This is a genomic window from Salinicola sp. MH3R3-1 (assembly GCF_001937155.1).
Classification (GTDB): Bacteria; Pseudomonadota; Gammaproteobacteria; order Pseudomonadales; family Halomonadaceae; genus Salinicola; species Salinicola halophyticus.
The window spans coordinates 57,672-115,342 of record NZ_MSDP01000016.1 but is presented as its reverse complement, the minus strand read 5'-3'; the positions used below and the strand labels follow the sequence as shown (position 1 = coordinate 115,342).

Here is a 57,671-nt window from a genome sequence, read left to right as displayed (position 1 = left end):
GCATCTCGCCGCAGGAAGACATGGAAGCCATCGTCGTCAACATCCAGGCTTGCCTGCAGCTCGGCCTGCAGCTGTCGCTGGACGATTTCGGTACCGGCCAATCGTCGCTGAGTTATCTGCGCACCTTCCCCACCCAGAAGATCAAGATCGATCGCTCGTTCGTGATCGGCATGCTCGACAACCCCGAGGACGAGGCGATCGTCACGGCGATTATCGATCTATCGAAGACCTTCAATCGTCTCGTCATTGGGGAAGGAGTCGAAAACAGCGCCATCGAGGCACGCCTCAAGAGTCTCGGCTGTGACCTGGGACAAGGGTTCTACTACAGTCCCGCGCTGCCCTTCGAGGAAGCTCTCCAGTGGGCTGACGCCTACCCGAGCTGAAGACACCATCAGTTGCGGCCGGCCACCGCAGGGGCTTTTCATCCGTCGTCGGCCGACCGCTCGAATCGCGTCAGGCGCACGTCGACGGTCACCGTGAGGAAATCCAGCGCTTGCGCTCTGGCTCGACCGTCGGCACTGGCGCGATAGAGATGCGGGGTCATCGCCAGCAGATCGGCGATGGCCTCGGCGTTATCCAGTGTCAGCGAATAGCGGATCGATTCACTCTCGTGCCGAATCAGGCCCTCGGGAGCCGCTTCCGAACGCTCGCGCTCCGCCTTGAGGCTGGGATAGATGACCTCACGCAATTCACGCAGATGATCCGGCCCGACATCGGCCTGCACCAGCATGCCGCCCGGCTTCAGCACGCGCATGAATTCCGGGTAGACCGGAAAGCCGAACAGGCACAGCACGCAATCCAGCGAATTCGACTGCACCGGCAAGTGGGCATTACTCGCCACCACCCAGGTAGCGCCAGCGTCCTCATGCGCATCGTGCTGGAGCACGCGCGCCTGCTTCGCAGCAGACAGTACCGCCCGCTCTTGTTTGGCGGCGCTCTTATCCTGCTTCGCAGCAGACAGCACCGCCCACTTGGAAATATCCAACCCCAGCAGGGACAGTGACGCAGCCCCTGCTCCCGCATCCGATTGCGCCTCCACCAGCTGGCGCAGGTAGTAGCCTTCGCCGCAGCCGGCGTCCAGGCAGTGAAGCGGGCCGGCGGCAGGCCGTCGTGCCAGCACGATACGCGCGACCGCGTCGGCAACGGGCTGGTAATGGCCCGCGTTCAGAAAGCGCTGACGTGCCGCCACCATCGCCTTGCTGTCCCCCGGATCGCGAGAGCGCTTGTGCTGCACCGGCAGCAGATGGGTATAGCCCTGCCGGGCAATGTCATAGCTATGGCCGGCCGCACAGCGCCATGTCTGACCTTCGCGGTGCATCGGATCGCCGTCCAGCGGACAGGCCAGGGCGGAAAAAGGCGAGGAGACCAAGGGGGATAAGGGCAAAGGGGTGAAGGACATAGTGCTACCGCGTGTGCATAAAGACCGTCAGTGTACGCGAAATCCATCGGCACTCGGCCAGCGCCCCGTCGAGCCACCGACTTCGGCTTTCAATTGCGCGCAAGCGTGAATCGCCCCGCCCGAAATCCTGCGAGTTCCGAAGCCGCGTGACCGCTGACCAGCCATTGGCCCAGCGTTTCGCCGATGGCACTGGCGAACTTGAAGCCGTGGCCGGAGAAGCCACCGGCAACGATCAACCCGGGGAGCGGTTCGTCGATCAGAAAGTGTTCGTCCGGAGTGCGAATATATTGGCAGACGGTACCGTGGCGCAGTGCGCCGACGCCAGGCAGATAACGATCGATGACCCGCTGCAGTTCGGCAAGATCCGCGGGGTACTCACCAAACGGCGCCATTGCCTCACCCGGCGCCAGGATCTGGCCGCTGTCGTGGCGGCCGATCTTGAATCCAGCGCCATCGATATCCGGGAAGCCGTAGTAGATACCCAGCTCATCATCGGTAAGGCTGAATCCCGGGAATCGCTCGGGGCTGTAACGTTCATCGGCTTCGAACCAGGCAAACGTTTTGCGCACCCGAGTCAGTGGTAAGTCGACCCCGAGCTCGGCCAGCAGCGGCGCCACGTGCTGCCCCGCGGAGACCAGCAGCCGATCGGCGCTGAATCGCCTGCCGTCGTCACAGCTGACTACATAGCCGCCCTGCTCCCCGCGTTCCAGCCGAATGACTCTGGCACCGGTGGTCAGCGTCACGTTCGCGCTTCGCTCCACGCGTCGGCGCCAGGCGGCGAGAATGCGCTCGACCCTGAGCACGCCGGCAGTGGCTTCGAATGCCCCGGTCGTTCGTTCATCGAGCCGCCACGCCGGCCAGCGCGCCGAGACCGCGCCACCGCCGAGCACCTCCAACGCCAGATCGTACTGACGGGCACTCGCCTCGACCTGGCGAATGAATGGCGCCGCTGCCGGACCCAGGTTGAGCACGCCGGTGGGTAGAAACAGCGACTCGCCCGTCTCCCGCTCGAGCTCGCGCCAGCGCTCCAGCGCGCGTATGGCCAATGGGACGTAGCCGCTGCCCTCGCCGTAAGCCAGCCGGATCAGACGCGTCTCGCCGTGATGGGCGCCCTGATCGTGGGGCGGGCTATGAGCGTCGAGCACCTGCACCGACCCTGCGCCGATGCCGGCCAGATAATCGGCCGCCGCCAGCCCCATGCTGCCGCCGCCGATGATCAGGTAGTTGGTGCGCGCGGTAGAATCCATGGGAGATTTCCTGGAATCGATATCAGGCCGTCGTGGCTTCCGTGGGCTGTGAATCCGCCTGCTTATCCTCGCTGCGGGCGATGATGGCGGTACCGGTCAAATCGCCGGTGACGTTGAGTGCGGTACAGCCCATGCCGACCAGCGCATCGATCGAGGTCAACAGCGCCACGGTCTCGATCGGCAGCCCGACCTGGGCAAAGACCGTCGCGATCATCACGATACCCGCACCGGGCACGCCAGCGGTGCCGATGGAGGTCAATGTGCCGATCAGCACGATCTCGACCATGGTCATGAAATCCAGCGGGATGCCGGCAACGTTGGCGGCAAAAACCGCCGAGATCGCGATCCGGATCGCCGCGCCGTCCATGTTGATCGTCGCGCCCAGCGGCAGACTGAATCCGTACAGACTTTGCGAAATGCCGAGTCGCTGCGCGGCGTTCAACGTCAGTGGCAGCGTGCCGGTGCTGCTCTGGGTGGCGAAAGCCGTGGCCATCGGCGTGCGCGCCTCGCGGAAGAACGCCCCCAGGCGCACGCCGACCGTCTTCATCAACACGCAGTAGAGGATCAGGTGCACCGCCAGCGCGAGATAGAGCACCACCACCATGCTGCCGAGCGAAAGAATCGTGTCCAGCCCCTGCCTGGCCACGGTCCCCGCGACGATCGCGAACACGCCGATCGGCACGTACTGCAGCACGCCGGCCATCACTTTCATGGTGACCGCGTTGAGAGCTTCGATGACTCCGTAGAGCTTCTCGCCCGGCCGGCTATCGAGTTCGTGCCGGCTCTCGTGATGGCGCATCTTCAGCAGCGCGATACCGAACACGAAAGCGGTAAAGATGATACCCAGCAGATTGGGTTCGGCGAGCGCGCCAACGATGTTGTTCGGCACGATGCTCAGCAACACGCTGACGAGCCCCGGATTGTCCGGCACATCGACGCTGGCGCCGTCGTCCAGCGTCATGCCATTGCCCGGGGACAGCAGCGACGCCACCGCCAGCCCGACCACGATCGCCATGGCCGATGTCGCCACGTAATAGACGAACACCTTGCCGCCGATCCGGCCCATACGCCCCAGATCGGCCTGATTGATCCCCACGATCAGCGTGAATAGCACGATCGGCACGATCAGAAACTGCAGGAGTCGCAGCAGCAGATCGCCGAACGGCGCCAGCCTCGCGGCGATCGTTTCCCCACCGATCAGCCCCACCGCCACGCCGAGCACCAGCGCAATGGTCACTCGCAGGATCAGGGAAGTTTCGAGATAACCCCGAAATAACGTTTTCATTGAGATGCCTTATCGAAAGCCGTCGGCGCTATGGAATCGGTTTGTCTTCTCTTGAAGAACCCACACAAAGCCTAACGTAAAAAGCCCGGCAAGATAGCCGGGCTTCGTATGGCGGCAGAATAGAATCAGCCGCCGATCTTGTCCTGCGTTTTCGTCTCGAAATCGCTGGCGTCGTGGCGTTCGTGAAGCTGGGTTTCCGGCTCGCCGAAGGTGCGGTTGACCATGCGGCCGCGCTGCACGGCCGGGCGCGCATCGATCTCCTTGGCCCAGCGCTGGACGTTCTCGTAGCTCTCCACGTCCAGGAACTCCGCGGCATCGTAGAGACGGCCCAGCGCCAACTGGCCGTACCAGGACCAGGTCGCGATGTCGGCGATGGTGTACTCGTCGCCCGCCAGATACCGCGTTTCGGCCAGTCGACGATCGAGCACGTCGAGCTGACGCTTGGCTTCCATGGTGAAACGATCGATCGCGTATCCGATCTTTTCCGGGGCGTATGCGTAGAAGTGGCCGAAGCCGCCACCCAAATAGGGCGCGCTGCCCATCTGCCAGAACAGCCAGTTCATCGTCTCGACACGTTTGGCCGGATCGGTCGGCACAAAGGCACCGAACTTTTCAGCCAGATGAACCAGGATCGAGCCGGATTCGAACACGCGGATCGGCTTGTCGCCGCTGTGGTCCATCAATGCCGGAATCTTGGAGTTCGGGTTGACCTCAACGAAGCCGCTGCCGAACTGATCGCCGTCACCGATCTTGATCAGCCAGGCGTCGTATTCGGCGTTCTTACCCAGTGCCAGCAGCTCCTCGAGCATCACGGTGACCTTGACACCGTTGGGCGTCGCCAGCGAATAGAGCTGGAACGGATGTTCGCCGATCGGCAGTTCCTTATCGTGGGTCGGACCGGCGACCGGACGGTTGATACTGGCGAACTTGCCGCCGCTCTCTTTCGGTTCCCAGACTTTGGGTGGGGTGTAATCGCTCATGACATCTCCTGGATCGGGAGTTGCTGTGACGATGCCCTCGTTGGCGCATCGTCCCTGTGTGGGAGGAAAGATAGCGTGTTAAAGGTTGTCTGGCGAGCCGCGATCGATTTGACCACTACTGGCGACCATCCGATGAGTTCCATAAAATTGGCGACGTGCTGAGTGACAGAGAGTCGACCCGATCATGTAGCCACGCGCCGCGCCACACCATGACGCTGCCGATCGAGCAAGATCCGGATGACGATGAAACCGACCGCCAGCGCCGCGAATAGCCACCCGCTCACCAGTGTCCCCTTCAGCCCCCAGGTGCCAATGAACCAGCCACTGAAAGAGGACGAACAAACCGTTCCCAGATTGGCGGAAGAGACAAACAGGCTGGTGGCAAATTCCGGCGCCTCTTCCGCTGCCGAGGTCAGCCAGACCTGACAGACGACCAGCCCGCTGGTGTGCGCGGCCCCCCAAAGCACGCAAATCGGCAGCATCTCCACGACCGATGACGATCCCAACGTCATCAGCAACAGATAAGCGACCGATAGCGCAACCGGGTAGAGCAGCACGGTCAGCGCACGTCGACTCCCCAACAGACGCCCCGCCAACAGATTGCCGCCCACCCCACCGACACCGAAAACGACCAGCAGAAAACTGATGGTCTGACTCGAGAACTCGGTAATTCTGCCGAGATATTCCGCGGCATAGCTGTAGACCGAGAACATCGCGCCGAAGACTGCGACCGTGGCCGCGATGGAGAGCCAGACCCGGCGTTTGCGTAAAACGGCCAGCGCCCCGGCGCCACTGGTGGATTCCCGGTGTGGTTGCGGCGGCAGCATGAACCACAGCCCGATCGCTGCGGCCAGGTTGACGATGGCGCAGAAGTAAAAAGATGCCTCGTAGGAGATCGTTGCCTCAATCCAGGTCGTCAACGGCACACCGATCACCAGGCCCATGCTGGTGCCCACCAGCGCCATCGAGGTGGCGTGGGTGGCCCGCTCCGGCGGATAGAGGGAAACGGCTGCGGCAAAGGCGGCGGAAAAGAATACCGGGTGCAGCAGCGCCGATGGCACCCGTAGCGCCATCAACACGCCGAAACTCGGTGCCCAGGCCGAGATCAGGCTGCACACGGCGAACCCCAGCAGCGAGCCGGTCAGGATCTTGCGGCGATCGTAACGTGAAAGCCACAACACCATCGCCGGGCCGCACACCGCCACGACCAAGGCGAAGAAACCCACCAGCCACCCGGCCAGAGCGACCGAGACGTCATAGCGTTGGATAATCGGCGGCAGCACACCGACGACACCGAACTCGACGGCGTAAAGCCCGAACAACCCCAGCGCGATGAAAAACAGCGAGCGTCCCGGGTGCATTAGCCACCTTCCGGGCACAGGCTCGATACCGGGGCGAACCACTGGAAAAACCTGACTGTCGTCGGGGTTATTAACATGTCGGCATTCCTGTCGAAGTGAAGGCCGCAGACCCTAACCGTTAGCCGACTTCAGAAAAAGACAGATGGATTTCCGCACACCCCGGACTATTCTGTCCGCAATTCATTTTCATGGCGTTGGCATATCGATGGACAGCATCCACGGCATCACGGTTTTCGTGCAGGTCGCCGAGGCTCGAAGCTTCGCCAAGGCCGGGCGGCAGCTCGGACTTTCGGCGTCGGCGGTTGGCAAGAGCATCGCTCGCCTTGAAGACAGGCTCGGCGGACGTCTGCTTCATCGCAGCACTCGCAGCATGACGCTCACCGCCGAGGGCGTGAGGTTCCTAGAGCGCAGTCGGCGGATCCTGGCCGAGATCGATGCCGCCCAGGCCGAGTTCGATGAGTTGCAACGGGCGCCGCGAGGGCGTCTGCGTCTGAGCTTACCGATCGCCGGTGCGCTGATGCTGCCGGTGTTGAGTGACTTCATGCACCGCTATCCGGAGATCGAGCTGGATCTGGATTTCACCGACCGGGTAGTGGATGTCATCGAGGAAGGATTCGACGCCGTCATCCGGGCGGCCAAACCCGTGGATTCCCGACTGACCGCGAGAAGACTGGGCAGCTTTCGTCTGATGCTGGTCGGCGCTCCCGAGTACTTTCGACGCCACGGCAAACCGGATTCGGCCGCCGCCCTGGCCGACCATCACTGTCTTCATTATCGCTACTCGAGCTCTGGCAGGCTCGAGACGTGGCCATTATTCGAGGCAGACAGCGTTGCGCTGCCGACCTCAATGGTCTGTAACAATCTCGACGCTCATCTTCGCTTTACCCTCGACGGCCACGGCATCGCCTGTCTGCCAGACTTCGCGATTTGCAACGCGCTCGACGATGGCCGCCTGGAAAGCGTACTGACCGATACCGTCAGTCGCGACGGGGCCTTTTATGCTCTGTGGCCATCGAGCAAGCACCCCACACCGAAGACCCGTGCGCTGATCGACCATCTTAGCGAGCAGATGGCAATGCCAAATCATCAGACTCGCGCTTGAGCCGGGCCGAAGGCAGCGCCAGGGCAGCCCCCGCGAAGTCGGCATCATTGACCTAGATTCCCGCCCACCAGTTGTATCCCCTGTCCTCCCAATAGCCGCCCTTGCCACCATGAATGTTCTTGAAGCTGTCGACGAGCTCCACCCGCATCACGTACTTGGCCTGCTTGTAACCCAGCTGGCGCTCCGCTCGCAGACGCAGGGGCGCGCCATTGGCTACCGGCAGCGCGGCATCGTTCAATCCATAGGCGAGTATCGTCTGCGGATGATAGGCCTCGACCATGTCGAGACTCTCGTAGTAGAGGTCGCTACCGCCGTAGGTGTGATCGGCGCAGTGGAAGACCACGAATCTGGCCTGATCCCGCGGACGCACGCGGTCTAGCAGGTCCGTCAGCGGCACGCCGGTCCACTGGCCGATGCAGCTCCAGCCCTCGACGCAGTCATGGCGGGTAATCTGGGTTCGCGACGGCATCGCGCTCAGCTCGGCCAGCGACAACGTCGTGGGCTGCTCGACCAGGCCGTCGATCGTCAATCGCCAGTCGGCGAAATCGTTCTCCACCCAGGCGCGATAATAATCTTCCTGAGGATTGGTGGTGCCGTTGGGACGGAAGACCGGCGCGATCTGGCTCTTGTCGAACTCCTGCGCCAGCGCCTGCCGGGAGGCGATCAGCCGCTGTGCCTTGTAGGTCAGTTGCTCGACGCTACCCAGCGCGCGCTTCACCGACGCGTTGCCGGCTATCCGGTCGCAACCCGCCAGCAGGCTTCCCGCCCCCAACGCCGCCATGCCGGAGAGAAGTCGGCGTCTATTCCGGTTCGGCCCGGACGATTGTGGCTTACTCATGCGAATCCTCCCGATTCACCGGCCCAGCTGGCCTTTCAGTGATGCGATAGCGCCCTGTCACCATCGAGCGCAGGTTGTTGAAGACACCCGAGACCAGCACCAGGGCGATATGCACGAAGAAAAAACCCATCAGCGACAACGCGCAGATGAAATGCAGGGTTCTGGCGCTCTGCCGGCCGCCGAACAGCTCCGTCAGTAACGGCCAGGCCGCATTGATCGAGGGGGACATCGTCAACCCGGTGAGGATCATCATCGGTAACAGCACGAACAGCACCAGAACATAGGTGAGCTTCTGGATGCCGTTGTATTCGGCCTCGTGATGAAAGCGGAACCGCGCGTGATCGACGATCGTCCTGGGTATGGCTCTCAGTTGTCGCCGCGTGGGAAAGATCGAGCCTCGCCGATGACGGCTGATCACGGTGTAAAGCAGGTACGCCACCACCGAAGGGGCAAAGATCCAGCCGGCGAGGAAATGCCAGTTTCTTCCCATCGTCAGCCACTTGTCCCCCGGCAGCGTCGCCCAACGGGGAAAGGCTCGTTGGCGCAGCTGTCCATTGTCATCGGAGAGCCCCAGCACGCCCGTGGTATCGAGCGTGTAGCCGGCGACTCGTACCACGCCCCGTTGTTCACCGTCGTTTCCGGCTTGGGCATGAATCGCGATGAAGGGATCGGAGAAACCGGACTGCTCTCCCCAGTACAGCGCCGGGTGCGCGTTGAATATCTGCAGGCCGCTCATCAGCAGCACGATGAGACAGAGGAAATTGGTCCAGTGCCACAGCCGAGTGCCCAGGCTATGGCGCTTGATCAATCGGGACGATTCCGAGGCTTCCGGCTCGGAGGCCGGCCTGGAACTGGAATCGGCGTTGGGCTTGGGATTGGGATTGGCGACGGGGCCGATACCGGATGGCATGATTCACCTCGCTGTCACGCAGACGGCATCCGGCGGCCGCGGCCGCCGGAAGGCCATGGCTCAATTATCGTGATCCATGCTGTCCTGACCCATGGCGTCGTCGTGGCTCATGCCATCCTGGCCCATGGCGTCGTCGTGGCTCATGCCATCCTGGCCCATGGCATCGTCATGGCTCATGCCGTCCTGGCCCATGGCATCGTCGTGGCTCATGCCGTCCTGGCCCATGGCATCGTCGTGGCTCATGTCGTCCTGGCTCATGGCGTCATCGTGCCCCATGCCGTCCTGGGACATGCTATCGGTGTGTGTTTCCTGAGCACTGGCGAGGCTCGTGAAGAACACGCCACCGCTCAACAACGTGGCACTCAATGCCAGCAGGAACTTCGATTTATTCGCGATCATGACCTTCTCCCTATTCCTTGTCGGTAGCCACCTCGGTAGCGAGGCGGTGATAGCAAGGTAATCGGGGATTTCGGGTCAATCATCACGAAACCATAACGTGCGATTCTCCCGTTCCAGGCGTGACATTCGCGTGATGACTCGGTCGGGCATCTCGGCTATGTTCGGTCCTTTGATCGCTCGGAGCCGCTCATGCCGCGCTCGATACTCTGTGTGGAGGACGATCCCGATATCGGACGTCTGCTGAAGACCATACTGGCCGAGGCCGGCTACAAGGCCGATTGGGTCAGTACTGGCGAGGAGGCACTATCGCGCTGGACGGAGTCATCGATGGTGATTCTCGATCTGATGTTGCCGGGCATCGACGGCCTTCAGGTCTGCCGTGAGATCCGCCGGGAGGACGCCGCCATACCGCTGATCATGTTGACGGCGCTCGCCGGGACCCGGGAAGTGGTCGAAGGCCTGGAAATCGGCGCCGACGACTACATCACCAAGCCGTTCGATACCGACATTCTGGTGGCGAGGATCCACGCGTTGATGCGTCGCCGGGAAGCGGTCGATGCGCACAGGCGGTCCGACTCCCATCCCGTCGTCGTCATGGATCTGGAGATCGACGCCACCCATCACCGCGCGACGCTGCATGGGCGCCCGCTCTCCCTGACCGCCAGAGAGTTCGCCCTGCTCGCGTTCTTTTCCCGCCACCCCGGCCGCGGCTTTTCCCGGGGCGAGCTGCTCGACGCCGTGTGGGGCGCGGAGTTCGACGGTTACGATCACACCGTCAACACGCATATCAATCGGCTGCGCAACAAGATCGAGGACGACCCCGCCCACCCGCGTTACATCCTGACCGTGTGGGGCATCGGCTACCGCTTTACCGACCTTCCGACATCGGCGGTCGAGTGATCATGTGGCCACTTCTCAGAAGAGCCTATCGCAGTCTCTACGCACGCATCGTCTTCATCTATCTGGCCAGCATGATCGCGCTATCCGCGGCGACCGCGCTGATCGCGGTCGATCAATTCGACCAGCTGGGCCGCGAATGGCTGCAACGCTCCCAGATCAATATGGCGAGACAGTTGGCCCAGACCCTTCGAGCACCACTCAGCCAGGGTCTCGACGACGATCGGGTGCATACCGCCATCCAGCAGATCATGACCATCAACCCGTCGCTATCGCTATACGTTCTCGATGAGAATGGCCGGGTGGTCGGTGCCTACAGCGAGGGTTCGTGCGGTCTGGGCGAGCAGGTCGACCGGGGCGCCATCGCCGAACTGCTCTCGGAGATGCCGATGCTGCCGGTCTACGCGGACATGCCCTGCCAGGATGGCGAGGGCGTGTTTTCCGTAGCCCCGGTGGCCTACGGCCCCGAAGCCACACCGGGCTACCTGTTCGTGCGGCTGGAGGCCAATACCCAGGTCTCGATGGCCAATATCTGGGAGACCAGCGGCATCTCTCGCACGCTGCTGATCGCCACCAGCGTTGCCCTGCTGCTGACTCTCGTGGTGGGGCTTGCGCTGTTTGCGTTGCTGACCCGCCGGTTCACCCGCGTGACGCGCGCCGTGCGCCACTTCGCCCGCGGCGATTACCGTCAGCGCGTGCCCGACCGGATCGACGACGAGATCGGTCGCGTGGGCCGGGCTTTCAACGAGATGGCCGCCACCATCGAGGCGCAGGTAGAGGCACTGCGCGACAACGACCGCCAGCGCCGGGAACTGGTCGCCAATCTCTCCCATGAGTTTCGCACCCCGCTGACGTCGCTGTCCGGCTACACCCGACAACTGCTGCGCACCGCGACCTCGGCCGACAGCCGCGAAAATCTCGACGCCATCCGCCTGAATGTCGATCGACTGACACGCCTGGCCGCGCAGCTTTCGCAGATGTCCCACGCCAATATCTCTGATCGCGCGCTGAGCCTCGAGTCGTTCTCCTTTGCCGAATTGGCCAACGACATCGTCAGCAAATTTCGGCCCAGAGCCCAAGAGAACGACATCGTCCTCACGGTCGAGAACGAGGCAGCCATGGCCCAAGTGGCCGCGGATGTCGAGTTGATCGATCACGCCCTGACCAATCTGGTCGATAATGCCCTGTTCGCCACCAATGCTGGCGGACACGTCACGATCCGTATCCTCAACCTGGATGTCGACACCCTCAAGATCGGCGTTCGCGACACCGGTATCGGCATGAAACCCGAGGAGGTTGCCCTGGTATGCCAGCGCTTCTATCGCACCGCCCATAGCCGCGAGCGCGGTGACGGGACCGGCCTGGGTCTGGCGATCGTCTGCGACGTTCTGAAACGTCACGACTCGAGGCTGACACTCGAAAGCAAGCCCGGCCGCGGCTCCTGCATCTGGTTCACGCTGCCGCTGGCGAAGCCATGATCACCTGACCAAGACGGCAATCCCGGCTCGCCCGCATCAGGGAGTACCCCAAGGGCGAAACGCTAGCGGAGGATGAGACGATCACGCAGCCCAGGTATGTCATTGTCGAATACAGGGCCAAACGCCGGCATTTCCACGGACAAATTTCCTCCTGCCGGATTTCCGCCTACCCTTCAGTACAGTGCAAAAGTACAGCGCAAATCAATCCGATCTCGAGGAGGAGCGGCATGGCCCAACGTATTCTGTTCACTGGCGGCAGCGGCAAGGCGGGCCGTCATGTCGTGCCCTATCTGCTGGAGCGCGGGCACCGGGTCGTCAACGTCGACCAGACGCCGCTGGATCATCCCGGTGTCGACAACCTCATCGCCGACGTGACCGACAGCGGTCAGATGTTCAACGCCTTGAGCAGCTATGCCGCCTTGGACGAACTGGAATCGGGCACCGGCGTGCCGCATTTCGATGCCGTCGTGCACTTCGCGGCGATCCCGCGCATTCTCATCAAACCGGACAACGAGACGTTCCGCGTCAATACGATTGGCACCTATAACGTCATCGAGGCCGCGGTAAAGCTCGGTATTCGCAAGATCGTCTTCGCCTCCTCCGAGACCACCTATGGCATCTGCTTTGCCGACGGTGTCGTCCAACCCCGCGTACTGCCGGTGGACGAGGAGCATCCGACCGAGCCGATGGATAGCTATGGCATGTCCAAGGTCGTCAACGAGCGCACCGCACAGGCGTTCCAGAAGCGCTCAGGCTTCGACATCTACGGCCTGCGGATCGGTAATGTCGTCGAGCCCCACGAATACGCGGAGAACTTCCCGGCCTACTTCGCCGATCCGTCGCTGCGGCGACGCAATGTGTTCTGCTACATCGATGCGCGTGATCTCGGCCAGATCGTCGACCGTTGTCTGACGACCGACGGCCTGGGCTATCAGATCTTCAACGCCGGCAACGACGATAACTCCGTCAACCTGACGACCCGAGAGATCATCGAGCGCTTCTATCCCGAAGTCCCCATGAGCCGCGAACTGAGCGAATACGAGGCGCTGTACTCGAATCGTAAGATCCGCGACATGCTCGGTTTTCGTGAAGCCCATGCTTGGCGGCAATATGTCGCCGCCCCCCAGGAGCAGTAGCGTGTCAGCCCGCGATCTTTTGATCTGGGCTGCTTCGGCATTCTCGGTGAGAATGCATCGGACGAGAGGTGGAGCAGAGGTACAGCGGCTTCGATGAGTTGTCTTGTTCAGGTCACGATGTTCTGCCCAAAATAGATGCCCACCGAAGGAAGGATCATTCCATGCCTGATAAAATCCTCGTCTTCTACGGTTCCTATCGATCCGACCGCGCCGGCATTCGGCTCGCCGACTATGCCGTGCGCACCCTAAACGAGCGGGGTTTCGACGCAGAACTGATCGATGCGATGCAGATCGACCTGCCGATGCTGGATCGAATGTACAAGGAGTATCCCGAAGGCGAAGCGCCAGGGGCGATGGAAACCCTGGCCGCCAAGATTCGCGAAGCGGATGGTTTCGTCTTCGTCACCGGTGAGTACAACTGGGGCATGCAGCCAGGGCTCAAGAACCTGACCGATCATTTCCTGGAAGAGTGGTTCTGGCGCCCAGCCGGCATCATTAGCTATTCGGCCGGACGCGTAGGCGGCGCCCACGCCAATCTGGTCTGGCACGGCACGCTGGCCGAGATGGGCATGGTGGTTATCTCCAGCACCGTCGCAGTCGGCCAGATCGGCAACACGCTGGATGAACATGGCACACCGCTCGGCGATACCGGCGCCTCGTTCGAACGCGCTTTCGGCCGGTTTGCCGATGATCTCGCGTGGTGGACTGAGGCAGGCAAACGTCAGCGCGCTCACCGCGACCCGCCCTTTTAGCCCAGCCAACTCTCCAGCATTCGCAAGCCGGCCTTTTTTCAGCCAAATTTATAGCAATACCAACTTGCATAGCAGTGCATTATATCTGCACATCAAATTCTCCATTGAGCTCAGGAGAAAACTCAACGCCCTCGTTAGCCTTAGCGGGCCACATACTACACAAGATACAAAATTATTATTAACAGCAATCATACCGGAAACAGGTATCCTGATCACACATCTTAAATGTCGATACGGCTCGTAATATCTGCAGCGTTGCAAGCCAATCAATGGTTCGCTAATTAAAACCAAACTTCAACCGCGGATATTGAACCGACACTCGCTAAACCCCTGGGAATCAGGAAAAATTAGCAGGCCGAAGCAACCATTAATGACAACTGACTCACCCTCACACCCCTGCGCTAGACTTGAACCCTTTCCTCACTGGCATTAGAATAGACCAAAGATCAGCGCTTCTCCTAATTTAAACTTAACCTTCCAAATACTAGTGACACTCATGCCCAGCTTCCACTTTGGTATCCCGTTAATGTCACGTGCGATGAGTCGTGACTGGACTCTCGTTTGCCGTAACTTGGCTCGCACATTTGAATCACTTAGAAGGCAGACATCGAAAGATTTCAGAGTACTAATTACTTGTCATGAGATCCCTAACGTAGACACCAGCGGATTAGATGTCGAGTTCATCTTAGCTGATTTCTTGCCACCCTCTATTTCAAATGAGACTGGCAAGATCGGAAACGACAAGCCAGCTAAGAAGCGACTGTTAGGATTATCGCTCAGGACCTATTTGGGCGAAGAGACCTACTTTATGCATCTTGATGCAGACGACCTAGTTCATCCAAGCTTGGTAGAATTCACTCTAAAAGACAACAACAAAAGCGGCTATCTTGTCGAATATGGCTACATGTTCGATTGCGAAAGTGGAAAAGTGGCACCTATGGGAGGGGACAATACTCCATTTTGGAAACATTGTGGCTCCTGTGCGGTGATCTATCTCACGCTCAATGACTTACCTAGTGACACAAAAGATAAAAACTGTTATTTCATGCAGTTCAGAAGGCATGGTGACTACGCCGATATCGCCGAAAAACATGGTCGTGCTCTATCAACTTATCCAGGATTTATGGCAGCTTACCTGGTCAACCACGGAGACAATGATACATTGAACCGTGGTAAAGTAGGAGTAAAGACAAAATATGTTGAACGATGGGAGATAGCTGACAGCAGTGAATTAGCAACTATTTTTTTAGACTTTCCCATGCTGCTTGACTTTACGTAAAACTAGAATTTTGGCATAGATCCGAATCCAAAAACAACGTTCATGCTCCTAAGATTTTATTTAGAAAAAAATGGAGTGTATGCTACTGGCATCACTCCGTTTTCTAAATTGCGCCATCATATAGCTAACTTGAAAATATAGGAGCCCATCGAACCACTAGCGAACATTACTAGTACGCTTCTCGTCGAAAGTAATTTCTTGATTACCATCGACAAACTCATGGAAACGACCCGCCGCCACTAATAATGAAGATGCCTGACGCTTGATCAACGACTTATTTTTCTCGATATCGTCTAGAGCCTCATCAGCCAACCTCTTGAAATACGCGTTGCCTTGCGCACCCAACTTAGACGCATAAAACACTACATCTCTCTCCAACAATTTTGTGAACTCTTCTTTGAGCTCATCTTGCGTTCGACTCACTTCGTCAGGATTTGGAGCAACTGGTGCCTTGCCGTAAAATTCCAAGACCTTCCAAGACACATCCTTTTCAGGCTGAATATTTCGTTCTGGGACCAGTTCAAGCTCAGAAAACCCCTTATTCTCGACCTCAAACTCGTGATCTGCCAATTCAGGTACTGTCATCTGAAAAATATCGTAGACGAGTCTATCGTTGTATTTTCCATTCTCCGTTTGCAGTTGGTATAGTCGATAATACTGGTGGAAAAGCTGCGGCGTAAAGCGAGCTCTATCTAGACTATGATACCAGCTAATTCCAGTGTGATAACGTGCACGTGTATTGAGATAGTGAGTATCCATCGCATCTCGAGCATACATATCTTCTCCTAACTTTTCGAAGAAGCTTAAAAATTCTTGGCGAACTAGCTCACCGAGCTTGGGGTCCGACATCTCCTCGGCTAAACGTCTCCCTCTTGTATAAGGCGCTAACCGTCTATGCTTAACACCCTTAAAAGACGCGCCATGTACATTAAACAACGGATTACTGGGAGTTGCAGCCAGCCCTAGAGAAATTGGAAAATAGCTTCCCATCTGTCCTAATTGCCAATTACGATATGCAACTCTTCCCGATGTCACGTTCACATTATTTGTGTATCCTTTTAGTTCGAACCCTAATCGCTCCTGCAGTGAAAAAACGACTTTAACATCTTCTTCGTTATTATGATTAGTATATACCTTAATTGGAAAGCCTTTTTTTACAAGAGGCCACAACATTGCAAAATTTAGGCGACTATCCATGCCCCCGCTCAACCCAGCATTAAAATAATAGCCATGCTCACAAAGCGTCACAACGATGCTTCTTATATGAAATACGTAATCGCGCAGGAGCTCACAATAGGATTTTTCAAGAGCAGCTTCACGAGCTGGTCTCTCTAAAATGGAAAACCCTCCCGCTTCTTTAATTTCAATATAACTTCCTGCAGGAACTACTTTAATACCGTCTATCATCGTATTGAGAGAAAGACCCTGCCCTCCCCACAATCCTCTTCCAGCGATAAAATGCCCCGCCAACACTCTCTCGTTAAAACGCACTTTTACACTATCGTAAAAAAGCCTTTCGGTTAGAGCCAGCAAAGAGTTAGAGACGGCCCAATAACCACGAGAAGAGTAATAAAAAACACTGTCTTGGCAAAACCTATCCACACACACAACGGCTTTATCTTTAAGCTTAATAGCTGCAAAGAAACGTCCATCCGCATCGATTATTGCGTCTTCGTCACTATGCTCGATGAAATACTGCTTAGCCCCTACTTCCCCTACAACCACTTTATCGTCAATTACTGCCAAGCCTCTAAAGAACCTCAAATCCTCCAAATTATCATTACAAGTTATCGTAAGCGTATTAGCATCATCTTTCTCAGCACACATATGCATAGTTCTCTCTAAATTTCTAAATTGTAGCCTATAAGATTATCAAACTCCCCCAACGTTACGACCAACGCCGCATACCGATGGGAAGCTTTGGTGCCGCTGAGCTTGGCGTGTTTTTCCAGCTCGTCGATCGCGGCATCGAGCATGGGACCTGCCCCCTTCAGTCGTGCCGAATGCTCGGCAACCTTCTCGTCGACCAGCGCCATGAATTCAGCCTCGGCCTCAGGATGATCCTCGCCAGCTTCGGCTGGCGACAGGGCGCCGTGCACCTCGAATTCCGGCACGCCACGCGCGGCGAGGTCCTGCGGCGACAGCGACGAGCGTTGCCGGCGCACAGCGTCGGAAAACCCTTTCTGTGGCGAATCGAAAGGAAAATCGATCAGGTCGGGATCGGTCAAAGACAACAGGTCGTAGATCAACTTTTCCCCCTCCTGTTGCTCGGGCTCTAGCCGGTGATAGAGATCGAACAGCTGGCGCGAAAGATGCGGCGTGAACAGGGGTTGATCCAGCTGCCGATACCAGTTGAGACCGTAATGAAATCGGGCGCGTGTATTGATGTAGTGATGATCCAGGGCAATCGGATCGTCGACATCGACACCGACGCTATCGAAGAAGCCGTAGAATTCGCGTTCGACTTTTTCCGCCTGCTCCCTGGAATCGAAGTGACGTGCGAGATTCTTCGCCCGTTTCTTGAGTGGCTGGATGTGATAGATGCCCGCCCGGAAGTTGCCGCCGTGGACGTTGAAAGTGCTGGAAATATTCCGGTTCCGCATCGGCATGCGTACCGGCAGATAGGCGCCGAGCACACCCGACATCCAGGTCATCACGTTGTCGCGTCCCGAGTTTCTACCATTGCGGGAGGCGAAACCGTCGATCGGGAAATCGTAGTGACCCTGTATCTTGCGGACGACCTCGAAGTCTTCGCTGCGCTGCTGGTTGCTGTGGACTCGAACGCTGTCGGGGTTCAGGAACGGTCGCATCAGCGCGAAATTCATGCGGCTATCGATCCCGCCGGAGAGACCGAGATTGAAGCGATAACCGTGGCTGACCAGCGCCTGAACCCGGCCCTGGACATCCCTCACGTACTCCATCAGCCCTTCGGCATAGTCCAGCCCTTGGCGATCGGCTCGCGTCGGCGATAGCGTCACTTGCGGCAAGCCGCCCGGTGCAATTTCCAGATGTCGACCGGCGGGAATGAAACGCACGCCGTCCACGAGGGTATTCAGTGACAGAGGCTGCCCGCCCCACAGCGACTGATTGCCGGCAAAGAACCCGAGTGTCGCGGCTTCGTGAAATCCGGGTAAAAAGCCGTCGTAGCGGAGCTGTCGCGTCAGCGCCAGCAGCGAGTTGGAGACTGCCCAGTAGGCCGGACCTCGGGAAGCATCGGAGAAGTAATAGACGGTGTCCTGGGCGAGATCGTCGGTCTTGATGACGACCCGTCCGCCTTCGTTTCTCACCAGAATGAAACGGCCCTCGGAAAACTCGCGGACATCCGCTGCCGGGTGCCGACGCAAGTAATCGGCGAGGCCCTGACTACCCAGGAGCACGTCGCGTCGATGAAAAACGCTGCCCAGCAGAATATCCGGAATCTCCGAATGCTGGGGCGAGGTCAGTACAAACAATCCCTCGGGATACATGACTACTCCTGTTTACTGTCACCGGACGGCGAGTCGCCATGCCGACGATGTATCACTGCGGCGGCTCGGAATTGACATCAGTGCCGGCGGGCGGCAACGACGGGGCAGCCTGCTGTTCGGCTCTGACCGCTTCGAGCCTTTCGGCGTGAGCGGCGTAGCCGAACCGCTCGCGCACGTAGGCGTGGGCGATTTCGACCTGCCTGGCGTAGGCCTCCGGGTCGGCCATCAGTGCCTTCACCCGCTGCTGCAGCTCCGCCGGTTCGGCGTAGATCGCGGCTTCGCCGAAGAGCGGCTGGTAATCCCAGGGCAGAAAGACCGGCAGCCCCACCGCCATCGCTTCGAAAATGACGCGCCCGAACGCCTCCACCCAGTCGGGGTGGGTGTAGTAGACGAACACGTCGTAGCGGGCCAGAAACTCTCGGGGGTGCTCTGCGCCGAAAGCGGAAACGGACCAGTTCTCCGGTAACTGGCCACCCATCATCAAGGCAACCGTGTCGGCGCCGCCTAGCACGTGCACCTCGAACGCGTCGTCCGTCGGGTAGACCTGAGTCAGCGTCTCGAGGTCCGCCGGCCATTTCAACACGTGATCACGCGACAGCCGGCAGACCCTGATGCGCGAGTGCGGCGCAGGCCGTGAGCCACGTCGCCATTCGTCGACATCGATGATGTTTGGCCAGTCTTCGTCGCTCAGCACGATGTCTTTCAAATCGTCTGTGTGATGTTCGACCAGCGCCTTGCGCACCAGCGGCCCGATCGGGTGCCATACGCCGCTGGTCCCGAAGTAGCGCTCGGCGTTTTCGCGACAGCGCGGGATATGGTAGAGCGTGGCGCTCTCGCTGCCGTAATCCCGATTGGGCGGCTGGTTGACGATGACCCGAACGGCGCCGGGACGAATGTCGGGCAGCCAGGATTGATAATCCTCCAGCACCCAGGGCTGCCGGATGACGAGGACGTCACAGCTTGCGCTCTCACCGAACACGATGAGCTCCGCCTGACCGGCTTCGATCAGCTCGCGAATCTTGGGCTCCATGCGACGATCGATGCGCAAGCCGTAACAGGACATCTGCACGATCGCCGTCTTCAACCCCATGGCGTGATTGGCCTTGATCTCTTCGGCATTGGAAGAGGTCGTTCCGCCCGAAAGCCGAAAATCCGACGCCAGCACGACATCGTAATGACGTGCTTCGGGTTTCCGCGGCCGCATCGAACCCGGCACGAAGAAGTGACGCTGCGGCTTGTCGGGATCGTCGTAAAGATCGACCGGCTTGTCGTACCAGGCTCGATGGGATTCTTCGTAGGCCGCTCTGGCGCCATACTTGTAGCCGTTATAGCCGGAACCTTTCGAACTGGTCAGGGAATCGGCCGACTGTCGCTGGAACGAGAGCGGCCCGGTATCGAGATGGACCAGCGCCTCCGGATCGAACGCCTTCTTGATCCGGGCCAGATACTCGGAATCGCCGGCAAAACGGACGGCATCCCAGTAGCCGACCGTCTCGAGCGCCGACTCGCGCCGGAACATCAGTGACGACAGATTGAACTGAATGTAGTAACCCTTGTTGCCACGGCGATGGAATCGCAGATCCTCGAACGCCCGCGCCTGCTGCGAGGTGTTGGCGAACACCGCCGGCGAATCCACCAGATGACGGGCCTGATGCTCGATCTTGCGCGGGTGCGACCAGTCGTCGGCATCATGACAGGTCACGAAGTCTCCGGTGGCGATCTTCAGGGCGTTGTTACGGGCGACATAAGGTCCGGAGTTCTGCTCGTTGCGAATGACGATCAATCTTTCGAACCGGCTTTCGTACTCCTTGACCCGCTCGAAGGTGCCATCGGTACTGCAGTCGTCGGAAACGATCACCTCCAGATTGGGCCACGTCTGCTTGAGCAGCGACTCCATCGCCTGCTCTACGGTCGCTACCGCATTGAAGACGGGGACGATCACCGTGACCCTCGGCAGCTCGCCGAGCGGATCGGCCATGACCTCGCAGCCGTCGACCGCGATGCGATCGTAGAGCGCATGGCCATCGTCGGGCAGGAAGCGGATCGTCTCGATCGCCGACTGTGCGAGACACTGATTGATGGAGGCGAGCTTGTCGTCACCGTCTTTCAGATTCGCCAGCCCCAGCAGCACGTCACCGTCGAGCCTCGTCGAACGCAGGCTTTCCAGTAATGCCACGGCCTTGTCGCGTTCACCGATGGCCTCCAGACATTCGGCCTCGACCACGGCGATGGCGGACTCGTTGAACAGCTCGAAATCATGAGCGCGATAGCGGCGGATATGCTCGAGGGCCTGACGCTTGGCGCTGACCTCGGTATGGGAGGCATGCCAAAGCGCCAGCTCCCATTCGGCCCACGGCGCCATGAACGCGTTGACGCGATCTTCGGTCAGCAACTGGAGCTCCTGCACGCCGCGCTCCACGAAACCGAGCGTATAGAGATGCACGCGCGCATGAGTCACGCGCTTGCGGGCGTGCTTTTTCTTTTCCTTCAGATCCTGCTTGCGCTCGGCGCGGACCGACACTTCGCCCGTCGGCTCGGTATTCTCGTCGAGACGATGGAGTGCCTGACGCTGGCTCTGCAGCCGCCGCTTGCCGCCGAACATCACGGCGGCACCGCGCAAGGGCGCGGTGACGCGCCACGAGCGGCTGGCAAGAATACTGCTTTGCTTGCGCCGCAGCTCCTCGATCTCTTTCTGACTCCGAGCCAATCGTCGCTGAAGTCCCTCGATTTCACGCTCGGTAGCCGAACGCCTGCCATGCGGGACGTCGCCACCCGCTTTTTCCGGCTCGAGGCGGCGCACGGCGTTCGGCTTGGCAGACTCTTCGCGGCGTCCCGGTTGGCGTTCGAGCTCGCGTGCCAGTTGCTGCAGCAGCTTCTGCTGGCGGTGCAAGCCCTGGAGCGTCGGGTCCGAGCTAGCTCGACCCGAATCCGCTTCACCGGCAGGTTTGCCGTTCGCGGGGGAAGACTTGCCACCCAGCTCGCCCCGAGCCCGTCGCGTCTCGGCAATAAGCCTTTCCAGCGCAGCGATCTGATCGTCCGTCTCGTTGTTCATCGTGCATCCTTTCCCAATTCATCGTTCGCCGTGCGACCACTGTGTCGTCGGGCAGGAGGGCGCCTGCCGGCGGCGCCTCACCTTCAATAGACGTTCTTGCCGAAGAAGCCTTTGATGGCCGTCAGAAAAATGATCTTCAGGTCGAGCTTCAGCGACCAGTTTTCCAGATACCACAGATCGTACTGCACGCGCTTTTGCATCTTTTCGATCGTATCGGTTTCCCCCCGATATCCGCTCACCTGCGCCCATCCGGTGATTCCCGGCTTGACCTTGTGACGCTGCATATAGGATTCCACGAGCTCCTTGTAGTGCTCGTTGTGGGAAAGCGCATGAGGCCGTGGGCCGACGATCGACATCCGCCCCTGCAACACGTTATAGAACTGAGGCAGTTCATCCAGCGACGTTCTTCGCAGGAAGGCACCAATCCGCGTGAATCGAGGGTCGTCACGTCGTGCTTGAAGAAAGCCCCGCGTATCGCCGTGCAAGCGCATCGAACGGAACTTGTAGACCTTGAAACGCTTGCCGTTGATCCCGGTCCGGTACTGCTTGAACAGAATCGGCCCCCGGGAGGAGCATTTGATCGCAATCGCGATGACCACGCAGAATGGCAGGATGCAGATCGTGATCAACCCGCCCAGCACCAGATCCTCGAGCCGTTTGGTGAACCGCGCCGGCCCGGTCATCGGGCTGACGCTCAGGTCGATGGCATAGAGACCGACCACCTCACTGACCTTGTGATTGAGTATCGGCAGATCCGAAAGCTCGGGGAAAAATCGAATCTCCACGGTCTGATGGCGCAGCGAGTGCATGATCGCCTTAATCGCGTTGCCCATGTTGAGCGGCATGCAGATCCAGACCTCCTGCGCTTTCGACGCTTCCACCCGCCGCGCGAGCGCATCCAGTTCTTGGGCGCTGGGCGTTCTCGCCAGGCGCAGCACGCCGCAGACCGAGAAGCCCGCGCTCTGTTCGCGTCGCATGTGCCGCGTCACGTTGAGCAACGTCTTCCCCGGGCCGATCATGAACACCCGGCACCGGTTGCGGCCCTTGAGTCGAAACCGGCCCATGGCCGTGCGCAGCACGATTCTGCCCAACGCGCTGATCGCGAACGACATCAGGAACGTGAGCACCAGCCACAGTCGCGAGTAGCGCTCTGCCGCATGGATGAAATAGATGACCGTCGTCGATACGGCGGCCGCTATCAACCAGATGATCACCTGGTCGGCGAGAATTCGCCCCAGTCGCTTGACCCGCCAGTTGCCATACGCATCGATCAGCACGCCGACCAGAATGATGATGATCGCGATGACCTGAATTGCCCACTGATAACGTTCGTGAAGATCGAACGTGCCGAAGCGGTGGCCATACATCAACACCCCGGATACCGCCAAAGCGGCGATATCCATCAACGAGATGAACAGCAGTAATACGTTTCTTTGGCTCACGTCCGCGGGCACTCCTTACCCTTGACTGAAAACCCTAACCCGGGCGATTGGCGAGACAATCTCGCGTCAGCGCACCCGACTCTCCAGCATTCCCTGCAATCGATGTCCAAACTCCTCGCGTCGCCGCTCGATAAGTTCCAATTTACTGTCGTCAGTGGCAGACAGGGTCTGCGCGAGCTGTGAAATCAGCGCCTGCGACTCGGTATAGAACGCCAGGCCGAAGCGTTCACGCATCGCTATCGCCGTGTCCAGTTGATGATCGTTGCGATGCTCCCGGTAGCGCTTCAGGCGCGGAAAAACCAATACCGGCCGTGCCTGCTCCAACAGGGGCAGAAGGCTTCCCATGCCGGCGTGGCTGACTACCCAGCGCGCCTCGACCATCAGCTTCCGGTGGCGACCCACCTCCATGAATTCCTCGACCGCCAGGTTGGCCGGCACGTCCCTGTGCTCGAACCAGGCGGTGCCGCCTGGCCCGGCCTGATAGATGACCGGCTCTTCCGGTAACGAACGCGCACCTTCCAGTGCGACTTCGGCCAGACGATCGAAAGGCAGCTGGCCACCCGCGGTCAAGAAAATCACAGTACGCTTCCCAGATAGGAGACGCGCCGATGACTGGCGGCGACTTCCGGCCATTGCGTCAGTGTCTCGTGGCACAGCCACGTCGCTAGCCGTCCGGAGAGCGATAGCCGCCTGACATTGGCCACGCTATCGATCCAGATAGTGTAGCTGCCCCCGAGCCGGGCCAACGCCAGACACAGTAGCCCCGGTGCGGCACCCGTGCTGATTGCCGCATCGCAGCGTTCGTGGCGCAGTATCCGCTGGATATCGACGGCGCAACGCCCTGCTCGCCAGAGCGTGGTCTTGTTGAAATCCGTGATCACGTGATGGGGCTGATCCATCGATGCCGGCCGGGTCGTGACCCAGACGGTCGAGCCCAGCGAGAGATGCGCCGCAATCCGTTCGAGCTGCACCAGATGTCCGCCGAAGGAGGCAACCAGAAGCGCTCTCATGAGGCGCTCGCCGGCGTGGCTTCCGGTGGCGGATAGACATCCTGCAGCACGTGCTCCATGTGCCTTAGTGCCCGTCGATACTGCTGGCGTTCGATCAGTCGCTCCAGCTCATGCAGCCCGGCAGCAAGCAGAAAATCTCGGTCGGTGACCTTCTGCGAAATTTTCCGGCGCTGTCTCAGCGCACCCATCATCTCACCCTCCCGGGCCTGGACGAGATAACGTGGCGTCGCGCCGGCACCAATCGGTTCCAGGCTCCATCGCCCCCAGCACAGCACACAGGGCGAATCCTGCTCGTCGAGCAGGATGTTGCGGTCGCTGACATCGGGGTTGTAGATATGCAGCGGTACCGCCTTCAACCGACGCTGCATCTCCTCGAGTCGGCGCTGGAAGGCTTCCACCAGCTCACGTTCCGCTGGCTCTTCGGCGGCCAGCAGCACCTTGTCCACCAGGGCACGATCGACGCGGGCCCACAGCGGCGGATGGGAGCGCAGATAACTATCGACGATCTCCTCCGGCGGTACGTAGCACCAGAGATCGAACAAGATTCTGCGCTGCATTTCACCCCGCCGCTCGCGCGGGACCGCTGCGCCTGGCGGACAGAGCAGGTGCAGCCAGAGAAACTCCTCGATCTGTCCTTTGTCGAGAAGACGCGGCGCGTGAACGGCCCCCAGATCGATCCGCTCCAGCAGGTAAGTCTCGTGATTGCCCTGAGAGCGCTGTCTGGGAAGATAGATCTTCTCGAGGATCGACTCGCGATCCGACGGCTCGCGAGTCGAAGCCTCACGAACCGATGACTCCTCAGCCAATGCGAACCAGGCCACATTGCTCTGGCCGCCATCCCACCAGCGAGACGATGCCACGGCATCGCGGCCTCCTCGTGCGCGGATCCATTCACGGCTGCGCGCGAGCCGGGCCGCGGGTGCGAAAAGCTCCCAGAAGCGCTGACCGCCGCGCGAGGTGTCACTCTGCAACTGGCGTTCATGGAAAAACAGCGCATCGACCCGCTGACGCTGCTCGGCCAGACGAATCTGTCCGTTCACGAAATTGGTCAGAGACTGAAAGATGCGTCGACTCAGAATCAGACTGATGATGGCGATGAGCAGATTGAGCTCGCTCAAGCGGTAGAACTCGAAGACCAGAAACAGGAAGCCCAGCAGGAAACCCGAAGAGCCCAGAATCCGCAATAGCCCCTTGCTGTTGGCGTTGAGCCAGCGCTCGACCCGATGCCGGTAGTCGGCGCTGCCTACCGATGCCAACCCCAGCGTCGCACCGGCCATGACCACGACCACCAGCAGGAGAAAGGCGAACAGGGTGGGAAACAGATACAGCCCCACGCCGAACCCCACCAGGGCCATGGCCCCCTCCGCCATCGCCTCGCAAAGCCGACGGTACTGTTCGCGCACACCGGCATCCTGATCATTGAACAGCGTGATCTTGCGGGCGTTGTCCAATACGACCAGCGCGCCCCGCTGGCTTTGCCGGTCGGCCAGCCAATCCATGAACTGCGACACCGCAAAGAGCAGCACGGCACCGGCGCAGAGCAGCACGATCCAGAGCGAACGCGTCTCCATGGTGACGAAACCCTGGAAATAGCGGGGAATCCCGTTGCCACCCAGCAACAGGATCACCTTCAAAGGCAGCAGAAAGGCGACCACCTGAGCGAGCTGCGAGATCAGCAGCGTACCCGCCGTCATCGGCGCCGCAAACGGCGTATGCCGAATGAGCTGCCGCCAGACGCTGGCGAACCAACGCAAGTGCCGCCAGCTAGCGCGATAGAGATTCATGAGCCTCGCCGTTGTGCATCGAAATCGTCGTTACCTCTTCCCTCTCGCCCCAGAAACCACCAGGGTCGAACGCCGTCATGAGGATGATACAGGCGGATGGACTGCCGGGGCGCGGGGATATCGCCGCTGACCGAGGCCGGATGATAAGCGTAAGCATGAGCGGCACGCAGCGGCTGAAAGCGGTCAGTGTCGAAAGTATCGATCTGACGCCACGGCCAGTCGCGTCCCTCGAAACTCAAAAGCCATTCGAACGCCTTCTCGAGACCGCGCCCCCGGTCGTCACGAAAGTGCCACAGATCCTGACCGTGGCGCTCGGCCAGCAATGCCAGGTAGACCCAGCCCTGCAGGTTGAAGCAGCAGTAGTGCGCGGTCGTCGTGCGTTTGAGCTCCTCGGGCTGTGCACCGGCCTCGTCGAACTGTTCGAGAATACGCTCCCGACTGTCGCGTAACGTGGTGGAGACTAGCGCGTAATCCTCCAGGTACGACGCGATCGCAGCGATCTGTAAATCATAGTAGGTACCGTGATTGTTGGCCGAACGCCGCTCGGCACGACCCTGCGAACTCGTTCGCAACCACTCGAGATAGCTTCGCAACCACAGTCTGAACGCCTCGCGATCGGCGTCTGCCAGCGCCCCGGCTCTTTCGACCAGCCGGACGGCATCGAGCAGGAAGTAGATATCCTTCATTTCGATGATACCGGACTTGCTGCCCCGATTGCGGTCGTGGCCCTGGCGCACCTGCGCATACTTCAAGTGCGGATTCATGCGCGTAGTTGGATCGATAAACCACACCCGAATCAGGGTCGCTGCGTGTTGTGCATAGCGAGCCTCGCCGCTTCGGGCCCAGGCAATGGCGCAGGTCGTGACATCGTCGAACAGGCGCTGGAGCCGAGTGCGGTCGTACTGATCGCTTTCAGGCGCGTAAAGCACGGTGCCGGGCACCCTGACCCCGTCGCGCGGCATATAGGGCAGCCACTTGGGGAGGATCGGGCTGGGCCAGTAATAGGGCGCGGGATGCCAATAGTCGTGCGGATCCCCGCTAGGCGCCAACGTGCTCTTGTCGACGACCGAGAACGGCCCGCGAGCGAGCGCGGCCGCGGCCTCCTCGAACAGTTCCGCGTCCCCAGCCCGGTCTCCCGGCGCGAGCAGCGCATTGCCGTCGTAGAACAGTAGCGACCCGGTGCTGCGGTGACTTGCCATGAATCGTGCATCGAGACGATCAAGCAAACCCGTTACCGCCTCGACCCGGGCGACGCCCCGATCCACCAGCCCCCGCGAAGGGTCGCCTTCCAGATGCGCCTTACCCGATTCCAGCCTGGCCACCCATCCCGCCTGAGCGAACTGCCCGGCCTGCGGCGCATAGGCCGGACAAGGCAGATCCCACGGTTCTATCTTCCAGCGATCCCAGCGTCCGGGCACGCCAAGCCGCCACAACAGTTCCACCTTCGGACGACGCCCGTAAGGATGGCGCTCATCGAAACGTTCGACCGCATCGCGGCGAAATACGAGCTGTGGTTCTTCCTCGGCGGAGGGGCGAAAGTCGGTTGCCAGCAGCTGCTGATTATCGGTGATCCGGGCCATCGGCACGATGTAATAGCGTTGCTGCGCCGACGCCTCGATCCCCGCCCGGATCGCCGTCCATGCCGCGGCCGTCACGAAACAGTTGCCATCCCACGGCAGGACCCAATCGGCGAGCTGGCAGCCCTCGTCGAGGGCCACGTTGCGGGCACCGTTGTTATTCATGACGTAAAGGTTGCGATGCCGATAGAGCCGCATCATCACTCGGCCCTGTTCCGCCTCGCTCAGCGCGTGGAAATCCTCGGATCGGGTGAAGCCGGGAAACGACAACCCCTCGAAGTCCCACGGCGTAGACGCGTACGTCTGCTCGTCGAAGGGAATGTCGATGTAGGGCTGATCGTGCGACTCGAGCAGTGCCACGATCGCCGCGTGCTCATCGGGATTGACGATGCGGTTGACGATGAAACGCTTCTCGCATCCCTCGAGCACCGGCTCGTTCTCCAGAATGAAACGCAGATTATCGCGTGACTGCCCGCGCGCATGTCGCGGTTCCAAATCGTTGCCGATGATCCGATAGAGCACGAAGCGAAACGGCTTGGCAGCGTCGCTCGCCAACATGTTTCCCTCAGCCGCAACCGGAGGCGCGCCTCGATCGGCGGGCGTCGGACGATTGCGCTTTTCGTAGAGCCGACGCGCCACCCGATAGCGCTTCTTGAGCCGCTCACTCAGCATCCTTGCCAGTTTTCTGTACATAGAGCCTCTTGAAGAAAAGCGGGCTAGTAAATCGCCCAGTCGTTAATCCTGAGGCTTCAGGGAAAACCATATATTCTTAGCCATGATAGTTCCCACTAACGGAAGCTATTGTTCTTCAAAGCCGCCTGGAGCGGATCAAGCAAAGTTTGGTCGAATTCGTCACGCTGACAGAATGGCCAGTTATCACTACCGTAAGATAGGAACCACTTGAGACTATCTGATAAAGACCGGCCATTCGATAGCTTTTGCTCAAGGTAATTGATACCGAAGACTTCCGCTATTGCGGCCAAATCCACACTCGTCCGTAATATTTTGGCTACACTAGATCGGGAATTACGAACACTTAACAACGTTGGCAATGTGCCATCTTCAGCAATAATAGAATCAAAGCTGGATAAAGACTCTATAACAACAGCACTGCCTTTGGAATATTCGCCAGCATCAGACAACAACCTCAACAATCTAAGATCGTCTTCTAGCAGCATATCAGGAGTAAAATGCTGCGGCACTCTTCTTCGTTTATCATTCCAAAGGCGATTAATATAAGCAGCTAAGCTATGGTCAAATATTTCCTTTTCGATCGGGCTTAGAAGGCCGTTTTGCACCAGTATCGTGACGACCTGGAAGTACGCCAGAGCCTCAAGACCACCAAAGGCCAAATGTGTTTTATGCAACTCAAGAGTTACATCCAGACTATTTTCGGGGATCAGGTCCGTACTCGGAGTACAGCAATAAAAATGTCTCCGATACAACTTCGCCGCCGACTTTAGATACTGAAAATCTTGCGTACTTGACCAAGCCAAGCTCAGCACCAAAGAGTCCTGAAGAAAACCCTTACCTTCTATCAAAAATGGTGCTTCATTTTTATCAACGTCGCTGACAATACGGCCTGCACGTTCAACGCAGTGATTGAGACTCAAGTCGCATTTTTCAGCATAGCGCTGGATTTCGTCGACACCTTTCGTCTTAATAGTCGATATACCGTCATTTGGAACAAACGCTCCGTAATCCAACGATTGTAGGGCACTCAATATGGCCTCCTGACGAACCAGATATCGTGCTCTTGCGCTTTGACGTGTCCCTATCTCCAGACTTCCCATACCGGAATAGAGCCTGGCGACCCAGCCGGCGACACCGAACTGACCGGCCTCCGGCCCCAGTTCCCGGCGTGGCTGCTCCCAGGCGTCGTCCTTCCAGCGGTCCCATTTGCCCGGGATGCCCAGACGCCAGAACAGCTCGACCTTGGGCCGACGCCCGTAGCAGAACGCTTCGTTGAAACGCTCATCGGCGTCATTGCGGAAGATGAGCTGGGGTTCTTCGACGGCCTCGGGTTCGAAGTGGTCATCGACGAGCCGCTGGTTGTCCAACACACGCGTCATGGGTACGGCGTAATAGGCGAGCCAGGGCCTTTCGCGCACGTCCTCGACGATACGGTTCCACGCACGCGGCGTCAGAAAGCAGTTGCCGTCCCATGGCAGCACCCACTTGGCCTCGCCGAGTCCCGCTTCCAGCGCCCGGTTGCGCGCGCCGTTATTGTTCATGACGTAGTTGTTCTTGAACCGGTACAGCGCAGTCAGCAGTCGCTGGCGCTGCTCAGGCCCGAGCTTGGCGAATTCGGCACTGGCCAGATAGCCCGGCGAAGGCAGACAATCGAAATCGAGCGGAATCCGGCGGTACTCTTCGGCCGAAAACGGAATGTGAATCCACTCCTGATGATGCGCTTCCAGCAGCGTCAGAATGGCGGATTCTTCCGCCGGATCGGCAATACGATTGACAACCCAGCGCTTCTTGCAGCCCTCGAGAGGCTGCTCGTTTTCCAGAATGAATCTGAGGTTGTCGCGTGACTGCCCCTTGCGATGGCGGGGATAAAGATCGTTGCCGATAATACGGTAAAGAACGAAATCGTCCGGTTCTGTCGCCAGCGCGCTCGCTCCATACTGTTTCTTCAACGTCTCAGGGAAGCGCGGTTTGATGTCCATCATCGCGATGGCATCGAATCGCCGCTCGAATCGCCGGGCGGCGTCAGCCAGTTCGTCTTCCAGTTTCGTCAACGACTGGTGCTGTTCGGCGAGTTCCTCGGCCAGGGCTTTATTCGACCTTTGCGCTAAGCCGGACGCTTTCGATGCCTTCAAGGCCTGGATCTGACTTTCCAGCTGAGCGATCCGGCCGGAATTTTCGGCCTCGATCGAATCCCATAGCACGTCTTGAGCGGACGGCGTCTTTGGACTCTGACTCATGATGTTCTCACTTCCCTGTCGGTTCCATCGACGGCGACTTCGCGTCGACCCAGCTCCGGGTAGCGCAGCGCGAAAATATCGAGCGCCGCGGGCGATTCGAGCTTATATCGATGGACGAATTTGCTTTTGCTGTTGGCGCGACCGTCATTCTCATGGCGATAGTTCGACCACTGGTTCTCGCCATGATTGACGAGATACAGCGCCATGTCGTCGACCCAGGAGGCCAGCGGCCTGCCCTTGATCTGGGCGAGAGCGGCAAACTGCTCATGCATCCGCTGGCGCTCGAAATAGCTCTCGTCTTCGCCGTCGCGATTGAAGTCATCGGGTTCGAAAAAGAGCACCGCGCTCGAACCGCACTGATGCCAGAACGGCACGGTCTCTTCACTACAGCGTGCGACGGCGCGCTTCTCGTAGTCGAAGATATAGCCGTTCTCGATCAGGTAGCCGCGACGGTTGTCGTCGCTCGTCACGGCCAACACCAGCGAAGGATCGAGCAGATCGTCGGCATCGAGCTGCATGTAATAGAAGCCAGCCGTCACCGATGCCTTCAATGCCTCACCCAGCGCGTTGCGCTTACGGCGCTTGTCGTTGCCGAACGTCCCATCGGCGCGAACCGGGGGCTCGAAATCGACGACGACATACTCGACATCCAGACCGAAGGTTCGAATCTCGGGCCGTTCGTGAGCGGCAATCCAGACGCGAAAATCACGTGAGCGCTGACGCGCGAGGTTTTCGAGCGTGCGTTCGAGATTCTGACAGGTCAGCGCCCAATTCTGGGAGCAGGCCTTGGCCCGCAGGCAGATACCGAAATGAAACGATGACGTTTCGGCCCGCCCGATCTCCGCCGAGCGAACATCAGATGGCGAGTGGAGATGAGCCACGCTGGTCGATTCCAGCGCCCAGCCGGCACGATGGCCCGCAACGCTCGTATCGGTCATCACGCTCACAAGAGTTTCGTCCCCCAGGCGTCGCGGCAATACCGGCAGCATCATGCCGCTCCAGGCGAAATCCGGCTCCTGACTTCCCGCGGCGCCAGCGACACTTCGGCGAAGCAGTGACAGGTGCAAGCCGTCATGGCTGGACCGGGCGAGATCCAGCAGCAGATCTCGTTCCGCCACCGCCGGCAGCGCGCAATCCCATGGCCAGATCATCAGCCATTCAAACGCCCGATCGGCATGAGCATCGAGAAAACCCAGCAGCTTGGCATCGGGAACGAACCGCCCCGCGGTGCTGTTGTCGCGATGCGCCGCGTCATCCGCGACGTGATGGGTGCCACAACGCGCGGCGCTGTCACCGGCATCGATCCAGCGCACGCCATATTGCTCCAGACAGGCGATGAACGCCGGGCGCAACGTGCGGTCCTCGAACCGGCCCATGACCCAATCCCGAGCGATTCGGGGCTCGCCGGGCTCGTTGTCGAGCAGATGATGCAGGCGCTCGAGGGCCCCCGCACCAGTTAGCCCGCCGAGCGTGCTCTGGTCCAGGACGCGATAGAGAACGGCCACCGACTGGGATGCAGCGGGCTCCTCTTGCTCCCCGCGAAACATGCGCTCGACACCCGGTACTGACTGGGCGCCAATGGCCGGGCTCTCCGAACGAGAAACGGACTCCCGAACTGAAGTGTCACCCGCTGACTCTCCTGTCCGGGTCAGCGCTTTTTTCCCGAATCGCCTCCGGTCAGCTTGCGCAGGACGGCGGTCATGCGCCAGGAACGGCTTTTCAGAATTTTGTCGCTGCGTTCCTTGAAATTATCGGCACGCAGTTTCTGTCGATCCGCGGTCTCCTGCAGACGTGCCACCTTGCGCTGCTGGCCTCGCAACTCCTGCTTGAGCTTCTTGATCTCTTCGCGCTGCTTCGCGTCATCGACTGCACTCGCTTTCGGGCGCTCCCGGAACGCCTTGAGCAGCTTCTCGAGCTCTTTTTCGTTGCTCTTAAGCAGCTCGCCAAACCGCTTCTCCTTTTCCTTCAGTTTCTGATTATCGGTGTCACGCTGCTTGAGTTCGCGTTCGAGCCGATCATTCTCGCCGGCAAGCGCGTCTTTTGCCGTTTCCGACTCTGCAAACCGCGTATCGAACTGACGTTTGGCGTCTCGAAATCTCGTTTCGAGCTGGGCCAGTTTCTCTTTCTGATCCTTGACCTGCTGCTGAAGCTCGCGCTGCCTCTCACCATCGCGAGCCTGTTCCTCCTGGCGATGAATGACGTCCTGAAGCTCCTTGATACGCGCTTCTCTCGCCTTGACGAGCTCTTTCTCCAATCGCTCCAGACGAGCGCTGGCTTGCTTGTTCTCTTCCATGATTTGTTCCGCTTCCTTTCCCTGCTTTTGCGTCAGCGTCTTCAATTTTTTCTCGCTGCTTGCCAGCTCTCGCTCGAGCTCTGCAATGCGCACCGTTTTCCGTTTCGTCTGTCGATCTCGGACCTCAAGCATCCGCCGACGCGCATCCGCCAGCCGATTGACCATGGCCAATTGCAGAACCAGGTCTCCGGTTTCGCCGAGTCGTGACACGACCTGACCCTGCTGATCCGAGGATCTTGCCTCGTCCAGCAAGCCTTGACTGGCCTCACGACTCTCTTTGACCTCGGCCTGCTGGATGAACCACTCATGCGCGCGCTGGAAGCTGCGTCCGTCGCCGTCGGTCTGACTCCAGATCGGCACGCCCGTTGCATCGCCGTACCGGGACAATTGAGACATCGCCGCCAGCGTGAAGGCAACGTAATCCATCGGGTTGGCGCGATCGAGCTCGGCCGGCAACGAACCGTCGAGGTCGACCTGATCTTCCCGCCGCGTGACAGCCACCTCGGTCGCGATGTATTGCACGAGCGAGTCGTCTCCGACGAACCAGGCGTAAGCGAGACACTGCAGATCGTACCAAAGCGCGACATTGTTGCTCGCCTTGCCGGCGGCCAGCCCCTTGTCGCTGGTCCGAAACCACGCGAGCAGTTCACGGAACCACTCTCTCAGCGCTGCCGAGAGCGATGCCGGCAAGGCGTCGGCGCCTTCCAGCAGCAGGATCGATTCGGTGACGTAGATCAGATGCCGCGCTTCGATCAGGCCGCTCGGCTGTAAGCCAGATCGACCTGGGATGATCTGAGCGAACTGGAAATGCGCAGACTGACGCGACTCGGGGGTGACGAACCAGGCTTCGAGCTGTGCCACGGCGCGCTCGCGATACGCGGTGTCTCCCGTGAACCAGGTCGCAAGAGAGAGCACCTGAAGCGACTCCGCCAGGAATACCAGTCGGCTGGCATCGAAATGATCGGCGTAACAGGCGGGGTTGACCTCGCCATCACGGCGTATATAAGGCGCCCCGTCATCCGCGGCCGGATCGGGCCACCAGTACTTGGCCAGACTGCGATAGTCGTTAGGGAACTCGCCGTTGGGGGCCTCGCCGCTGGGAGACTCGCCGCCCGCCACCGGACCCTTGTCGGTCACACGCACGACTGGCTGGTCGAGAATGGCGTCGGCGCGCGCCTGCAGACTCCGGACGATCTCCAGCGCCTCGGCGTCGCCTTGACGATAAAGCGCCGCCAGCTCCGCAAGCTGACGGCCGTCGAGCAGGACGGTCGGCGGCATGCGATCGTCGGACACGGGAGCGGCAAGCCGCCTGCGCCATTGGTAGCCGGCCGAAAGGCCGCTACAGAGGCTGAGAAAAAGGGCCTTTTCGATCGCCAGCATGGCTCTGTTCCTTCCTTGGCAAGTCCTGGATGGGCCTCGATGAGAGATCAGTGGTCGATTCAGCGTCTCTCAGCCGGCCCTCCTTTAAGAATTCTGTAAATCTCCGGCATTTCTGCCATCCAGAGCCGGCACTGTATCACCCCGGCGATCAGGCGGTAGCGCCTGGGCTGATCGCGCCGGCACCATAGCCGCTTCAATGGCAACAACGGCGGCGCGAGCGCATAGGCGATTCTGGCCCAGCGTTTCCAGCCTCGGCTGCGGGTGATCTGCCCCCCTCTCACCCGACACGTTTTACGCAGAACTTCATCGAACCCGGATCGCGCGGGGTGATGAACGCGGGCGAGCGGCTGATATTTCAGCGCGTAACCATGACGTCGAGCCTTGAGACAGAAAAGCCGATCCCCGCCGGAAAAGGCAGCAGCATCAAAAGCGCCGACATGGCGAAAGACGTCGGCCGCAACCGCGAGATTGGCGGTTGCGCCGAACCCACGGTCTGCATACTCCCGTTGAGGAATGCCCTTGACCAGATCATAGATTTCCGCCCAGCCCGGATGCGGCTCGCTGGGGACCATGACGACGTCCCCGCTGATCAATCCCGGATCTTCTCCGCAATCATCGATAGCCGCCGACAGCTGCTCCAGCCAGTCGTTTTCCGGCTGGCAATCCGCATCGGTGAAGACGAACCAGTGCGTTTCGTCGATCCAGCGATCCACGGCCAGATTGCGGGCAGCGTAGGAACCGGGGGTGCGGCATTCGAGCACCTCAACATTACCCTTCACGAAGCCACTGGCATCGAAGTCCTGTTCGTTGTTGACTAGCACAATCCGGAAGCGATCAACGGGCAGCGTCTGACCACGCAGGCATTCGAGTAGCTTTTCCACCATCTGCCATTGACGATAGACAGGGACCACTATCGTCAGCATCTTCTTGTAAACCACCTGCTTCCGAAACGTTGCATTGGGCTCTCTCGAAACCTTGCCAAGGCAGCCAGACGATACCGACTTTACTTCGTTACCCTCGTCGGCCGCATCACTACTGCCATGCGGTTCCTGGAGCCAATATTCGTCTTCGGAGGAAGTCACGGGACGCGCAGACCATGCCGCGCGAGTCCTATGAATAATGTCACAGCGAGTATCGGCGCGCGTAACAAGCAGCTAACATGGTGCCACATCCCAAGCTCGTCGCACACCGCAGCCGCCCTATCCGTTTCCCGGAACACCCCATGCTCGTACCGTCACTGCCCATTGCCTGGCACGCCAACAAAACGACGCGCTGGTGCCATGCCATCGGCCTGATTTCGCTCTTCTGCTATCTATCGACCTGGGTCCTGGCCTTCGATTTCTCGCGCAGTTTCGAACCGCTGCTAATGTTGACCTACGTCGTCGCTTTGGCGAGCCAACCAAGGCGCGGTAGCGCTTTTCTCGACCCGTTATGGGTGTTGCTGGGCTTATGGCTACTCGTTCAGCTGGTCACGTTGCCTCCAGCGATGGCGCTGTTTCCCGACTATGCCGGCGGCCAGATAGACGATATGCGGGGGTTTACGAAAGTCTTCATGATTCTCCCCATCGCCTGGATTCTGGCCGGGCGAACCTCGCTGACGCTCGCGGCACTGGCCGTGCTGATCGTGGGTATGGTGGTCGGATCGCTAGTCCGCGGGGAGCCACCCCACGAGCTGATGCAGCTCATGGCGGCAGGCGAGCGCCCCACGCTGGGATTCAAGAATTGGCAGCACGCCGGCGTCTGTGCCGGCGTCATCATGATCGCCCAGGCCTGCCTCGCGCGGCGCTTCTTCCGCGCCACCGCGAGCCCGCACGGATGGCGCCAGGGTCTGGCGCGGTTTGCTTTTTTGTTGATCGCGATCTGGGCTGTCGCCGCCTGGACTTTCAGCATGACGCGGGCGGCCTGGCTGGGGATCCTGGTGGTCGTCGGCGTGGCGCTGCTGGGCGCGCTTTTGGCCTGGCGCCGCGGGCTGACCGACCAGGGCAATCTGAACTGCTACCTGATCGTCGCGATCCTATGCGGCATCCTGATCACGCTCGCCGTGGCCATGGCTTTCGGCGACCGTATCGTTCAGCGGCTGAGCGCCGAGCACGAAGTGATCGGTGCGGTCCTGCGCGGCGATCTCAGTGCCGTTCCGAGCAGCAGTATCGGTTTCCGCATTCATGCCTGGCACTACGCGTTTCAGCTATTCCAGGAAAAGCCCTGGTTCGGCTGGGGGCCCAAGAGCCACATTCCTCTGCTGCTGGAAAGCACCAATCCCGTCGAGGATACGACGCTGAGCGCGGTGGTCGAGCGAAGCGGCCTGCGCCACTTCCACAGCAGCTACGTCACGCTGCTCATCGCTAACGGCGCGGTGGGCGCACTTCTCTACGTGACGACCATCGCGGCGGTCGGAACCGCCGCCTGGACGAGCTGGAAACGTCGTCTGATGCCGACCGATATCGCCATTTTCCTCGCGCTGTTCTTCCTGTTCTGGGCAGTGGTCAACGCCTTCGAGAGCTATGTTTCCTACTCCACCGGTATCTATCTCGTCGGCGCAATCGGCGCGATCGCCTACACCTACCGAATGCGTGAACGCCTGGACCGTTTAGAGCGTTCTAGCGCCGCGTCTCGGTCGCCGTCTCTACCATGAGCGATACTCGCCTCTTCCGCTCGCTGCGAATCTACAACTACCGGGTCTGGACGGCCGGCGCGCTGGTTTCCAATATCGGCACCTGGATGCAGCGCGTCGCCCAGGATTGGCTGGTGCTCACGGTGCTCACCGATCACAACGCCAGCGCCGTGGGCATCACCATGGCACTGCAGTTCGGCCCGCAGCTGTTGCTGTTGCTGTTGCCGTTCACCGGCTACGCGGCGGACCGCTTCGACCGCCGTCGGCTGATCATGCTGACCCAGGCATTGCTGGGCCTGCTGGCGCTGGGTCTCGGTCTAGTCACCATCACCGGCGTGGTAACGCTATGGCAGGTCTATGCGTTCGCCCTCGGCCTCGGCTGCGTCACCGCCTTCGACGGCCCGGCTCGCCAGGTATTCGTCAATGACCTGGTTGGCGAGCGCTATCTCGCCAACGCCGTCGCGCTCAACTCTACCTCATTCAACAGCGCCCGCATGATCGGCCCGGCAGTGGCCGGCATTCTGATCGCCGCCATCGGCACCGGCTGGGTGTTTCTGATCAACGCCGGCTCGTTCGCCGCGGTGCTTGGCTCGCTGTTCCTGCTGCGCACCGGCGAGCTCTACACTTCACTGAAGCCCGGTCGCCGCGCTGGCGGCCTGCTGGAAGGTTTTCGCTACGTGTGGCGCCGCCCCGATCTGAAGGCGATGATGGTCATGCTGTTTTTGATCGGCACCTTCGGCTTCAATTTTCCGATCTACATCTCGACGATGTCGGTCTCCATCTTCCACGGCGGCGCCGACCAGTACGGCGTGCTCACCTCGGCCCTGGCGATCGGTTCGGTGGGCGGCTCGCTGATGGCCGCCCGTCGCGAACAGCCGAAAATGCGGCTGCTGGCCGTCTCGACTCTCGCTTTCGGCGTCTTTTGCGCCTTCGCGGGGGCGGCGCCCAACGTGGTCGTTTTCGCCGCCATGCTGACGCTGACCGGCTTCACCGCGCTGACCTTCAATACGGCGTCCAACGCCTTGATGCAGTTGACGACCGATCCCGCCATGCGCGGACGGGTCATGGCACTGAGAATGGCAGTAATCATGGGCGGCACGCCGCTCGGCGCGCCGATCGTCGGCTGGCTGGCCGACCACGCCGGACCGCGCTGGGCGATGATGGTGGCTGCCGCTTCCGGCTTGATCGCAGCGGCGGTCGCCGCACGATTGATCCTGCAGCAACGGCGTCGCCAGTCTTCAGTGGATTGACCGCGAACCCCGCGACGAATCTTCTCCAAATCCCAACCCGTCACTCAGGACTCCGTCATGGCGCCTTCATCCCCGAGCGCGACGAATACGCTTTCGGCTTCCCCCTTGAGCGAGCACGCTCAGCCTCCATCGGTACCGCGCCGTCTGATCATCCTGCTGGCAATCAGCGCCGGGCTCAGCGTGGCGTCGCTCTACTACGTGCAGCCGCTGCTCGGCATTCTGGCCGCGGATATCGATATCGACGCGCGCACGGCCGGCCTGATTCCGACGTTGACGCAGCTCGGCTACGCGCTGGGCATTCTGTTGCTGATTCCGTTGGGTGATCGCGTCGATCGCCGCCGCCTGATCGTGTTCAAGGCCGCGCTGCTGGCCTTGGCGCTACTAGCAACCGCGCTGGCGCCGTCGATCGCGACGCTGCTGGTGGCTAGCCTGGCCGTGGGCCTGACCGCCACCATCGCCCAGGACATCGTGCCCGCCGCCGCCATGCTGGCTGCCGACCGCGAGCGCGGCAAGGTCGTCGGCACCGTCATGACCGGCCTGCTGCTAGGCATTCTATTGTCGCGTGTCGTCAGCGGCGTGGTGGCCGAGGCGTTGGGCTGGCGCGCCATGTTCTTCATCGCCACGGGGTTGATCGTGCTGATCGGCGTGGCGCTGTGGCGTGGCCTGCCGCGGTTCGAGTCGACCTCGAGTCTCAGCTATCGCGCGCTGCTGGCGACGCTCTATCACCTCTGGCGCGATCAGCCGGAGCTACGTCGCGCTGCCACCGCGCAGGCGCTGCTCTCGGTCGCTTTCAGTGCCTTCTGGTCGACACTCTCGATCCATCTGCTCGACGCCTATCAACTGGGTAGCGCGGTCTCCGGTGCGTTCGGGCTGGCCGGCGCCGCCGGAGCGCTGGCTGCCCCGCTCGCCGGGCGCATGGCCGATCGCCGCGGCCCGCATCAGGTCACGCGGATCGGCAGCGCGATCGTGGTGGTCTCGTTTCTGGCAATGGCCGCCGAACCCTGGCTGTCGGCACCATGGGCTTTGGGACTGATCGTGATCGGCGCGCTGGGCTTCGATTTCGGCATCCAGGCCACGCTCGTCTCCCACCAGACGTTGATCTACGGGCTCGACCCCGCCGCCCGCAGCCGGCTCAACGCGGTCATGTTCACGCTCGTCTTCATCGGCATGGCGGTAGGGTCCGCGCTAGGCAGCTACCTGCTCGGTGCGTGGGGTTGGTCGGGCGTGATCGCGCTGGCCACGGTATCGGCACTGGGCGCCCTGATGATTCGCCTGGTCGCTAGAACGCCGACGCCCGCTTCTAGCTAAGCGCTAAGCACAGATGATAGAACGCCGCCGATTGTCGGCGGCGTTCCATCATTTGCATCAAAGTGACAGGCCTAGGCGCGTCGTTCTGCCAAACATCAGCTCCCTATACCCAAATACGACAACCCTCAAAGTTGGGCCTCGATCGCCAGCTTGTCGATTATCGACCAAACCTCTGCAATTTTTCCGTTGTTGAAGGCGTAGAAGACATTCTCGGTAAAAAGCACCTTCTTGCCGTTCACTTGCAGGCCGAGGAAGTTTCCTCTGGGCGTACAGTGAAAGCGAAGCCGGCTGGCGACGCTTTGCGCGTCAGCAACCAGCAGCTGAATCTCGAAGTGAAGGTCGGGGATTTCCGAGAAGTCCCTTTCCAGCATTTCACGGTAACCCGAGAGCCCGATTGGGCGGCCATTGTGATGTACGCCATCATCGACGAATACGCCTAGATTCGGCCAATCCTGTCCATTGAGACACGCGATATAGCGTCGGTAGAGAGTGGAAAGCTCTTCTTCGGTCATGCCGTTATTCCGTAGTCGAGAAAGCGAGGATCGTGATACTTGAGAGCCTGGCGCGCGCGGCCTCCGCGCTCCAGCAGGAAGAAGCGAATTTTTCCGATATTCTCTGCGATGCCCCGTCGTTGACGATCATACCGGTATCTGTCGAGCATGAGGGTTAGGCGATCTCGAACGTCTGGAGTGCAATGAGGTCGTGCGAAACGCCGCCGGTCGTGACCGGCGGCGCGGTCTCACTCAGGGGCAGGAGATCCCTTGCCGGGCACCAAGCCCATCTTCTCCAGCGTCAAGGTTTCATCGGCGCGCCCCCAGCCACCATCGGCGACCTCCTCCACCAACACCATGGTGTAGGGGCGAACCGCTTCACCGAAATACTCGACGAACATTTCTGTCGTCCGATGAATGATCTCTTCCTTACGCGCGTGATCGAGAAGACCCACCGGAAGTTTATAGTTAGCAAATGGCATCAGGATTCTCCATTGAATGGCGTCAAACCATGCCGCCGTTGACGCGCAGGATCTGACCATTGATCCAGCGGCCCTGCGGCCCGGCCAGGAACGAGACAACGTCGGCGATTTCGTCGGGCTGGCCCAAACGTTCGAACGGTGACAGGTTGGCGATCGACTGGACCTGTTCTTCGCTCTTGCCTTCGAAGAACAGCTCGGTGCCCACCGGCCCGGGCGCCAAGGCGTTGACGGCGATCTCGCGACCCCGCAGCTCGTTGGCCAGAACTTTTACCAGGCCTTCGACGCCTGCCTTGCTGGCGATATAGGCCCCGTAGCCGGGGAACGACTTGCCCAGCACCGAGGAGGAGAACGCGATGATACGACCGCCCTCTTGCAGCACCTCGGCGGCCTTCGCCATCACCAGCCAGCTGCCGCGCAGGTTGGTCGCCAGCGTCCTGTCGAGAATCTCGACGTTGTCGACGGTCATCGTTGCCATCTGCATCATGCCGGCATTGTTGACCACCACGTCGAGCCGCCCGAATGTCGCCAGCGTCTGCTCGAACAACTGCGTGACGGCGCTCGTCTCGGCGATATCGGCCTGGACCGCCAAAGCGCGGCCACCCTCGATTTCGATATCGGCAACGACCTGCTCGGCGAGCGTCTTGTTGCCGGCGTAATTGACCACCACGGCGAAGCCATCGGCGGCCAGCTGCAGCGCGATAGCACGGCCGATGCCCCGAGAGGCGCCGGTGACCAGGGCGACTTTTTGTACGGTATTCGTCATCAATCGACTCCTATTGCTTTCCGGTAAACAGTGATTTCAGGAACATGCCTGGCAACCGCGCTTTGGGGGCGAACAGGCCAAGCGAACCAGAACCAGTATTGGTGTTTCTTTGAAATGAATAAATCGACTAATCTGCCAACACTATTCAGCACAGGCCAATAATCTCGATGGACAGATTCGAGGCGATGACGCTCTTCGTGCGCATCGTGGAAAGCGGCAGTTTCACTCGAGCGGCCAACGCGCTGGATATTCCCCGTGCCACGGCGACGCTGGCGATTCAGCAACTGGAAGCCCGGCTCGGCGTGAGGTTGCTGGAACGCACCACGCGTCAGGTCCGCCCGACACCCGAAGGCGAGGCCTTCCACGAACGCTGCGTGCATCTTCTGGCGGAACTCGAGGATGCCGAGGCCATTCTGCAGCCGGTCGCGGACAGCCCGCGGGGGGTATTGCGTGTGGAGCTGCATGGCACGCACGCCAGCCGAATCGTGCTGCCGCGGCTAGACGCCTTCCACGCGCGCTACCCCGCACTCGAGCTAGTCATCACCACGGGCGATCGACGTGTCGATCTGGTCGGGGAAGGGATCGACTGCGCGCTGCGCAGCGGCGAACCCGAGGATTCCAGCCTGATCGCCCGGCACCTGGCGACACTGGAGCAGGTCATCTGCGCGAGCCCGGACTACCTGGCACGGATGGGCACGCCGAGCACGCCCGACACGCTCCGCAACCATCACGGCATTCATTTCGTCTCCGGGTTCAAGGCCCCGGACAGGACCCTCGACGTGATCGTCGACGGCGAGACACGTGCCTTCACCACCGGCGGCTGGCTGACCGTCAACGATGCGGAGAGCTACGCGGTGAGCGCCGTGGAAGGCTTCGGGCTGATCCAGTTACCCCGCTTCAGCCTGGCGTCTCATCTTGCCAGCGGCGCGCTGGTGGAAATTCTGCCCGAGTGGCAAAAGCCGACCCTGCCGCTTTACGCGGTCTACCCGCAGCGGCGCCAGCTCTCGCCCAGAGTTCGCGTCTTTCTGGAGTGGGTGACGACGCTCTACGCTGACTGTTTCGGCGACAACCGCCATGCCACTTCGACGAACCGCGTGACGCCGGCCTCGCGAAAGTTGAGCGATGACTGAAGCACGTCTTTTCTCGACAGCTCCTCGAGCGTGTAGCGAGAGGCATAATGCCGTTTGATTTCGGCGGGTAGCACCGGGAACGGCGGGCCATCCTTCTCGGCGGGGTCGTATTCGAAGGTGATCAACAACTGCGGCGCGGCATCGCTCAGCCCCAGTATCTGCTCGGCATAGCCGGACCGCATAGCGGGCGGCAACGCCACCATTGCGGCGCGATCATAAACTAGATCGATCGGGCCTATTTCCACCGGTCTCAGATCCTGCGCCGTCAATTGGAAGATATCGCCCTGAAACACGGTCAGACCGGCATGCTGCCAGCGTCGGCCATCGGCCCACTCATCAATCACGGGTTCGACCTTCAATTCCTCGAACAGCTGGGCGACCGCGATCTCGCTCAGTTCGGCGCCGACCACGCGATAGCCTTGATCGAGCAGCCAGCCGATATCCAGCGTCTTGCCGCAGAGCGGAAGAAAGATCCGCGCACCGGCCTGCAGTCCGAAATTCGCCAGGTTGCGCTTGAGAATCGGATGAACGAAGGCGAGATGAAAGCCGAGCTGATCGCTTTCCCACCGCGCCTGCCAGAAATCGTGCTGCATATCGCCGCCTCCTTCGTCGATCGAATCTGGAGCTTAACCGCTTTTGTTCGAGCCGGCTGCTCGCCCAGGCATGAGCTTTTCAGGCACCGCTCTTACCGGAACCCTGCCCCCTCCCATGACGTTGCCGAGTTACCAAGCCCCGCTGGGCAGAAAAATATCAGCCATGACAGTGATATATAAACATCTAGATAAAAAACCCAAATCCTAATTAAAGCTTGCCACCCGCCGAGCCGATGACTAGCCGCGAATCCAGCGGTCGCTGGGTGCGGAATCGTCTGGGTATCAGCGGGCTGAAAGAGTCCATCTGACATCGACCAGGAAGACGGCTCTGCCATTACCGTGACGCCAATTTTTGGCCGATACCCGAGGACTACCCCATCAAACGCTCGACACTGACTCGCTCGCTACTCTTCACGGGGGCCGCACTGACGGCCGTGACACTTAGCGGCTGCGCGACGACGCGTGGCCCCGGGCTGGGAACGGCGCTGGACGCCTCCACCACCGCCTACGCCCTGGATCACGGATATACAGAGGCCAACCCGATACTCTCGCCCATCGGCGATCCGTACCTGTCAGCGCTGGCGGTCATTGGGGTGAAGCAAGGCATCAAGTATTCGCTGCATGAATATGCCGGCGTCGATGAAGCATGCGCCCATTACGGCGTGGAAACGGCCGCCATGGGGGCGGGCGGCTGGAACCTGGCCGTGCTGGCGGGCGCCGCGACGGGGCCCGGCCTGATCGCGGGACTGCTGCTCGGGGCCGGGTACTGGCTGTGGGCCGACGGCGAGGAAGCCTGCCGTTGATCTCAGCTCTGGACGGACCGACAGACGTTCATGCCGCAGTCTCTCCTTCATCGCCGGTGGCGTACCCGCGGGCGATATCCCGGTGGCTGATCACGACCACATCTCTGGGCCACCATTCCGGATGCTCGTCGCGGATGAAGGCGAGCAGCTTCTCCCTGACACTGACTTCGGCGGCCCAACCCGAAAGCGGATCGACCGTCATCAGATAGCAGGTCACGGTCTGCGCCGGACCGGTCTGGTCGGTCACGCAGCAGAGCAGCTTGTGATGCTCGATGACGTTGCCTTCCGCCTTGGCGTACTCGAGGAACTTGTCCCGCAGAATCGAGATATCGGCGCTCAGATGTAGCGTCAGCGCCAGACTCCGGTACTCCTTGGTGCTCTTGGAGGAGAGGTTCTCGAACGCTTTCGACGCGAAATAGGTGACCGGCACGATCAGCCGTCGCTCGTTCCAGAGTCGCAGCCGAATATGGGTGTAGAAGATTCCCTCGACGTAACACCATTGGCCTTCGAACATCACCAGGTCGCCGACCCGGATCGGTTTCGCCAAGGACAGCTGGAACGACGACAGAATATTGCCGAGCACGGCCTGACCGGCCACACCCACCAGTACCGCGAGCACGCTGGCCGAAGCCAGAATCGACAGCCCCATCGTCTCGAAAAGCTGAATCTGCCCCAGCACGTAGAGCGTGACCGCCGTCACCAGAATCAGAATGATGATCCGCCGCACCGCGTAAAGCGTGGTCAGCAGCTTGCGATCGTCCTGGGGCTTGGAATCGTCGATCTGGCCGGCAAGACGGCGCGTCATCTTCAGCATCATGGTATCGACCAGACGCAACCCGACGGCCCCGGTGCCCCAGGCCAGAATCGCGATCAGCACGACTCGCAGCGTAATGGTGGCCGCCGCCGAAAAGGAGACGACGTAATCGAGCAGCGCCTGCGTCAGCAGCGACATCACGATGAGCGCCACAGGCCCGCGAATCTGCTTGGCGAAGATGCTCGGCGAGCCGGAAGGCAACCAGCGCGTCACGACTTCGATCAACCGGTAGACGCCCTTGCCGATCAGCGCGATGCCCAGCAGTACCAGCGGGATGGCGATCCACTCCCAGATACGGAGCAACCCGAAGGAGTGCTTGAGGCTTTCGGGGATATGGCGCTCGAACGCCCGCGGGCCATACTCTTCATAGAGCGGCGGGATCGCTGCCACGCTTTCGGGCTTGATCAGCCAGACCGGCTCCTCGTTCCCGACCTGATAGCGACCCAGCCGGATGTCGTAGGTGTCGCCATCTGCCTCGAGAGACGCCAGCTCGATATCCCGGCGCGGCTCGCCGGCATGAGGGCTCTCTCCGGTAGGATCCTCGATGGCAGCATCCTGACGCCCCGACAGACGGGAAATCCGGATCGACTTGCCCCGCTGAAATATCTCGGAGAGCTGCTGCGCCAGTTCGGCACCCCGTCCGCGCTGCTCCGCTGGCGTCAGATCGGCCAGATTGAGGAGATGTGCCGCCGCCTCGAAGTCGCCCTTGTCGGTCAGGTCGCGAAAGCTGCGCATCGCTTCCCGGGGCGTTCTGAGAGAAACGGATCCCGACGTCTGGCTCAGCCCGGCGTTGAGCGAATCGACCCGGTACCACTGTTGGCCGCCGCTCTCGTCCTGCGACTGTGCCAGACATAGACCGGAAACCAGCAACATCGATACGGCCACCAACCATTGCCGCCATGAGCCCATTGTTTTCATCCGCGCGTCACCGATCTCGTGAATCGTCCATTTATATCCGTCGGATCATCCCGCCTTCGTCGGGGCGCGTCCATCACGTAGGTCAATCCCGCGAGCGGGATCGTCCCAACGATCAACCGCGCCCCTGGCGCCGGCAGCGCTCGGAACAGTAGACGACGTTCTCCCAGTCGCGCGCCCACTTCTTACGCCATGCGAAAGATCGCTGGCAAACGGGACAAACCTTGGTCGGCAGATTGGGTTTTTGATGGGGCATAACGCTTCGCATCTCGGTTGATCGGTAGCGATCCTGTGTCGCATTATCGTGACCGCAGGATTTTGCACTGATGCCCGCTTGCCCGCCAGTCGACTACACTGCAGTCGGGCACTCTGATATTCGCGCTGCGGATCCCCTGCTCGAGCGACGTCTGCGACCGACCGCAAAAGGAATTTGCCATGATAGCCACTGCCGAACGACCCGTCCGAACCGGGCCGAATCCACTCCATGGAATGTTGCTTGCCGGCGCCTTTCCCCTATTCCTGGGGGCCGCCCTGAGCGACTACATGTACTCGACGAGCTTCGAAATACTCTGGAGCACCTTTTCCTCCTGGCTGATTGCCGGCGGGCTGGTGTTCTGTGGTTTTGCGATGATCTGCGCACTGATCGGGATCTTTCGACCCGCCGGTAGTCGCGGCCTTTCCGTACTCTACTTCGTGTTGTTGCTGGTGACCTGGGTTCTCGGCTTTATCAATGCGCTGGTCCACGCCAGGGACGCCTGGGCGATGATGCCGACCGGGTTGGTCCTGTCGGTCGTCATCGCGGTGCTTTCCCTTATCGCCATCTGGATCGGATTCACCAGCCGCAAGACCGGAGGTCATTCATGAGACACACCAACCGATCTGCCCGCATGCGTTACGCCGCACCGCTTTCGATCCTGCTGCTGGCCGGCGGCGCCAACGCCGCTGAAGGGGAGCCGCAGTACGGCGCCAATCCGGATCTGCCCGACCCGCAGCGGGGGCTTCTGCCCAACATGGGCGTGCCCGAAAAGGCGCCCTGGGATGACAAGCTCCCCACGGTGCCGGATGGCTACAGCATCAAGGCCATCGCCACCGACCTCAAGATTCCGCGCCAGACGCTGGTGCTGCCGAACGGAGATATTCTGGTCGCCGAGGGTAGTGGCGGTCACGCGCCTAAAACGAAGCCGAAGGATTTTATCGCCGGCGTGATCAAGGCCAAGGGCAAGAGTTCGGTCAAGGGCGGCGATCGCTTGACGCTGCTACGCGACAGCGATGGGGACGGCACCTACGAGGAGCAGACGGTCTTCGCCGACGGCCTCGACGCGCCCTACGGCCTCGCCTTGGTCGATGACGAACTCTACGTCGCCAACCAGGGCTCGCTCGTCCGGTTCGATTACCAGGAAGGTCAGACCGAGGCCAGCGGCGACCCCGAAGTCGTGACCCCGCTTCCCGAGAAGATCAACCACCACTGGACCAAGTCGCTGGCGGCAAGTCCGGATGGCCAGACGCTCTACGTGGGTATCGGCTCTAACAGCAATATCACCGAGCGCGGCATGGAAGCGGAAGTCGACCGCGCCGAAATCTGGGAGATCGACGCCGAGACCGGCGCGCATCGCGCCTACGCCACCGGCGTGCGTAACCCCACGGCGCTGGCGATGCAGCCGGACACGGATCGACTCTGGGCCGTTGCCAACGAGCGCGACGAGCTAGGCCCTGAGCTGGTCCCCGACTATCTCACGTCGATTCAGGAAGGCGGTTTCTACGGCTGGCCCTACAGCTACTGGGGGCAGCACGTCGACCCGCGTGTGAAGCCGCAAGATCCGGACAAAGTGAAATCGGCCATCGCGCCCGATTACAGCTTGAGCTCGCACGTTGCCCCGCTCGGGCTCGCCTTCTCGACCGAAGCCGTCGGCGGTGAATTCACTGACGGCGCGTTCGTCGGCGAGCACGGCAGTTGGAACCGAGCGGATCCGAGGGGCTACAAGGTGGTGTTCGTACCGTTCCAGAACGGCGAACCGGCCGGTGACCCCATCGACTTCGTCTCCGGCTTCCTCACCGATGATGGCCGCACCCGTGGCCGCCCGGTCGGCGTGACCGTGGCGCCGGATGGCTCGGTGATCATCGCCGACGATCTGACCAACGCGGTGTGGCGCGTCACGCGGGACGGTGCCGGCTCGTCGCAGGGCCAAGGCACAACCGCCGGGACCTCCACCACGGCGACGGATAACGCAGCGTTCTCTGACAGTGAATCCACCGGGGACAACGATGACGCGACTGACGAAGCGACTGATGAAGCGTCCATGCAGCCCAATGAGGATGCGACCGGGGGAGAATCCGAGATGCCGAAGGAAGGATATTCCGGCGCCAACGAGGGTTCCGACTCCAACTGAACCTGTCGTCATTTCATGATGACTTGATGCAGTAATGCGTTAGCACGACACCCCGTCGGGATCTCTCCCTCGGGGTGTTTTTATTGATCTCCGCACTTCTCACTCCGCCGGCCCGAACGTCTCGAAATCGATCCGATCCGCATCGACACCGCTATCTTCAAGACCGGCGCTGATCTCGGCGAGAAACCGGGCCGGGCCGCAAAGCAGATAGCTCGCCTCTGGCCCCGCGCCGAGTGCGAGCAGCTGGTCTGCGGTGATTCGCCCTTGGATGTCGTAATCGACACCTGCCGTATCGCTCGGGCGCGGGGCGCTGTAGAAGACCCGCCGTGTCACGTTGTCGGATTGGCCTATCAATGCCTCGACCTCGGCCTGGAAGGCGTGCGTACCGCCGTGGCGCGTGGCGTGGACGAACCAGACCGGACGTTGCCCGTTCTCCGCCTCCACCACCACCGCGTGCAGCATCGCCAACATCGGCGTGATACCCACGCCAGCACTGACCAGCACCAGCGGCCCTTGCCGTGAGGGCAAGACGAATTCTCCCGCCGGCGGGCGTGCCGCGATTCGGCCGCCGATATCGATCCCGTCGTGCAGAAAACGCGACGCCGTGCCCTTCTCCTCGCGCTTGACGCTGATTCGGTACGTCTCGGCGGATGGCGACCCCGAGAGCGAGTAGCTGCGACCGACCCGTCCCGAGCGGTTCGAAATAGACTGGTGCGGTATCTCCAGCTCGACCGCCAGATGCTGGCCGGCTTCGAAGGGCGGAAGCGCGCGACCTTCGACATCGGCGAGATAGAAGGAAGTGATCTGATCGCTTTCGATCACTTTGCCAACGAGCGTCAGCCGCAGCGGGGCTTCGTCTTCCCGCCGCCACCGTAGCGCCAGCGCAGCCGGGCGGTCGACGATCTGTTCGACGCTCACTTCGATCCAGCGCTTGGCGTCAGGGTCACGGCTCTGATCCTGGCTCTCCTGCGCCGCCCAGTCGATGCGCGCCCGGCCGGTAATCTGCAGCATGCCGCCCGTCTCGAAATCGACGAACAGCAGCCCCACCCGGGGATCCTGGATCAGATTGCCGAGGGTGTTGAAGAAGTTGTTGCCGGCATAGTCCGGGATTCGCAGCGTCCCGTCTTCGGTGACATGAACGAAACCCGGTTCGCCGCCGCGGTGCGAGGCGTCGTAACCTCGATCGCTACCCTCCCCGCCCTCACGACTCGCGCTCACACCGAAACCGGAACCGATAAAGAAGGTATCTGCCGCAGCGATTCGCGCACGCTGTCCGCTATCGAGTTGCTTTGAGACGGCGGCGTCCGGCGCGGCCGCGACTTCGACGCGCCGCCACTCGCGCTCGCGAATATATTGCGGACAGTTGCCGAAGCTCTGTCGCACCTCGAGGCTCAGATTGTCACCGGCCGCACGAATGATTCCATTGAGCCGGTTGCGTCGACGCGTTGCGAGTTCGATACCCAGCAGACCCACGTCGGCGCCGGCAACGATCGCCGAGGCCAGCGGATCCTGGCCGCCGGGTGCTGCCGCCACGGCCAGCGTGCGGGCGTCGGGTGTTGTGATGAAACCCTCGTCGCCCTCAAGCAGCGTGACCCAGGGGCGCCCCTGCGAATCGCCGGCGGCCATGACGACGAAGGGCAACTGGGCGAAAAACGCCCGATGCTGCTCGGGCATGTGATCGCGGATGAAACGACCGGCCGAGCTGGCGATACTGGCCACCCCGGCTCGCCGCTGCGCCTCGAGTTCGCCTTCGTGGAACGGCGTCTCCTGGAAAGTCGTCTCTTGGGAAGGCATCGTTTCGTGTGTCATGACCGACCTCCGTTCGAACGTCCTCGACTCAGGCCAGCGCCGGCGAGCGCGCCATGCCGATGAAGCCCGGCAGCGCCTCGATACGCGCGAGCCAGGCCCGTACGTGTGGATAGTCGGCGAGACCGACGCCACCTTCCGGCGCATGGGCGATATAGCTGTAGCCCGCGATGTCGGCCAGCGTCGGCCGGTCGGCCGCCAGCCAGTCGCGGCCGTCGAGATGGGCGTCCATCATCACGAAAAGTTTATGCGCCTTGGTCTTCGCCGCCTCATGATCGAGCGGCGCATCGAACACGGTGACGAGGCGCGCGGCGCAGGGGCCGGCGGCGATCTCGCCCGCCGCAATCGAGAGCCAGCGCTGCACCTGCGCCTTTTCGAGCGGCGTGGTACCGATCCAGAGGGCAGGATCACCGTAGCGCTCGACCAAGTAGGTGATGATGGCGTTGGAATCGGAAAGCGTGATGCCGTTGTCCTCGATCGCCGGCACCTGCCCCAGAGGGCTGATCTTCAGATAGCCGGGCCGGCGGTGCGCGCCATTGGCCATATCGAGATCGACGTTTTCGTAAGGGATCTCCAGCAGCGCGAGCATCAGCTCGACCCGATGGCAGTGACCCGACTTGGGGTTGCGATACAGCTTCACGGGCTGGTCGTTGAGAGCATTGGCGTTAAGGTCAGCGTTCGACATGACGAGCTCCTTCATCGCGATGATGATCGGGTTGATCGAAGTCGTTACTCTAGAACCTCACGAATAGCGGAAGAATAGGGTTATTCTGAAAGAAACTGTTTTATATTCTGAAATTATCATCCCTCTCGAGCCAAGCTGGACATCATGGACCGCCTACAGGCCCTCAACGTTTTCGTCGCCGTTGCCGAAGCCGAAAGCTTCGCCAAGGGAGCTCGCGCCACCGGGCTCAGCGCGCCTTCCGCCACGCGAGCCATCACCACCCTGGAGACCGCGCTCGGTGCGCGGCTTTTCACCCGCTCGACGCGGCGTGTCAGATTGACCGAGGTCGGTCGAACGTATCTCGGGGAAGTGCGGGAAATACTCGCTCATCTACAAGCCGCCGACGACATCGCCTCTGGCGCGGCCAACACGCCCGTCGGGCAGCTGCGAATCACCTGTCCGCAGGAGTTCGGACGAATCCACGTCGCGCCGCTTCTGACCGAGTTTCTCGATGAATATCCGCGGGTTCGCGCCGACGTGCTGATGGTCGACCGCATCGTCAACCTGGTCGAGGAAGGCTTCGATATCGCCGTGCGTATCGGCCACCTGCCCTCATCCGAGCTCTCCGCCGTCCGGCTCGGTCAGGTTCGCCGCGTCATCTGCGGCTCGCCGGGCTACTTCGCCGCGCGAGGCCGCCCGCAGACGCCGGGCGATCTCGCTTACCATCGGGTGGTTGCCAGCGGGTCGACGCCTCCCCTCGACGAGTGGCGACTTGGGCGGGACGGAACGCAGAGCGTCAGGGTGAATCCTCGACTCACGGTCAGCAGCCTGGCCGCGGCCATCGATATCGCCAGGCGAGGTTGGGGCCTGTGTCGCGTACTGTCGTATCAGGTGGGGCCCGACCTCGAATCCGGTACTCTCCAGACCGTGCTGGAAGAGCACGAGCCCGCCCCGCTGCCGGTTCATCTTGTGCACGTGGAGGGGCGCCGCGCCGCGGCAAAAGTCCGCGCCTTCATCGACTTCGCCGCGCCGCGATTGAAGCAGATAGCAGTGTTGCGTTGACGTGATACCGACTCAGGGCGAACCGAAACGCTGGATAGACGCTGCGCAATCACTCCGCCGTTCCGTGACGTAGCTTGAAATTTGCGGACATCTGCACTCTCCCTCGACGGGGCACCAGCCAGGCCTGGCATGCCAGAACTGGCGCAACCTGACCCCGTTTTTTCTACTCGATGGCCAAGACGATCTTGCCCTGGATATGGCCTTCGGCGGCGCGTTCGTGGGCCTTGCGGGCATCGGCAAGCGAATAAACGCTGTCCACGACGACGCGAATCGTGCCGTCATCGAGCAAGCGTCCGATTTCCAATAGCTGAGCCCCGTTCGAACGAACCTGGGTTGTCGAAACGGTGACGCCCCGCTTCGCGGCTTCCTCGGCACCGTCGAAACCCAGCGGGTAGATCGGGAACAGGGCGCCGGCGCGCTTAAGCGTGGACAAAAAACGCCCCGTGGTCTGGCCTCCCAGCGCATCGATGACCAGGTCGATGTCGCGGACGACATCTTCGGGCGGTGTCTTTGTGTAATCGATGAACTCGTCCGCCCCGAGCTCGCGAAGAAGCGATTCATGCTTGCCCGACGCCACGGCGATGACGTGCGCACCCTTCAGCTTCGCGATTTGCACCGCAAAGTGTCCAACCCCGCCCGCGGCGCCATTGATGACGACGGCCCTGCCCTCGAGCGGCACTGGTTGGTGACGGCTCGACTGAAGCGGATTGGGTTCATGGTGACCCAGCTCGACCATGAACTGCCACGCCGTGAGCAGCGACATCGGCGCCCCGGCGGCATGTGCGTGATCGATACCGGCAGGTTTGAGCGCGACTTGCGATGCCGGCACGCTGACGTACTCGGCATAGGCCCTGCTCTCCCCGAACATACCGTCAGGGAAGCGAACCATCGAATACACCTCATCGCCGATGGCGAAATCATCGATGTCGTCGGCGACCGCCGCGACGACACCGGATACATCCGTTCCCAGAATGAGGGGGAAATCCGTCTGCGGCTGCCATTCAGGCGGTAGCGATCGATAGCCATCGCGCAGGTACCAATCGGGGGGATTGAGGCCAATCGCGTGAACGCGAACGAGCACTTCGCCCGCTTTCAGGGCTGGCATTGGAGCATCCTCGAAACGCAGGGCATCGGGGCCGCCAAACTGGTACTGGCGAATCGCTTTCATCGTTTTATTGGGCATGACTTTTTCCCGAGCCACTAATGGGCTATCGTTAACGGAACAGTGCTCCGAATAATCGGAGCACTGTTCCACTTTGTCAAGGTTTACCGATGAGAGTTGATGCCCGGAAAAATTACGACCGTCTGCTTGCGGTTGCTGGCGAGGTCTTCGCCGACCAGGGAGCCGACGCGTCACTGCGCGACATCGCGCGCAAGGCCGGCGTCGGGCTGGGCACGCTGTATCGACATTTCCCGACGCGAGAGGCTTTGCTGGAAACGTTGTTGCGCGCCAGCTTCGAGGCGCTGGCAGCGCGGGCTGAAGCGCTTCAGCAATCAAGCTCCGCCGACGAAGCCCTCGTCGCGTGGATGCAGGAAACCACCGAGTTCACGTACAGCCAGCGTGGCATCATCGCGTTGATGATGGACGCTATCGAGGACACGGATTCCGCGCTTCATGCCTCGTGCGTCATGCTACGAGCCGCAGGCACGGCGCTTCTCGCCCGTGCGCAAGCCGAGGGCAAGGCCCGGGGCGACCTGGATGGCGCGGAGCTGTTCGATCTCATCGCGGCGCTCGCCTGGCTGCGGGAGCAGCCCTCGCACGCGCCCCGTGCGGACCGACTGTTCGATGTCATCGCCGGTGCCGTTCTGAACGATCGCGTCGGCGCCTGACGACACCGTATCGGCGCGCCTTCGAAGCGCTTGTGGCGACCCATCGCAGGTTGCTTTGCGGACTCTCGCTATGCCTTCGGATAGCGAGAGCGCATCGATGCGCCACGTTCGGGGATATCCAGACGGCGTGTGTGGCCGGTACTACCCAGTGGCTATTTCCTGCATCGATCGACAGAAGCCCTCGCGTCGCACCCAGCAATTACCCTCGGCCATGCTGGTGGCGAGGTGTGGTGCGAGGCGCTCCGGCACGACGCGAGACCGCCAGCAAGAGCCGGCCGTCATCGCCGGAACCCTGAACCGGTGAAATCAGCGGGTCGTTTATGGTTGGCGCCAAAAGCGTATCGATTGTCCTTTATGGCACACAGGCGCCATTCCAGTTCACCTAGAGTATCGACTTCAGCTCACATTGAGGAAAACAAAATGTCGGCTACGAACATCCATTCCGTTCTAGACGAACTGCTCAACCGCCAGGACCTCCCGCTGGAAGCGGTGATTGACCGCCATTTCAGCCCCGCCTATCGCCAGCGCACCAACGGATGCTGGGACGATCGCGCAGGATTTACCCGCCACGCGCAGAAACTTCGCGAAATCGTCGCATCGGCCCGAATCGAGATGCTGGACGAACTACGGGATGGCAACCGCTACGCCGACCGCCACCGGGTCCACATTGCACGACGCGACGGCACCCACGTCGTGCAGGAGGTCTACCTGTTCGCGGAACTGGATATAGACGGGCGCTTTCTACGAGTCGAGGAAACCACGTTGATGCTCGAGGGTACCGAGGCCGATCGCAATATCGGTAGCGTTCAATGATGCAGACTGTCTGAAACCGGACTTGTTCTCGCCTGTCAGTACATCACCGCTCAGCGACGAAAAAGCCAGACCTTCCGTGCCGCGCCGCTTGGGCAACTTCGGAGACTTCGCTGACATCGCCTGCCGATCACTGGCGTCGACGACCAGCGAATTACCGCTCGCCCGCCAGCGGCGACCCTCAGAACGCCGCTGTATCGGGCTCCGCGACCGCAGGGCGCTGCTCGCTCTTCAGCTCTTTCGCGACCGATTCCAGATGATCGGTGCTGATATCGGCCGGCGAATGGGCGCCGATCAGCGTCATGGTCACGCGCATGTCGGCGGCGATCAGTTCGAGCAGGTGCGAGACGCCCCGCTCACCTTCGGCCGCCAGCGCGTAGGCGTAAGCGCGGCCGAGCAGCACCCCTTTCGCGCCCAGCGCCAGCATCCTGACCACATCCAGACCGGAGCGAACGCCGGAATCCGCCAATACCGTCAGTTCGTCCCCGACCGCCTCGACGATACGCGGCAGCGCCTGGGCGGTGGGAATCGCACCATCGAGCTGCCGCCCGCCGTGGTTGGAGACGATGATCCCATCGGCCCCCATGCGTACCGCATCTCGCGCATCTTCCTTGTCCAGCAGCCCCTTGATAATCAGGTTGCCCTTCCAGCTGTCCCGAATCCACTCCAGCTCGCTCCAGCTGATGGAGGGGTCGAAGTTCTTGGCCAGAAAGCCCATGTAGTCGTCCATGTTCATCTGGCGGCCGGTGTAGGCTTCGATATTGCCGAACGACAGCGGCTTGCCCTTGAACGCGACATCGAATGCCCATCGGGGATGCATCAAGGCCTGAGCGGCCTGGCGAAGTTTGGCATGGGGTCCGGACATGCCGGAGTGACGATCGCGATAGCGCGAGCCCGGCAGCGGCATGTCGACCGTGAACACCAGCGTCTTCATGCCGGCTGCCCAGGCGCGCTCCAGCGCATTCTGCATGAACCCGCGATCCTTCAGCACGTAGAGCTGGGACCAGAGCTCACCCTGGGCGCCTTTCGCGACCTCCTCGATCGAGCAGACCGACACCGTCGAGAGCGTGTAAGGAACACCCGCTTTCTCCGCCGCGCGCGCCGCCTGCACTTCACCGCGACGGGCATACATCCCGGTGGCGCCGACCGGCGCCAACGCCACGGGCATCTGCCAACGGCTGCCGAGCACGTCGGTTTCAAGCGTCGGCGTGCCGCCGCCCTGCAGCACCCGCTGGCGTAGCGGAATCGCCTGCAGTGCCTCGACGTTGCCGCGCATGGTGCTTTCGGTCACCGCACCGCCGTCGAGATAGTCGAACAGAAACCGGGGAACACGCCGCTGAGCGGCGCGCCGGTAATCGGAAGGGCCTGAAATGATCATGGATTCGCCTTACGCTCGATTCGGGAGCGATGAAAGAGACGCTCGATTCGGGAGCGGTGAAAAGAAACGCTCGGTTCGGGAGCGATGAAAGAGACGCTCGCCGCAGACGGCGATGAGAAAGAGACCGTTTGAACGTAGCGTATCAACTCCCCTCGCAGAAAAGCGGACGGGAGATCGTGACTTTAGTCGAACATCATCCGCCGACGCGCTGTTTCGATGGATACCTGGCGCCTTCGCTACCGCAAGGGGCAAACATGCGTTGTCCCTTCAACTCGGGCATGCTGGACACATCACGATCTATCGACATCAGACGCAAACCGGACAGGCAAGGAGCGCCCATGACCCAGCAAGCGACCCCCACGCGCCAAGCGCTATACGAACGTGCTCAGCAGCGTGATATCCCGGGACGCTCTTCCATGAGCAAGGAAGAACTGGCGGCGGCGCTGGAGCGGCACTCATCTGAGGAACCCGCGCCCAAGGAACCGGCCCCCGAAGTCGCGACGCGTTTCGAGACGTTCAAGCGCCTGGCTGAAGCCGTGGCCGACGGCGAGTTCGTGCTGCGCCCGCGCGTACTGACGGGCTTCGAGCGTCGTCGGCACGTGCGCCAGACGCTGCGCGAAGATCACCAGACCCGCATCGCCAACGGCTCCGAAGAAGCCGGCGTCAAGTTCGCCAAGCTATCGGATTCGCTGTTCTCGTTCTTTCGCGGCACCGCGCTATTGTTCTATCGCGACATGGCCGGCGACGATGCCTGGATGCCGACCGTGCTGGCGCTCGGCGACGTCCATCCCGAAAACTTCGGCGTCATGCCCAACGCCAGTAACGTGCCGATTTTCTCGGTCAACGATTTCGACGAGGCCTATTACGCCCCCTTCACCTGGGACATCAAGCGCGGCGCGGTCGGCTTCATGATCGCCACGGAAACCGAAGGCGAGCTCAAGCGCAAGCACCGGATCAAGGTCGTGCGCCACTTCGTGAAGGGTTACATCGACGCGATGCAGCGTCTGGCCCGCGACGGCCACGAGCAGGACGAAGAGATGCGCTTCGACAACGCCCCCAAGCTGATTCGCAAACTGTTCGAGGACGCCGACGAGAACCGCGCCGAGTGGCTGATGGATGACTATCTCGACGAGACACGCAGCGGGTTCCGCCCGACCAAGAAGCTGATACCGATCTCGTCGCGGCGGGACGAATTCCAGGCAATTACCGACCGGCTGATCAAAGAGAACCACATCGACGTGCCGGCACGGGCCCGAGGGCGAGATAAGAATGGTATGCACGTGAAGGACGTAGCGATACGTCTCGACCAGGGCACCGCCTCGCTGGGGCTCAACCGCTACTACGTGCTGATCGAAGGCCCACAACGTGACGGGACGGACGACCTGATCATCGAGTACAAGCAGGCCCGGCGCTCCGCCCTTTCCGGCCTGGTACCGCCTTCCGTCTACGAGATGGACACGCTTGCCGAACGCATCAGCCATGCCCAGGCCGTCCATCTCGTGCGCGGCGATGTCTTCTATGGTCATGCTCGCTTCGACGGGCAGAGCTACATGTCGCGAGAGCGCGCCCCGTTCCGGGACGATATTGACCTCGACGATCTCTCCAAGAGCGAATGGAGGGAGTACGCCCGTATCTGTGGCGGGGTGCTCGCCCGCGTGCACGCCCTCTCCGATGAGTCCGGCAGGATCGACTACGACGTCGAGCCTGCGATCGTCGACTCCATCGGCCCGTCGGCACTGTTCATCGAAGACATGGTGGAATTTGCCATCGAATCCGCCGACCGCGTGCGCCGCGATCATGCGATATTCCGCGAGGATCACGCCCGCGGCGCGTTCGAGCATCTGGACTGGGTGCATCGGTGAGATGACACCGATGCGCGGCGGCCACCGGTGTCATCGAACGAGTAAGGATTCCTGAGCAGTTCGCTTTGGCGTTGGCACCGTCAACCGAGAACCGTCGAGAATTCCTCGGTCGTTCGTGGAGCATTCCATGCCGGTGACAATCAGCTCGGCTGAAATGGAGGCATTCACGCTTCGCTCGATGACACCGGCCGCCAATTTCCGGCTCCACCTCAACCCAGCAGCAGATCGCCCTCGATGGGGATGAACTGGCTGGCGGCATTGATGAGGGAATTGGCAGTGAGCTTGGGCACGCCGTAGACCTCGACGCGCTTGCCGTGCACCTCTCGAATCTTCCGCGCCAGCAGGTCGAAGTCGCCGTCGCCGGAAACCAGCACGATGACGTCTGCTTGCGCCGCGTACTCGATGGCATCGAGCGTGATGCCCACATCCCAGTCGCCCTTGGCGGAACCATCCGCACGCTGGATGAACGGCTTCAACTTCACTTCGAAACCGATCGTTCGCAGCGTGTTCTGGAAACCGCGCTGTTTAGCGTCGCCTTTATCGGTGGCGTAGCAGCGGGCGGCCAGCACCTCCCGGCCCGCCGTCGCCTTCGCCCAGAACCGGCGATAGTCGAACTGTTTGGCGTAGGCATCACGCACGGTGTAGTAGACGTTCTGGGTGTCGACGAAGATGGCAACGGTGGTCATGGCAGGGATTCCCGGCAGGCAGTGAGGC

49 protein-coding genes (1 of these 49 only partly in view) are annotated in these 57,671 nt (G+C 60.9%); 18 read left to right on the top strand and 31 right to left on the bottom strand.

Annotated features, from left to right (window positions below; genetic code table 11):
- Positions 1–383, top strand: the 3' end of a protein-coding gene (locus BTW08_RS10670) for a sensor domain-containing phosphodiesterase (protein ID WP_246837705.1). 1,363 nt of this gene lie to the left of the window's left edge; the window shows 383 of its 1,746 coding nt (coding positions 1,364–1,746); its start codon lies off the left edge, out of view; the stop codon is at positions 381–383.
- 38 nt (positions 384–421) lie between these two features.
- Here BTW08_RS10670 and BTW08_RS10665 read toward each other — a convergent pair whose 3' ends face one another.
- The 5 genes from BTW08_RS10665 to BTW08_RS10645 all read right to left on the bottom strand — a co-directional run bounded on the left by BTW08_RS10665 (position 422) and on the right by BTW08_RS10645 (position 6,272).
- Positions 422–1,369, bottom strand: a complete 948-nt coding sequence (locus BTW08_RS10665; protein WP_139313635.1) for a putative RNA methyltransferase — start codon at positions 1,367–1,369, stop codon at positions 422–424.
- A gap of 119 nt (positions 1,370–1,488) precedes the next feature.
- Positions 1,489–2,646 carry an N-methyl-L-tryptophan oxidase gene (gene solA, locus BTW08_RS10660; protein ID WP_075562506.1) on the bottom strand — a complete coding sequence of 386 codons (1,158 nt, stop codon included), beginning with the start codon at positions 2,644–2,646 and terminating at the stop codon, positions 1,489–1,491.
- Positions 2,647–2,668: 22 nt separating this feature from the next.
- Positions 2,669–3,931 (bottom strand): dicarboxylate/amino acid:cation symporter, encoded by a 1,263-nt coding sequence (locus BTW08_RS10655; RefSeq protein WP_075562505.1) that lies wholly within the window; start codon positions 3,929–3,931, stop codon positions 2,669–2,671.
- Between the two features lie 125 nt (positions 3,932–4,056).
- Positions 4,057–4,911 carry a glutathione-dependent disulfide-bond oxidoreductase gene (gene yghU, locus BTW08_RS10650; protein ID WP_075562504.1) on the bottom strand — a complete coding sequence of 285 codons (855 nt, stop codon included), beginning with the start codon at positions 4,909–4,911 and terminating at the stop codon, positions 4,057–4,059.
- A 182-nt stretch (positions 4,912–5,093) separates the two neighbouring features.
- The gene (locus tag BTW08_RS10645) at positions 5,094–6,272 is read right to left on the bottom strand and encodes an MFS transporter (RefSeq protein WP_075562503.1); all 1,179 of its coding nucleotides are present in this window, start codon (positions 6,270–6,272) and stop codon (positions 5,094–5,096) included.
- Between the two features lie 205 nt (positions 6,273–6,477).
- On the opposite strand from BTW08_RS10645, the gene BTW08_RS10640 reads away from it, so the two are divergent.
- Positions 6,478–7,374, top strand: coding sequence for a LysR family transcriptional regulator (locus BTW08_RS10640; protein ID WP_075562502.1), 897 nt, complete (start codon positions 6,478–6,480; stop codon positions 7,372–7,374).
- Positions 7,375–7,426: 52 nt separating this feature from the next.
- Here the strand turns inward: BTW08_RS10640 and BTW08_RS10635 are convergent, their stop codons facing one another.
- From BTW08_RS10635 to BTW08_RS10625, 3 genes are read right to left on the bottom strand one after another with little or no spacing between them, the layout of a single operon-like run.
- A complete protein-coding gene (locus tag BTW08_RS10635) occupies positions 7,427–8,212 on the bottom strand; it encodes a molybdopterin-binding protein (protein WP_075562501.1) in 786 nt (261 codons plus the stop codon).
- Positions 8,205–9,122 carry a cytochrome b/b6 domain-containing protein gene (locus BTW08_RS10630; protein ID WP_083627818.1) on the bottom strand — a complete coding sequence of 306 codons (918 nt, stop codon included), beginning with the start codon at positions 9,120–9,122 and terminating at the stop codon, positions 8,205–8,207. The genes BTW08_RS10635 and BTW08_RS10630 overlap by 8 nt, the downstream gene beginning before the upstream one ends.
- Before the next feature lie 60 nt (positions 9,123–9,182).
- A complete protein-coding gene (locus BTW08_RS10625; RefSeq protein ID WP_075562500.1) occupies positions 9,183–9,521 on the bottom strand; it encodes a hypothetical protein in 339 nt (112 codons plus the stop codon).
- Positions 9,522–9,710: 189 nt separating this feature from the next.
- Between BTW08_RS10625 and BTW08_RS10620 the strand changes: the two genes are divergently transcribed.
- From BTW08_RS10620 to BTW08_RS18955, 5 genes are all read left to right on the top strand, one after another.
- Positions 9,711–10,421, top strand: a complete 711-nt coding sequence (locus tag BTW08_RS10620) for a response regulator transcription factor (protein ID WP_075562499.1) — start codon at positions 9,711–9,713, stop codon at positions 10,419–10,421.
- Positions 10,422–10,423: 2 nt separating this feature from the next.
- Positions 10,424–11,896 (top strand): HAMP domain-containing sensor histidine kinase, encoded by a 1,473-nt coding sequence (locus BTW08_RS10615; RefSeq protein ID WP_075562498.1) that lies wholly within the window; start codon positions 10,424–10,426, stop codon positions 11,894–11,896.
- A 227-nt stretch (positions 11,897–12,123) separates the two neighbouring features.
- Positions 12,124–13,032: an NAD(P)-dependent oxidoreductase gene (locus tag BTW08_RS10610; protein WP_075562497.1), complete on the top strand. Its 909-nt coding sequence runs from the start codon at positions 12,124–12,126 to the stop codon at positions 13,030–13,032.
- Positions 13,033–13,193: 161 nt separating this feature from the next.
- Entirely contained in the window at positions 13,194–13,784 is a 591-nt protein-coding gene (locus BTW08_RS10605) for an NAD(P)H-dependent oxidoreductase (protein ID WP_075562496.1), read from the top strand.
- 496 nt (positions 13,785–14,280) lie between these two features.
- Positions 14,281–15,063 (top strand): glycosyltransferase family A protein, encoded by a 783-nt coding sequence (locus BTW08_RS18955; RefSeq protein WP_139313634.1) that lies wholly within the window; start codon positions 14,281–14,283, stop codon positions 15,061–15,063.
- Positions 15,064–15,219: 156 nt separating this feature from the next.
- Here the strand turns inward: BTW08_RS18955 and BTW08_RS18950 are convergent, their stop codons facing one another.
- The 12 genes from BTW08_RS18950 to BTW08_RS10540 form a co-directional block, all read right to left on the bottom strand.
- A complete protein-coding gene (locus BTW08_RS18950; RefSeq protein ID WP_168170655.1) occupies positions 15,220–16,896 on the bottom strand; it encodes a hypothetical protein in 1,677 nt (558 codons plus the stop codon).
- 8 nt (positions 16,897–16,904) lie between these two features.
- Entirely contained in the window at positions 16,905–18,530 is a 1,626-nt protein-coding gene (locus BTW08_RS10590) for a hypothetical protein (protein ID WP_075562493.1), read from the bottom strand.
- Between the two features lie 52 nt (positions 18,531–18,582).
- Positions 18,583–21,582 (bottom strand): glycosyltransferase, encoded by a 3,000-nt coding sequence (locus BTW08_RS10585; protein ID WP_075562492.1) that lies wholly within the window; start codon positions 21,580–21,582, stop codon positions 18,583–18,585.
- Positions 21,583–21,665: 83 nt separating this feature from the next.
- Positions 21,666–23,024: an undecaprenyl-phosphate glucose phosphotransferase gene (locus BTW08_RS10580; protein WP_246837704.1), complete on the bottom strand. Its 1,359-nt coding sequence runs from the start codon at positions 23,022–23,024 to the stop codon at positions 21,666–21,668.
- 66 nt (positions 23,025–23,090) lie between these two features.
- Positions 23,091–23,603: a glycosyltransferase gene (locus tag BTW08_RS10575; RefSeq protein ID WP_075562490.1), complete on the bottom strand. Its 513-nt coding sequence runs from the start codon at positions 23,601–23,603 to the stop codon at positions 23,091–23,093.
- Positions 23,600–24,034, bottom strand: coding sequence for a hypothetical protein (locus BTW08_RS10570; protein ID WP_075562489.1), 435 nt, complete (start codon positions 24,032–24,034; stop codon positions 23,600–23,602). Before BTW08_RS10570 ends, BTW08_RS10575 begins: the two co-directional genes overlap by 4 nt.
- Complete coding sequence (locus tag BTW08_RS10565) at positions 24,031–25,818, bottom strand: hypothetical protein (RefSeq protein WP_075562488.1); 1,788 nt, start codon at positions 25,816–25,818, stop codon at positions 24,031–24,033. The genes BTW08_RS10570 and BTW08_RS10565 overlap by 4 nt, the downstream gene beginning before the upstream one ends.
- Positions 25,815–28,088 (bottom strand): alginate lyase family protein, encoded by a 2,274-nt coding sequence (locus BTW08_RS10560; RefSeq protein ID WP_210403236.1) that lies wholly within the window; start codon positions 28,086–28,088, stop codon positions 25,815–25,817. Before BTW08_RS10560 ends, BTW08_RS10565 begins: the two co-directional genes overlap by 4 nt.
- A gap of 95 nt (positions 28,089–28,183) precedes the next feature.
- Positions 28,184–30,325: a hypothetical protein gene (locus tag BTW08_RS10555; protein WP_075562487.1), complete on the bottom strand. Its 2,142-nt coding sequence runs from the start codon at positions 30,323–30,325 to the stop codon at positions 28,184–28,186.
- Entirely contained in the window at positions 30,322–31,872 is a 1,551-nt protein-coding gene (locus BTW08_RS10550) for a hypothetical protein (RefSeq protein WP_075562486.1), read from the bottom strand. Before BTW08_RS10550 ends, BTW08_RS10555 begins: the two co-directional genes overlap by 4 nt.
- 101 nt (positions 31,873–31,973) lie before the next feature.
- Complete coding sequence (locus tag BTW08_RS10545) at positions 31,974–33,998, bottom strand: alginate lyase family protein (RefSeq protein WP_075562485.1); 2,025 nt, start codon at positions 33,996–33,998, stop codon at positions 31,974–31,976.
- Between the two features lie 59 nt (positions 33,999–34,057).
- Positions 34,058–35,080, bottom strand: a complete 1,023-nt coding sequence (locus BTW08_RS10540; protein ID WP_139313632.1) for a glycosyltransferase — start codon at positions 35,078–35,080, stop codon at positions 34,058–34,060.
- Positions 35,081–35,220: 140 nt separating this feature from the next.
- Between BTW08_RS10540 and BTW08_RS10535 the strand changes: the two genes are divergently transcribed.
- The 3 genes from BTW08_RS10535 to BTW08_RS18940 are packed head-to-tail and all read left to right on the top strand — an operon-like array spanning position 35,221 to position 39,167.
- Positions 35,221–36,630, top strand: a complete 1,410-nt coding sequence (locus BTW08_RS10535) for an O-antigen ligase family protein (protein ID WP_075562484.1) — start codon at positions 35,221–35,223, stop codon at positions 36,628–36,630.
- The gene (locus BTW08_RS18945; RefSeq protein WP_075562483.1) at positions 36,627–37,859 is read left to right on the top strand and encodes an MFS transporter; all 1,233 of its coding nucleotides are present in this window, start codon (positions 36,627–36,629) and stop codon (positions 37,857–37,859) included. The genes BTW08_RS10535 and BTW08_RS18945 overlap by 4 nt, the downstream gene beginning before the upstream one ends.
- A 57-nt stretch (positions 37,860–37,916) precedes the next feature.
- A complete protein-coding gene (locus BTW08_RS18940; RefSeq protein WP_139313631.1) occupies positions 37,917–39,167 on the top strand; it encodes an MFS transporter in 1,251 nt (416 codons plus the stop codon).
- A 125-nt stretch (positions 39,168–39,292) separates the two neighbouring features.
- Here BTW08_RS18940 and BTW08_RS10520 read toward each other — a convergent pair whose 3' ends face one another.
- The 3 genes from BTW08_RS10520 to BTW08_RS10510 all read right to left on the bottom strand — a co-directional run bounded on the left by BTW08_RS10520 (position 39,293) and on the right by BTW08_RS10510 (position 40,903).
- Complete coding sequence (locus BTW08_RS10520; RefSeq protein ID WP_075562482.1) at positions 39,293–39,679, bottom strand: ester cyclase; 387 nt, start codon at positions 39,677–39,679, stop codon at positions 39,293–39,295.
- Positions 39,680–39,906: 227 nt separating this feature from the next.
- Positions 39,907–40,140, bottom strand: coding sequence for a 4-oxalocrotonate tautomerase family protein (locus BTW08_RS10515; protein WP_075562481.1), 234 nt, complete (start codon positions 40,138–40,140; stop codon positions 39,907–39,909).
- 22 nt (positions 40,141–40,162) lie between these two features.
- Positions 40,163–40,903: an SDR family oxidoreductase gene (locus BTW08_RS10510; protein ID WP_075562480.1), complete on the bottom strand. Its 741-nt coding sequence runs from the start codon at positions 40,901–40,903 to the stop codon at positions 40,163–40,165.
- A 167-nt stretch (positions 40,904–41,070) separates the two neighbouring features.
- Here BTW08_RS10510 and BTW08_RS10505 point away from each other — a divergent pair, with 167 nt between their 5' ends.
- Entirely contained in the window at positions 41,071–42,033 is a 963-nt protein-coding gene (locus BTW08_RS10505; protein WP_083627814.1) for a LysR family transcriptional regulator, read from the top strand.
- Here the strand turns inward: BTW08_RS10505 and tmpT are convergent.
- A complete protein-coding gene (gene tmpT, locus BTW08_RS10500; RefSeq protein ID WP_075562479.1) occupies positions 41,949–42,626 on the bottom strand; it encodes a thiopurine S-methyltransferase in 678 nt (225 codons plus the stop codon). The two genes, BTW08_RS10505 and tmpT, sit on opposite strands and share 85 nt — an antisense overlap.
- A 434-nt stretch (positions 42,627–43,060) precedes the next feature.
- On the opposite strand from tmpT, the gene BTW08_RS10495 reads away from it, so the two are divergent.
- Positions 43,061–43,429, top strand: coding sequence for a hypothetical protein (locus BTW08_RS10495; RefSeq protein ID WP_075562478.1), 369 nt, complete (start codon positions 43,061–43,063; stop codon positions 43,427–43,429).
- A gap of 28 nt (positions 43,430–43,457) precedes the next feature.
- Here BTW08_RS10495 and BTW08_RS10490 read toward each other — a convergent pair whose 3' ends face one another.
- Positions 43,458–45,161: a mechanosensitive ion channel family protein gene (locus BTW08_RS10490; RefSeq protein ID WP_075562477.1), complete on the bottom strand. Its 1,704-nt coding sequence runs from the start codon at positions 45,159–45,161 to the stop codon at positions 43,458–43,460.
- A gap of 112 nt (positions 45,162–45,273) precedes the next feature.
- Positions 45,274–45,414: a DUF2256 domain-containing protein gene (locus tag BTW08_RS10485; RefSeq protein ID WP_075562476.1), complete on the bottom strand. Its 141-nt coding sequence runs from the start codon at positions 45,412–45,414 to the stop codon at positions 45,274–45,276.
- Between the two features lie 179 nt (positions 45,415–45,593).
- Between BTW08_RS10485 and BTW08_RS10480 the strand changes: the two genes are divergently transcribed.
- Both BTW08_RS10480 and BTW08_RS10475 read left to right on the top strand, forming a co-directional pair.
- Complete coding sequence (locus BTW08_RS10480; protein ID WP_075562475.1) at positions 45,594–46,022, top strand: DUF2231 domain-containing protein; 429 nt, start codon at positions 45,594–45,596, stop codon at positions 46,020–46,022.
- Positions 46,019–47,545 (top strand): sorbosone dehydrogenase family protein, encoded by a 1,527-nt coding sequence (locus BTW08_RS10475; RefSeq protein ID WP_083627813.1) that lies wholly within the window; start codon positions 46,019–46,021, stop codon positions 47,543–47,545. Before BTW08_RS10480 ends, BTW08_RS10475 begins: the two co-directional genes overlap by 4 nt.
- A gap of 99 nt (positions 47,546–47,644) precedes the next feature.
- Here the strand turns inward: BTW08_RS10475 and BTW08_RS10470 are convergent, their stop codons facing one another.
- Together BTW08_RS10470 and BTW08_RS10465 are read right to left on the bottom strand one after the other, a co-directional pair.
- Complete coding sequence (locus tag BTW08_RS10470; protein ID WP_210403235.1) at positions 47,645–49,354, bottom strand: pyridoxamine 5'-phosphate oxidase family protein; 1,710 nt, start codon at positions 49,352–49,354, stop codon at positions 47,645–47,647.
- Positions 49,355–49,382: 28 nt separating this feature from the next.
- Positions 49,383–50,036: a glutathione S-transferase gene (locus BTW08_RS10465; RefSeq protein ID WP_075562474.1), complete on the bottom strand. Its 654-nt coding sequence runs from the start codon at positions 50,034–50,036 to the stop codon at positions 49,383–49,385.
- Between the two features lie 144 nt (positions 50,037–50,180).
- On the opposite strand from BTW08_RS10465, the gene BTW08_RS10460 reads away from it, so the two are divergent.
- On the top strand, positions 50,181–51,077 hold the full coding sequence (locus BTW08_RS10460) for a LysR family transcriptional regulator (RefSeq protein ID WP_075562473.1): 897 nt from the start codon (positions 50,181–50,183) through the stop codon (positions 51,075–51,077).
- 163 nt (positions 51,078–51,240) lie between these two features.
- On the opposite strand, the gene BTW08_RS10455 is transcribed toward BTW08_RS10460, so the two are convergent.
- Positions 51,241–52,278, bottom strand: coding sequence for an NADP-dependent oxidoreductase (locus tag BTW08_RS10455; protein ID WP_246837703.1), 1,038 nt, complete (start codon positions 52,276–52,278; stop codon positions 51,241–51,243).
- A gap of 71 nt (positions 52,279–52,349) precedes the next feature.
- Between BTW08_RS10455 and BTW08_RS10450 the strand changes: the two genes are divergently transcribed.
- Positions 52,350–52,907, top strand: a complete 558-nt coding sequence (locus tag BTW08_RS10450) for a TetR/AcrR family transcriptional regulator (protein ID WP_075562471.1) — start codon at positions 52,350–52,352, stop codon at positions 52,905–52,907.
- A gap of 420 nt (positions 52,908–53,327) precedes the next feature.
- A complete protein-coding gene (locus tag BTW08_RS10445; protein WP_075562470.1) occupies positions 53,328–53,720 on the top strand; it encodes a hypothetical protein in 393 nt (130 codons plus the stop codon).
- A gap of 178 nt (positions 53,721–53,898) precedes the next feature.
- Here BTW08_RS10445 and lldD read toward each other — a convergent pair whose 3' ends face one another.
- Positions 53,899–55,095, bottom strand: a complete 1,197-nt coding sequence (lldD, locus tag BTW08_RS10440) for an FMN-dependent L-lactate dehydrogenase LldD (protein WP_075562469.1) — start codon at positions 55,093–55,095, stop codon at positions 53,899–53,901.
- 338 nt (positions 55,096–55,433) lie between these two features.
- On the opposite strand from lldD, the gene BTW08_RS10435 reads away from it, so the two are divergent.
- Positions 55,434–56,957 carry a DUF2252 family protein gene (locus BTW08_RS10435; RefSeq protein ID WP_075562468.1) on the top strand — a complete coding sequence of 508 codons (1,524 nt, stop codon included), beginning with the start codon at positions 55,434–55,436 and terminating at the stop codon, positions 56,955–56,957.
- Between the two features lie 209 nt (positions 56,958–57,166).
- On the opposite strand, the gene BTW08_RS10430 is transcribed toward BTW08_RS10435, so the two are convergent.
- Positions 57,167–57,643 carry an NYN domain-containing protein gene (locus tag BTW08_RS10430; RefSeq protein ID WP_075562467.1) on the bottom strand — a complete coding sequence of 159 codons (477 nt, stop codon included), beginning with the start codon at positions 57,641–57,643 and terminating at the stop codon, positions 57,167–57,169.
- Positions 57,644–57,671: the final 28 nt, after the last annotated feature.

What these genes read in the sequence shown, in the direction of transcription:
- BTW08_RS10565 (WP_075562488.1), bottom strand. Translation starts at nt 25,818, where the DNA reads ATGAATCTCTATCGCGCTAGCTGGCGGCACTTGCGTTGGTTCGCCAGC.
- BTW08_RS10590 (WP_075562493.1), bottom strand. Translation starts at nt 18,530, where the DNA reads ATGTATCCCGAGGGATTGTTTGTACTGACCTCGCCCCAGCATTCGGAG.
- BTW08_RS10635 (WP_075562501.1), bottom strand. Translation starts at nt 8,212, where the DNA reads ATGAGTAAGCCACAATCGTCCGGGCCGAACCGGAATAGACGCCGACTT.
- BTW08_RS10445 (WP_075562470.1), top strand. Translation starts at nt 53,328, where the DNA reads ATGTCGGCTACGAACATCCATTCCGTTCTAGACGAACTGCTCAACCGC.
- BTW08_RS10480 (WP_075562475.1), top strand. Translation starts at nt 45,594, where the DNA reads ATGATAGCCACTGCCGAACGACCCGTCCGAACCGGGCCGAATCCACTC.
- BTW08_RS10430 (WP_075562467.1), bottom strand. Translation starts at nt 57,643, where the DNA reads ATGACCACCGTTGCCATCTTCGTCGACACCCAGAACGTCTACTACACC.
- BTW08_RS10555 (WP_075562487.1), bottom strand. Translation starts at nt 30,325, where the DNA reads ATGAGTCAGAGTCCAAAGACGCCGTCCGCTCAAGACGTGCTATGGGAT.
- BTW08_RS10460 (WP_075562473.1), top strand. Translation starts at nt 50,181, where the DNA reads ATGGACCGCCTACAGGCCCTCAACGTTTTCGTCGCCGTTGCCGAAGCC.
- lldD (WP_075562469.1), bottom strand. Translation starts at nt 55,095, where the DNA reads ATGATCATTTCAGGCCCTTCCGATTACCGGCGCGCCGCTCAGCGGCGT.
- BTW08_RS10655 (WP_075562505.1), bottom strand. Translation starts at nt 3,931, where the DNA reads ATGAAAACGTTATTTCGGGGTTATCTCGAAACTTCCCTGATCCTGCGA.
- BTW08_RS10625 (WP_075562500.1), bottom strand. Translation starts at nt 9,521, where the DNA reads ATGATCGCGAATAAATCGAAGTTCCTGCTGGCATTGAGTGCCACGTTG.
- BTW08_RS10605 (WP_075562496.1), top strand. Translation starts at nt 13,194, where the DNA reads ATGCCTGATAAAATCCTCGTCTTCTACGGTTCCTATCGATCCGACCGC.
- solA (WP_075562506.1), bottom strand. Translation starts at nt 2,646, where the DNA reads ATGGATTCTACCGCGCGCACCAACTACCTGATCATCGGCGGCGGCAGC.
- BTW08_RS10505 (WP_083627814.1), top strand. Translation starts at nt 41,071, where the DNA reads ATGGACAGATTCGAGGCGATGACGCTCTTCGTGCGCATCGTGGAAAGC.
- BTW08_RS10550 (WP_075562486.1), bottom strand. Translation starts at nt 31,872, where the DNA reads ATGTTTCGCGGGGAGCAAGAGGAGCCCGCTGCATCCCAGTCGGTGGCC.
- BTW08_RS10450 (WP_075562471.1), top strand. Translation starts at nt 52,350, where the DNA reads ATGAGAGTTGATGCCCGGAAAAATTACGACCGTCTGCTTGCGGTTGCT.
- BTW08_RS10585 (WP_075562492.1), bottom strand. Translation starts at nt 21,582, where the DNA reads ATGAACAACGAGACGGACGATCAGATCGCTGCGCTGGAAAGGCTTATT.
- BTW08_RS10470 (WP_210403235.1), bottom strand. Translation starts at nt 49,354, where the DNA reads ATGACACACGAAACGATGCCTTCCCAAGAGACGACTTTCCAGGAGACG.
- BTW08_RS10485 (WP_075562476.1), bottom strand. Translation starts at nt 45,414, where the DNA reads ATGCCCCATCAAAAACCCAATCTGCCGACCAAGGTTTGTCCCGTTTGC.
- BTW08_RS10615 (WP_075562498.1), top strand. Translation starts at nt 10,424, where the DNA reads ATGTGGCCACTTCTCAGAAGAGCCTATCGCAGTCTCTACGCACGCATC.
- BTW08_RS10510 (WP_075562480.1), bottom strand. Translation starts at nt 40,903, where the DNA reads ATGACGAATACCGTACAAAAAGTCGCCCTGGTCACCGGCGCCTCTCGG.
- BTW08_RS10620 (WP_075562499.1), top strand. Translation starts at nt 9,711, where the DNA reads ATGCCGCGCTCGATACTCTGTGTGGAGGACGATCCCGATATCGGACGT.
- BTW08_RS10640 (WP_075562502.1), top strand. Translation starts at nt 6,478, where the DNA reads ATGGACAGCATCCACGGCATCACGGTTTTCGTGCAGGTCGCCGAGGCT.
- BTW08_RS10570 (WP_075562489.1), bottom strand. Translation starts at nt 24,034, where the DNA reads ATGAGAGCGCTTCTGGTTGCCTCCTTCGGCGGACATCTGGTGCAGCTC.
- BTW08_RS10610 (WP_075562497.1), top strand. Translation starts at nt 12,124, where the DNA reads ATGGCCCAACGTATTCTGTTCACTGGCGGCAGCGGCAAGGCGGGCCGT.
- BTW08_RS10465 (WP_075562474.1), bottom strand. Translation starts at nt 50,036, where the DNA reads ATGTCGAACGCTGACCTTAACGCCAATGCTCTCAACGACCAGCCCGTG.
- BTW08_RS18950 (WP_168170655.1), bottom strand. Translation starts at nt 16,896, where the DNA reads ATGCATATGTGTGCTGAGAAAGATGATGCTAATACGCTTACGATAACT.
- BTW08_RS18955 (WP_139313634.1), top strand. Translation starts at nt 14,281, where the DNA reads ATGCCCAGCTTCCACTTTGGTATCCCGTTAATGTCACGTGCGATGAGT.
- BTW08_RS10535 (WP_075562484.1), top strand. Translation starts at nt 35,221, where the DNA reads ATGCTCGTACCGTCACTGCCCATTGCCTGGCACGCCAACAAAACGACG.
- BTW08_RS10630 (WP_083627818.1), bottom strand. Translation starts at nt 9,122, where the DNA reads ATGCCATCCGGTATCGGCCCCGTCGCCAATCCCAATCCCAAGCCCAAC.
- tmpT (WP_075562479.1), bottom strand. Translation starts at nt 42,626, where the DNA reads ATGCAGCACGATTTCTGGCAGGCGCGGTGGGAAAGCGATCAGCTCGGC.
- yghU (WP_075562504.1), bottom strand. Translation starts at nt 4,911, where the DNA reads ATGAGCGATTACACCCCACCCAAAGTCTGGGAACCGAAAGAGAGCGGC.
- BTW08_RS10645 (WP_075562503.1), bottom strand. Translation starts at nt 6,272, where the DNA reads ATGCACCCGGGACGCTCGCTGTTTTTCATCGCGCTGGGGTTGTTCGGG.
- BTW08_RS10475 (WP_083627813.1), top strand. Translation starts at nt 46,019, where the DNA reads ATGAGACACACCAACCGATCTGCCCGCATGCGTTACGCCGCACCGCTT.
- BTW08_RS10490 (WP_075562477.1), bottom strand. Translation starts at nt 45,161, where the DNA reads ATGAAAACAATGGGCTCATGGCGGCAATGGTTGGTGGCCGTATCGATG.
- BTW08_RS10545 (WP_075562485.1), bottom strand. Translation starts at nt 33,998, where the DNA reads ATGCTGGCGATCGAAAAGGCCCTTTTTCTCAGCCTCTGTAGCGGCCTT.
- BTW08_RS18945 (WP_075562483.1), top strand. Translation starts at nt 36,627, where the DNA reads ATGAGCGATACTCGCCTCTTCCGCTCGCTGCGAATCTACAACTACCGG.
- BTW08_RS18940 (WP_139313631.1), top strand. Translation starts at nt 37,917, where the DNA reads ATGGCGCCTTCATCCCCGAGCGCGACGAATACGCTTTCGGCTTCCCCC.
- BTW08_RS10560 (WP_210403236.1), bottom strand. Translation starts at nt 28,088, where the DNA reads ATGTACAGAAAACTGGCAAGGATGCTGAGTGAGCGGCTCAAGAAGCGC.
- BTW08_RS10520 (WP_075562482.1), bottom strand. Translation starts at nt 39,679, where the DNA reads ATGACCGAAGAAGAGCTTTCCACTCTCTACCGACGCTATATCGCGTGT.
- BTW08_RS10435 (WP_075562468.1), top strand. Translation starts at nt 55,434, where the DNA reads ATGACCCAGCAAGCGACCCCCACGCGCCAAGCGCTATACGAACGTGCT.
- BTW08_RS10515 (WP_075562481.1), bottom strand. Translation starts at nt 40,140, where the DNA reads ATGCCATTTGCTAACTATAAACTTCCGGTGGGTCTTCTCGATCACGCG.